Origin of the sequence: Dictyobacter vulcani (assembly GCF_008974265.1) — a bacterium.
Classification (GTDB): domain Bacteria; phylum Chloroflexota; class Ktedonobacteria; order Ktedonobacterales; family Ktedonobacteraceae; genus Dictyobacter; species Dictyobacter vulcani.
On record NZ_BKZW01000001.1, the window covers coordinates 807,402 to 865,072 of the forward strand.

Genomic DNA, 57,671 nt, shown 5'->3' on the forward strand with positions numbered 1-57,671 from the left:
CAGCACACAGGGCATGACACTGCTCACGATAAAGCGCATACACAGGTCTTCGCAAATGGGCAGACCACGAATCATGCAGAGGCCTCAATTTGAATGCATAGCGTCATGGGTCTTTGAGAAGACACATCAGATCTCGTTAATATGGACGAGAGTGTGAAGCAGACTATGCACATATGAGTAGCGGACTCGTCGGTTGGCAGGTTGAAGTTGTGGTGTAATGACTTTGCTTCTCGCCGTGGGCGTCGCTATGAACAATTCTATGACTGGGAACGTCAAAAAACCGATTGACCTGACCAAAATCGAACGGCTAGAACACAGCTCGCCGACTGGCTACGAATCCATCAGGTCATCCAATGACCCAGCCACGACACGAGGCTATTCAATGCAACCGCAATGGTTGCACCCACACACATCAGTCGATTAATGGCACGGATCTTGGCTAGAATGTGAGTGGAGTCGGTGCGTTGATGTTGCCGTTGCTTGAGCCAACCCCGTTCCTTGAAGAGAGCGAACATCGCATCGAGGAGGAGGTGTTCTGCTTCTCCTTGCACCAGGCGGGCGCGAAAGTCAGACAGGATGGTAAAATCAAAGCCAGGATCTGAAAGTTCTAAACTCAATGCATATTTGAGATCGATTCGTCCTCGCACAGCATCAGCCGCCTGTCGGTCAGGAAGTCCCTCCATGAACTGCACAACCGTGATGAATGCCAGATGCCATGGAGCTTCTACAGGCCGTCCATTCGGTGGTAACAAATGGGCAAACCGACGCGCAAATGTGAGCCGATCCTGGCGCGTTTTGACTCAATGACTCAGGGAGTGTAGCAGGCTTCTCAGATAAATGATAAGCCATTGAAACGAAAAAAAATAATCATTTCTTTCTTTGTTCAAAAAGCACGCATTTGAGCTCGACACCAGATCACATTTGCGTCGGCGCTAATACCTGATCCTGATAGATGGTTTCCAATGCGTCACGCATGTTCATGTAGATATTCCCTTTAAGATAGGCTGCACGAGCCACACGTACTGTTTCTTCAGTAATCGTTAACTCATGTTGCGGATACAATGTAATTATCTTTCTCCTGCTTTTCAACCTTTACGTAGATACTTTCTTTGATTTCTTATCCTAATATGTGAAAGCAAGAGAGGCTAGAAAGGTTTCCCAACAATGTCATTTGTGCGGGAGAACCAGTATACCAGGTACTGGACAAAGCCATAGCCTTTTGTCTGTGGGGTCCTCTCGCTAACACGCGCCTCCTCGCGACAAGCATCGCTTTGTGCGCATTCAGGGCATTCCCTGAAACAATTCCCTGTTGTCAATCGAAGTGTGACATACATGTTCCTCCTAGCGGCGTGGGTGAAGATCCATTCATTATTAAAAATCGTCCAGGAAACGAAGAAGACCATTAACTATGTGGGGTAAACGATATTAGAAACGGCACTCAACGCTTGCCAAAAATGGAACTGATAGGGCGCCACAAGTACCATCCATACAAGCAGTATCAGGAAAGCAGCCAGCAAGAGGATGGCAACAACATTGATATATCGGGTATGAAGGGTATGGATCATAGGAAGAGAACCTTTCTTTCTTGCTTGTGTGTGACTCTTTTTCCGTTCCTTAAAACCAGGGAATAGCAACGTCTGGGTGAATGATGCTAGCCAATGGGTGGATCTGGCTCCCTATCGTAACAAGAAGAGCGATCAGGAGCATCCAAGCCAGCACAAAGAAAAGAGTCAGGAATATCCTTAAACACAGATTAGGTAAAGCGGTCATCATGTCATCATCCTTTGCTTAAAACTAGGAAAAAACGTGTCCGGAGAGGACAGGCTGGCCAGCGAATGCGCGTGGTGAGTAAGCGTGTCATCTTCTTCCCTCCTCCTTAGTTATAGGGGAAAAACGCATCGGGGTGGATGGCGCTGGCGAAGAAGTGCTCTTGTGCTCCAGTCATACAGAGGCTGAGCATCAAGATAATCACTACGGCTATCAACACTAGCAATAGACCTATCACATGTGGCTTGAATGAAGACGTCCTCATTGCTGCTCCACTCCTTAGTTATACGGATAAAACGCGTCGAGCTGAATGCTACGGGCTAATGGTTGTACCTGGGTCGCCAGGCATAGAAACGCGATCAATACCATCAACACCACGACGATAAAGAACACCAGGAAATTCATCCGCAGGGTGTACAAACGATTCATGAACGCCTCATTCCGACATCATCAGGCTGTCCTTAGGTATACAGTTATAGGTGCAGAACATGTGTGTACCATAGCACTGATATGTCTGGAGCTATACCAGTGACGGTAAACCATGGCGATGCTATATGAGGCAGGACAGAGGCCAGGCTATACCATGGGTAAAAGGTATGAAATAGGATTGAAAGAACGATAAGCCAGGGCATAGAGATGTCTGGCTGGATCGCCTGAGCAACAGCGTACCAGGGAAAAGCCACATTGGGGTTGACGTTGATCACAGTAAACCAGGGGTACGCGACATGGGGCACGACGGAAACCAGACGATACCACGGATACGAAACATCGGGCAAAGCAGAAGACAAGCGATACCAAGAAACAACCATAGGTGTCAGGAGTGAAACCAGATGATACCACGGAATAGCAATATGAGGCACAACCGAAGTCAGGCCAAACCACGGGACAGAGATATATGGATTGAGCCGAAACGATTGAGCAACGGCATACCAGGAGAAAAATACGTGTGAAATGGCCCCGGGCACGGCAAACCAGGGATACGATATACCGGGTGCAGTACATAATTCTGAGCTGAGATGAGCGAGGATTGACATAGAAGCCTTCCTTCATACGCTAGAGGGTCCGAAAAAGCTCCCTCGTCTGACAGTACACATAAAGCCTAAGCTGTGTAGATAGAGACTGGTTGGCACGCTAACGATGATAGCGTGTGAGCGCGCTATGAGATACCTCCTTTTTTCCTGTATGACAATACTCCCTCCACATGAAACTGTTACAAGCATAGCGAATATGCAGCCGATATGCCTTTTTTAAGTGTGAAATACATTGCACAGGTGTATTCAATTTCTTGCATGTTTGTGCGCAATATGTGAGGGGTATGCAGAGACAGGAGGTCCACCTGCACGGTATGCTCTATGAGGAGGGGGAAGCAAACATCTCAGATGGTCTCGGTCAATAGGCCGCTCTTGATCATGCCTCTGCTCTTGATCGCCCGCTCCCCTCCATCCATGAAAAAGGAACGGGTATAGGAGCTGCCACTGGAGGGTAGTATGTCTATCGTGTTTGGTTTATCATCTGCCTGTATGTTCGGGCTCTTAGATATTTTCATCGCTCATTCCACCAGAACAATCGGTATACGCTACACACAAGTCCTCGCACATGTGACTGCGGCAGGGATGTTGTGCCTTTTCTTTATTGGAAGCACTTCTTCCTGGTCACAGGAGTTGTCTTTAGCGTCCCTTCCGTTGTTGCTCTGCGTTGGATGCATCCTCGGATTGGTGAGCAGTTTGACCAATCTCAGCTTATACCGCGCGCTCGCACTCGGTCCACTATCGCTGATTTCACCCGTGACGGCGAGTTATGGGCTCATCACCATGGCCCTGGCAGTGCTCTTCCTGCATGAGATTCCCTCACTGCTGGGAGGCATCCTTCTCTTGCTCATGGTCGGTGGGATGATTCTGACGATGAGCGTCACGGCACACGAAAGCAAGGTGTTCCCACATCTCACGATCTCACGCCAGATGCGCATAGTCGTGGCACTGGCCCTGGGCGTCTCTGTCGCAACGGCGGCGGCACTCTGTGTCATGCTTAGTTGGCTACAGGTAAACGGATGGTTGGTCCTGTTTTGCGTTCTTGCCGAGGGCATCTGTATGTGTCTCGCCTGCTACCTGGCAACTGACCGTTCTTTTTCATTGCTGCAACACGAATGGTCTATCCATCAGCAACAGAGTGGCTTGTTCTTCGGCATCGGTGCCATGTGCGGCTTTGGCATAGAATATTTTTTGCTCAGTCTGGCAACAGCACACCTGGGGCCGGTGCAGCCGGTTGTTATCTCTCGCCTGTTCTCGGCGCTCTTCTTATTCTGCTATGCACGCCATCAGCACGTTACTGGGTGGGGTAACATTACACTGAAACAGTTTGGTTTCATCATGCTGATTGGTCTCTTTGATGTGCTTGGGACCATCTCCTACGATATCGGTTCACGCGAGAGCACCCTCTTGGTCGCTGCGCTCTCCTCGCTCTATCCACTTCTCCCGTTCCTGGTAGGCGTACTGTGGTATCGAGAACGTATAAAGCTCCCTCAGTGGGCTGGGACGGGCATTATGCTCCTCGCAATGGTTGGGCTATCGCTCGTTGGAAAGTAGGGTATGTATGATTGCATTTTCCTTTGATCGTTCCTATGCAGCCTCATCTCTTGAAGGTGAAACTACAGCACAGGTTCCTATCAGTGTATTCTTAGGGGCAATTGCCCTGTGCCTTGGAATAGGATGTCTGCTCTTCCTTCCACTCACTCCGCCATATCAGCAAATTGGCGCTCATTACATTGCAGCGCTGTTACCCCTGCTTATTGTCTGGTGGGCCATCGTGATTCCAACTGTGACCTACTGGCTTTTCCAGCAGGTTGTTGCCACCAATCGGTACATACCACAGGAAGGGAGCACGTTCCACGAGCCTGGAGTGGCAACGCTTGACCGTACAGAACTCCAACCTGCGTATCGCTGGTCTGCTGCTGCCTTACAGCAGAAGCAAGACGTGCTCATTGTCCACATGCCACTGCAGCACGCGTCACAAACAACTCGCGTGGGGATGACTGGACTCATACCTTCAGGTATCAACTCTGGGGATCAGACATCGTGCACACGCATGCCTGTCACACTCCCAGAAACCACCAACACAAGTTAGCCCTGATACGAACCTCGATCTCTGGAGCGGCCTGACTGCGCTCACACATCTCAGTCGTTTCTACGTGCTCTACGGAGCACTGCAAACAAGAGGAGGTAGATATACCATTATTCCCAAAGAATGTACCTTTGAAGCCGCCATCGCCAGCCCAATCATCGGGGGAAGTGCCGTCATGCTCATGGTCATACGTATCGATTACAGGTCAGCTTGCGCAAGCCAGTCATCAACTCGCCAAGCAAGGCACGTGATGGGATAGTCAAGAATGGTGATGAGCGCAAGACTACTATGCCACCATTCTGGAACAGCCCTCCGATGAAGGCTCATAATGGGAGGCAGCACAGGCAAGGGCAAAGGGAAGAAGGGATCACCATGAGCTCACTGTCCTGACGGATATTCGCACCACAGCCGAGAATCTGGCGTACGGGATCTGGAATGCCTTGCTTACTGGCGGTATTCCCTCTGACACGCTGTACCGCATCAGAGTATGGGAAACCGAAAAAGGATATGTGTAGATTATGCATGTGGAACATGAGCAAGTGTAGAGGTGATAGCTGCCATCCAGAGCAACGATCTCCCCATCTCTGCCTATCAAGCCCGTGGCATGCGCACACCAGGCCTCATAACCTCCACAACGATGCGCAGCAACGGGTGCACCGAGCGCAAACGTGCTCATGGAGATCCTGCACATGATTGTAGAAACGAAAGCAAAGATGCATTCCTCGTTCTGAAAGGAATGCATCTTTGCTTCTGGTATCTTGTTCCCATGCGTGGCTGATCTGGTGCATAGAGCCGTTCTCAGGCTTGTGGGATGCGAAAGGCTCAAGGGACTGATCAAATCTATACGATCGCTTGCTGCACATATTTATTGGTCGGCAAGAGTCGAGATGAGAAACGCCCTTGCCCCCTCTGTTCTATACCAGGGCACCCAGACGCCACGGTTCAATCGGCATCTCTGAGGTACCGATGGGTGTCTGCGCCAGGCGCTTGAGCATGTACCCTGTTTCAGTGATGGCGACAACGTTAATGCCAAATTCCTGCATTTTGAGCCGCACTCGCGAGAGAACACCTCGCATGGGACGAACACATTCGTCCCATTGCCCTTCTTGTTGGGCCATATGAAGGCGGAGACGGGAGCTATCGATATCGCTCGAGGTGGGCGATCCTCCATGAAAGTGTGCAAGCAACTGTTCATAGGGACAATAGTGGGGATAATTTTGCAGAAGTGGGATCAATACACACAGTTCGCTGGCGGTAAATTGTTGCTCCCTCAGCAACACGGGGCCTGGGGCCAGATGAGATAACGTTCCCAGATGTGGGTTGAAAACCAGGACATGACCAGGTTCGAGGAGCGCAGTGAGACGAAATGGTATCATGTCATTGAGACTCGATGGATAACGTGCTTTACGCGTGAGACTACCCATGAGAGATGCATCCTCCTTTTCCAAAAGCGATCTGGCATCCACACTCTGCGAGCAGTGCAAGTGTAGAAGGACATCCATACACGATACAAAAACCTTCTTTTTCCACTACCGTTGGGCGTGCTCACTCACTCACCACACGATCCAGGCTACACCCCCCATTCAGACGAGCGAGCAGCCCACCACCAATATACCACAGAATGATGCATTTGTCAACGAAAATTGATACGTGATGCATCATCACATGATGCATTGAGATGCATTTCTATCAAAAAACCAGCTGCATGTGAGCCATGGGAAGTGTCTCCAAACCGGAGTTAAGAAGTGTCACATCACGACAAAGGAGCGTATTTTCAGGTACAATAGAAGGAAGGCACATGAGAACACAGTGTCGCTTTCTCAGTGGCTATTGGCAAAAGGTTGACGATGCGCAAGAGCATGTTCTATGCTAATGGCAACATATCCATGAGGACAAAAATGACAATAGAGCCAGCAGCCTGGCGTCGATATCTCGACGACCTGATACGACGAATGTCATCAGCAGAAAAACAGCGCTTGTATACAGAGGTTGGTGTCACACGCACCACGGTGCAACGTTGGCGAAATGGCGAAAATACACCTGATCCATCACATGTACATCGACTGCTTAATACGCTTCAACACGAAGAGCAAAAACAGCTGCGTACGCTCATGCAAGACGATCCCACACTACAGATGCCTGAAGAAATGCTTACGGATGAGTTGTTACATCATATTCCTCACCATGTCTACGAAGAGGTCCTTCGCCTAGCCAGGGATGCCCCAAACCAATTCTGGTTATTGGGAGGAAACATTGTGTTTCATGCTCTCTCGCAGTTGGAGACCACTCCTCAGGAAACTGGTGTGGAGGTTCTCATTGCCCGCTGTATGCCCCCGGAGAAGAGGACGGAAAAATTCGTTCATTATGGGTCTCTGCAGGCAGAGGAACACCTCCATGGCGAACAGATTTCCACAGCAAAAATTATCTGCTCGGAGCTGAGTCGCTAGGAGGCACCGTGGTCATGCAACGGCACAGTATCATGGTCTCAGATGTGCATGATCCCCACACCATTATGCCATTCTACAGTCAGGAACACGAATACAGTTGTGCGGCTGCGCCTATTATGCGCGGAGGAAAGGTGGCAGGGGCGCTCATTGTCTCTTGCCGTGCGACGCATTTTTTTACCGAGGAAAAGCTTATCCTCCTGGAGCGCTATGCGGACTTGATACAGATGGCGTTCTATGATGCGGATTTCTTCGACGCTTCCCGTATTGAGCTGGCCATCTTACCTGATTGGAAGACGCAGAACACCTATTTTTCCTCGTTCCGTCAGCGCGTGAGTGATGAGTACAAACAGTCGTTGCCTGGGCAATCCATGCAAGAATTAACCACGATCGAAACACGCGTTCGTCAGGCACTAGAGAAAGAACTCATACAACTGGGCATGCTCTCAAAGAACCCAAGCAGTTAAGATATGGGGCTATAGAGCTTCCTTTTTCTCAGTGAGACACTGTGCACGACACTATTGGCTTCGTAAAAATGCTCATGCACAACACACATATTGAAGTGCACCATGTGCTCTTGCTGGTGTCCCTCGCGTCTCCAACACGCGACCTCCTACAGGGTAACCAGGATAAAGGTAAGAAAGAGCCTGGTTGGTGCAGAGCCTCATCAATCGAACAAAAACCATGATGTGCATGGTCTATGAATATCGAAATTTTTCCATCTCCGTCTCCGCATTCATCGGGGAGAAACTGAATGAGAGCACCTCATCATGCCCCTCCGATGAAGACGGTACTCACCGCGTGAGGCGATATGAGAGTGAGCTTGCCCCAGTTTGAAAGAGTCCCGAAAGCTGAGGTATACTAAACCAAGCTTGGAAAAGGGATGGATCAATGGGCAAGAATCAAAAGGTCTACACACGAGAATTCAAAGATGTCAAGGCCGATGCATTTGCGAGCCGGTCGAAAATTGGTCCCCTCTCATAAAATGACTTCCTGAAAATATTCTGCCACAAACGCCGACTAACGAACGCCAGTTGACGGTGCGCCGATGGGTGTGCGAGCCGGTTGGGTTGAGATATCCACACGATCGCCCTGTCGATCTTTCATGCGATAGCTACGCCCATTGATTGCAATGACCTCTGCATGGTGCAAGAGTCGGTCGAGAAGGGCTGTGGCCAGGACCTCATCTCCCAGTAGGTTTCCCCATTGAGCAAAACTGGTATTGGATGTGAGAATGATCGAACCATGCTCATAGCGAGCCGTCACGAGTTCGAAGAAGTAGTGAGCTTGCTCCTGAGATAACGTGGTGTAGCCCACTTCGTCGATCACCAGCAAACTAGGAGCGATGTATCGTCGCAAGCGTTGTCGCATCAGCCCTGGATGTGATGCGCTTTCGAGCGCTTGTGCCAGTTCTGCCAACGTGGTGAAGAGCACAGAATGCCCTTGCGTGAGTGCTTGGTTCGCCAATGCCAAGCTCAGATGTGTTTTGCCGGTTCCTGGAGGGCCCAAAAAAATCACATTGGTGCCTGTTCTGACAAAGGAAAGATCTGCTAGTTCTCGCAGGTGCCTCTCTGAAAGGGTTGGCTGAAAGGAAAAATCGAACCCATCGATTGTCTTCTTTCCGGGAATACGCGCTGCTTTGAGGCGCCGAGCCATCGCCTTGCGTTCGCGTCCATCCAATTCAGCTGTCAGAGCACGTTCAAGGAACGTCTCATAGGTCCATTGTTCGCGACGAGCATGCTCCAAAAGCTTGGGCAGGACCATCTCCAATTGGGTCAAGTTGAGTTGTTTGTAGGCTCCGCTCATGCTGACACCTCCTTGACTGCTTCGACCCCACAATACTGATCATACTCTTGTAAGGAACGATGCTCCACCTCAGGAGCCGGTTGCAGGTGGCCAACGGGGACCGGGACGCGACGCGTTTCTGAGACGGATGCCACTGTGCTCCACTGTTCGGCATGGGGAACGCTGTCTTGAGAACGAGGTCGCTTGGCGATTTCAAACACCTGAATGCCCGCCGACCAGAATGACACCACCCCTTTGCGCTCACGTACCTGCACGAATCTGCCTGCTAGTTCGAGCGCACCTGGCAATCCATAGAGGACACCATCGTAAGAGACATACCCATCCCAGGTGACTTTACGTTCTTCGGTAGCAAAGCGTTCCCAGGCAAAGGCCTCTGGTAAGGATCGAAGCTGCTCTTGAGCGAGTCGATCAATCGGACGAGCGTGGGTAGTTCGATGAACGCGAGCGTTAATGCGCTCACACCATCGATAGGCTTGACGGTTGAGATCATCGAGATCTGTAAAGGCCACTCCTGCCCAGAAACTTTTTTTGACATGGCTGACTGTGCGTTCAACTTTGCCTTTGGTCTGTGGAGTGTACGCTTTACAGACACGTGCTGCAACGGCGATAGAAACCATGAAATCGGCAAAACGAGGGTTCCAACGTGGTTTGTTGTCTTCCATTTCTAACAGCACGCTCTTCATGCGATCGGTGAGTGCGGTCTTGGTTAAGCCACCAAAGTACTCAAACGCTTCCATTAAGCAACGGATGAGGGTTGGTGTGTCACACCGTTTGACAAAGGTCACAAAGCGCATGCGGGAATAACCTAAGATAGCCACAAATCCATAGAATTTATGTGAAATGCCATCGTGTTCATAGACAAACTCGCCCCAATCAAATTGGACTTGTTCTCCCGGTTTTGTTTCATAGCGCTGCACGGGAGCATGGCCCGCGATCGCTGGTCGCAGTGGATGAACATATGCTTTGAGAATGCTGATGCCTCCTGTGTATCCTACTTTCTGCAAACGTTCAAAGAGAACCTCGCAATTGGTGCAATGGTCTTCCATGACCCATCGTTTGATCTGCTCATGAAAAGGATCAAGTTTTGAAGGTTGTTTGGAGCGCGGTTTCCGGATAACTGCCTCTGGATGTTTGAGATATTTGCGCGTGGTTGTCCGCGAAATGCCCAGCTGCTGAGCAATTTCCTGGATGGACTTCCCTTGTGCGTGCAAATCATGTATGGTATTCACTGTCTGACTCCTAAGCATGGCTGTTCTCCTGGGGATTTGATTTTGTTATCCTCCAGCTTACAGCCTTCTTGGGGGTTGGTCAATTTAACTCCGGCTCAGTATACCATCGGCGCTAATAAAGAAGAAGCGGTGCGACTAGCACAAACGTCAGGTAAGCCGATCACGCAAATAGCGCGGGAGCTGGGCATCTCCGACAGCGCGATCCATAGTTGGCGCAAGGAATTAGCGGAACATGGATCAGAAGCATTTCCAGGAAAGGGACATCAAACAGCCTTAGAAGAAGAAGTTGCGCGTTTGAAACGGGAATTAGGACGCGTGCAACAAGAGCGTGACATTTTAAAAAAAGTAGTGAGCATCTTCTCTCGGGACCAGCGATGAAATATCAATTCATAGAAGAGCACAAGCATGAGTTCACAATAGTAGTGATGTGTGGTGTGCTCGGGGTCTCGGAAAGTGGCTTTTACGCCTGGCGCAAACGTCCAACCTGCCGACGGAAGCAAGAAGATGCTCAGTTGACTCAGGAGATCAAGCAGGTGTTTGAGGTGCATCAGGGAAGATATGGTGCACCGCGTATCTACAGAGATTTGCATGATGAAGGGATGAGCTGTTCACGGAAACGAGTGGCCAGGTTGATGCGAGCAGAGGAACTGTCAGCCAGATCCAAACGCCGTCGGGTGATAACGACAAAGAGAGATGAAGCACATCCAGTTGCTCTCAATCTCCTCAATCGTGATTTTCATGCGGAAGAGCCAAATAGGAAATGGGTTACGGACATTACGTATATTCCGACAAAACAAGGATGGCTCTATCTTGCAGCGGTCCTGGATTTGTATTCACGAATGGTTGTAGGATGGTCGATGTCAGGCAGTTGTGATGAGAAGTTAGTAGAGCACGCGCTTGAACACGCTCTGGCTCGCCGTTGTCCTGATGCTGGACTCTTGCACCACAGTGATAGGGGAAGTCAATACACATCGCATGCATATCAGGCATATTTACAGCAATATGGAATACGGCCAAGCATGTCACGAAAAGGAAATTGTTGGGACAACGCAGTAATGGAGTCATTTTTTGGAACATTAAAAGATGAATGTGTGAGAGAGACATTCTATTCGTCACATGACGAAGCAAGATCAGCGCTTTTTGTCTATATCGAGGCGTATTACAATCGAATTCGTCGGCATTCGACGTTGGGGTATATGAGCCCATTACAATATGAGCGTATGAGAGTAGTACCTATGTTACAAAGCATTTGACGTATTACATTTTCTATAGTAAAATATGTACGTATTACGTTACGTACGTACGTATAAACGTTTTTTGTTCCCCTCAGCTCTCACCACTGGAGACTCTACAAAAACGGGGCAATCTCAGAGTCATCTTTTTCATGGAAGTATTGTACAAAAGAGCTGAAGTTTTGACAACAAACAAAGGCTAAAGCCCATGAGAAACACACATCTCCACCTGAGTTCAAACCACAACAGCCTGACAGCAGGCGATGCTTTGTCAAACAGGAGGACGACCGGCTCTCCTTCCCTTTATGTATCGTTCCATATACGTCGCTACATCGTAACGAAAAAGGACACGGAATAGAAAGGATGGATAGATAAGCGCCAAGGGCGATTGAAGCATGTGGACAATCTTCACAAAAACGAGCAGAACATGCTCATCCACAGCAAGTAACAGAGTAACACGATCCATATATTGACGCATAATACTCCCGCGAGTTTGCGCGCCTGCCAGTTCATCATCCGAACGCATACCCTGATCCACCAGCGTTGCCAAAAGCCAGGGCATCCGTACAATTCGTGCACACCTACGATGAAATCGGCGAGATAAGGCTTCCCTACGCATTCGCTTCAAACAAGCTTGTAATGCAAGAGATTCAAGAGCTGCTACAGTCATACCTTGCCCATACACAGGATTAAAGCTGCAAAATGCATCTCCCACGATAAGCAGATTCTTAGGAAAGCGCTTGAGCTGTTCATAATGACGCCATCGATTGGCCATTCGTCGATATCCATAAATAGGGCTTATGGGTTTGAGATCTCTTATCATCTCATATAGGCTTGGATCAGGGAGCGCATTGGCAAAGGCAAGATACCCCTCATCTGTCTGGGGTGGATAGTCCCCCCGCGTGCCAGCCAAAACGACCTCCAACCGTCCCCCTTCCAGCGCAGTCAATGATCCCGACCGTCGTCCACCGGCAGACTGAATAGAGATGAATTGGTATAAATCGTCTCTTCGATGAGCAGGTGATGCATAAAAACGTGACGCATAGCCAAGGGAGACATCAACGATCGTTTCTTGAGGCACATCACAGCCAAGTTCTTTTAGCCATTCAGACGCACGCGAAGAGACACCACTCGCATCCACAACAAGATCAGCTGCAAGTTCCTGAAGAGCAGGATCATCCCCATGATTGCGCGTCCGAAACTGGATACCAGTCACGAAAGAAGTATGAGCATTATACAAAAGGTGAGTAACTTCATACCCTTCCAAAAGCTGAATCGGATAAGATGCAAGCAACTCTTGACGTATTTGCCACTCTAAGAGTGCCCGAGAGCACAGCCAACCATCCAACCGCTGGGAAACCTGGCAACGAGCACGATAATAATAGAGGGATTGCGAACCATAATCATGAGGTAGCGCACCCTTCTCCAAAAGATGCTTTTGTAAATGAGGGAAAAGCTTGTTAAGAATATGCTGCCCACGCAACAGAAAAATATGGAGTTGCCGGCCTTGTGGCACTCCTGGCCGCAGCCCAGGCTCATCGGGATAACAATCCCGTTCAATAAGCGTGACCTGCTGATAATGGTCGGCCAGGACCCGAGCAGCTAGCAGACCCGCTATACCTCCACCAATGACGATGGCACGGCCCTGGGGAAGATTATTTCGCACCATTTCTATCATATTCCTCGCCGTTGTTCTATCCCATGGTCTACATGCAATAAAGCACAGACCATTTTTCTTAGAAAAATACAATCACATTAGGCTTGTTTCATCTACCTGATTATCAAAATGAGCATTACCAGCAGTTGGAATACCAACGAAATACTCTAGTAATAACCGATGCATAAATATATAGCCACCACCAACTTTCTGCAGGAGAATATGTTCAGCAATATCATCCAGAAAATGCACTACATTAAGAGGCAAAACGCCCAGCCTCCATAAATACCAACGCAGAATGTAATGCTCTATCATAGCGATACCGCCACAAACAAGCCAAAACTCACAGAAAAAGTAGATGCTAAAGACAACCCCAAACGCAATACCAAGAATCCCTCCAGAGTTAAGCTCGCCAATAAAACCGAAACTAACGCCGCAGACAAGTCCACTCACTATGCCTCCGATTGGACCAAAGATCACCGCAGACAGCAATGCGTTTTGCCCAGAAAGGGTGATTCCCACATTCGGTCGTAAATGGCGGCGATCTAAAAGAATATCGCTCGACCAACCGCTCCTGATCATTATGGTCAACATATGCGCCAACCCGACAATGAGGCCAATGATAACCCCATAAATAAATCCAAAGCGCAATCCATAACGCCACCCATGGAAAAGACTACTCATGCCCCCAATCAGAATCCACCCACTCCCGATACAGAAAAGAATAAGAAAAAAAGAATTGCCAACACTCTTCCATAGCCCTTGATACATCATCCCCCACTTCCAATGAACGACCTCGGCAGGGGTAATTGTCACTTGTTCTGGGTGGATCAACTCCAAACCATACTTTATACGCATCAAAAAGAAATCAAACACCCCAACGCTCAATCCAATCACACACCCATAGGACAACGCCGGGGCAAGAAGCTCACCTTGCGCCTTATACGCGATCACAAAAGTAACGAAACTAACAAGAGCGCAGACAACACTATTCGCACATGCCATTGGTATAGAGTCAGCCGGTCGTTCACTTTGACTGCTCACAGATCTCAACAAGAACATTATTGAGGTAAGATAAAAGAACAATAGTCCACAAAAAAGAGCCAGACTTATTGCCTGCCCCTGAAACTGTTCCGTTTGACTTACCCGAAAAACTATCCAAGCAATACCCCCGACAAGAGCAAAAACAAGCAAGCTAATACAGAACGCGGTCCATAGAGCTTTCCCGATCTTTAGCGTCAGGTGAAATCGTTGGTTGGAGAAGACGCTTATAATAATAAGCGAGGTTAATACAATCCACATCAAAGATAAGCTTGCCGTTCCCTGGAAAATCCCTCCCAAGCCAGAGGTCATCCAACCCAACATCCCACGACTATCAAGAAAAAAGGGGAATCCTGGAGTTAATACCCCTGGACCTCGTAAACACGAGATAAACCCGCAAGCCAAAGTGCCTTGAAAGGAAAAGAAAAAGCGAATAATCGTATCCCGGAAACGGCCCCTGCTAAAAGGTCCATCTACAGGCAACCAATCCGGTTGTAAGGTCTCGACATAAAACTCCGATTGATTATGCTCTCTCATCTGACGCGCCAACCAGGACAGACTGGTCTTCACCTGGTCTGTTGTATATCGACCAGATCTTCTGCGGGATAAAACACGTTGCACGTAATGCTCGAAGACAATATGCCGCCTCTCTTCCACCGTCTCAACAGCAAGTACCTCATCGAGAGACACGTTCCGATACACCTGCGTCATAACACTAAGCATAAGAGGATTCGATATCATCTCAATAAGTAATGAGTCATGTTGCAGTGCTGCACGCAATGCAGCGAATACCTCGCCTTGTGTCAAGAGGTATGCATCAATCTGTTCGGAAGAAAGCGCTTCCAGAACAACTGCATCTCCCAGCACTAACTTGGTCGACAATTGCATATAATCTTCACTACGGCAACACACCACCATTGGCAATAATCCATGCTGCTGACGATAAGTGTTAATCGATATAACGCACTCATCTCGCACACGATCTGGCACCTCATCCAGCCCATCAAGCAACGGCAAAATATCATCCTGCTCAACCCACATCTGAGCCAACTTCAAAGGAACTTGATATTTCGCATTCAATTCATTAATCAACCACTGAGAAAGTGGGAGCTTTTTTTGCGACCATGAGGCAAGATTGAACATCACCGGGATAGGCTGCTTCACATCAACAACAGCACGTTCAATCAGCTCGCGAGCCAGGATGAGCAACTGGGTTGTCTTTCCGGCCCCCGGCCCTCCCAGCATCAGAAGTTCGCTCCCGACAGAGTCGTACACCTGTATCATTGTCGTTCCATCCGGAAGAGATAAGTGAGAAGAAAGAGGAGGCACCTCAATTCCACCGTGCCATAGATTAGCCACATCCCACGGACGCATACGTAACCGAAGCGTAATCAATGGAAAGGTTGCTACACGATCAAGCAATCCTGTTATCCAGCGAGATTTGACCCGATTGAGCATGCGACGACGATTCTCATCAGGCAAAAACAATTGCTCCCTGTTGTCTACATGAACCGTCTCCTGTCGCTCAGACCCATCCTCATCACCTCTCTTCTCACCCTGATTTCTCTTCTTCACTTCTGTCACTGAAGGCGGGACAGGCTGCAAGGGAAGCAACCCAAGCGCCTCAGGCGTCTCGCCAAGCACTTCGGAAAGCCGTGCGATATACTTTATCGAAACAGTTCTTTTCCCCTGCTCCCATCGACGAACCGTTTGCTCCTCCACGCCAACCAACTCAGCCAATCGTCCCTGAGTAAGCCCTTGCACCGTTCGAATCCGTCGCAAAATATCTTTCGTCTCCTGAGATCTCTGAATATCCCGTTCTTTAGACATATTGTATACCTCTACAGATGTCTCTACGATACATATCCCTATGAATAGATTTTCTATATCTTCCATCAAAACCTCATTGCTATATTATAACTTTTATCAGCAAGTAATATTCTACTTTGCCGTATGTTCATTATTATTTAGGTAAAATTAGCTATTTGATAGGTAGTGGATAGGAAATGGACAGGTAGTGGCACTTCCTCAATAGGTTGCATTTATACATAATTAAAGCAAGAGGAAGATCAACTCGTGTCAACATGACAAAAAGGAGACATAAATAGAAGTAACCACAACTTTACCAATCTAGATTCTGCAAATGATCATCTATACACATTGTCGTTTGAATCGATTCTCTTCGCATTTCTAACTTATATCTTTTAGTGGGGCAGTGATCACCTGTCCTATAAAGCCACTTTACGCAGTATCAGAAACCAGCAGGCCTGACACATAACTTTTTGTCTCAGCACGAAAAATGTGAGCCTTTTACGCCGAAAAGTTATGTGTCCAGGTGTACATGTATTACTTTTTCTGTAAGTGCGAATATAGGAAGGAGTTGCGATGTTATCAAAAATCCAAGCACATGACGATACCATTGAAATCGCACGATTGACCAACAAGCACCCTCTCTTAGTCACCTGTTTAGGTGGAGTTCTGCCTGGAGTCTCTCAAGTATTTCCCTCTCCCACCAAAAACATTACAGCTATTCTCGACGTTGCCTGTGGCCCAGGAGGCTGGATGTTTGAATGTGCTAGAGCATATAAACATGCGCATATAGTTGGTGTTGACACACGTGAAACCATGGTCCGGTGCGCCTCACAGAGAAGCAAACGATATCCGAACATCCAGATATTTCACCTATCATCCTATCTCGATTTTTCGCGCTTCCAGGATGCATCCTTTGATATCATCTCTTTCCAATGTACCAACTTGCATGTATGTTATGAACAATGGATACATTTACTGAGAGAATGTAAACGCATTCTCAGAAAAGGAGGCTGTATTCGATTTACGGAATTTGAACATGCACACTCAAATTCTCCAGCGCTACAAAGGTGGAACACGCTCTATGAACAGATAGAGGATTTAGGTGCATTTCCTCTTCGAAACCAGAACTGGTTCTATGAATTAGAGCCTCTCCTTGCCCCTGATTTTCTAGAGCCTCTTCTTCTGCCTCATCTCATCAATTTTTCCTATGGAGCACTGGTCTACGAAGGATGGACGCACGATCTACTTTCGCAAGCACAACAATGCTTACCAATCATGGTACATCATGACTTTATCACCCAAGAGCAGAGCGTTTCTCTTTTGCGCCAAATGCAGTTGGAGTTTGCTCTTCCAAATTTTCATGCCCTACAGTATGGAATGACCATCTGGAGACGAAAAAACTAGTGATGCTGACCTTTCAATATATGTTCCATAGAGCATGGCAGCAATATTTTGCGTAGCTCCATTCTAAGGAAGAAACTATTAAATAGCAGGTACTCTTTCAATTCAGACCAAATAAAAAGGACATTCTGGACAGGTACCCTCAGAATGTCCTTTTGAGAGGTACTACTTCTGCCAATGTCTCATTGGAAACCAAATAAATGTGGTGTTTCCACTGCTCCAGAGGGAGGCATACCCTATAGGTTGCAAAGTAGCTGTACTATCCTTCCCGCTGGAGTGGGTCACAATCCCGTCCCAACTAGAGGTCACCCTCACGCTTGCCTCCTCTGGAATCATCGTTCACGAGGCATGGACAGACGTCCCCCTCCTTTCCCTCACAAAAAAGCTTTATCGCTAGTGCCTCTATTTATTTTGGACCAAAAGAGACTGGACACTGGTCTGGCGTTGTGAAACGCACAGAGAAAGAAGTGAAGGGAATGGGTCATGGAAAACAGGGCAACAAAGATTTTTGGTGAGGCAATGTGCATTACCAATACGCGCTCAAAACACACATAAATGCTCAGTTTCGAGGGTTCGTAACAAGCTTACTCATGCAAAACTAACAAAGTATTACTAGAAGTCTGGCAAGATCAACATACGAATCTGTGGACATGTGGAACAAACATGCTCGTGAAGACATCTGACCTCATAAATAACTTCTTCTTTTTACCGGCAATTTCTCCATTTCCGGTTACTAATATTTATGTCATAATAAAAAAGCAAAGGCTGTAATTGCCTATGCTGCGAAGAAAGAAAGGATGCGCCCAAATGGAAGAGAACAATCAAGGAAAGATCTGCGCGCAATGTCACCATGAAAAACTGCGTGCTACACATTTTTACCGGACAAAAAATGGTAAAGATGGGTATATGAAAATGTGCAAAGACTGCTACAACGCGAATAAAGAGGAAACCGCACGGCGATCACGGTTGGAAATGGAGCACAGACAACAGGAAAGAGAAAAACAACAACAAGATTTGGAAGCCCAGAGGCTACGCCGTGAAGAGCGAGAACAACAAATAGAATTGCGACGTCAGGAACAAGCTGCATGGCTGACGGAACAACCAGCTCGTAAATGTATCGCTTGTCACCAAATAAAGGATGCGGCTGATTTTGGCTACTCAGAACTAATACCAGATCCTCGTGGCAATTGGGGTCCCCGATTACATCAGCGCTGCAAGACTTGTCACAAAAAATATCAAGACAAAAATCTTATCCCTTGTGTGCTCTGTTCTCAAGCCATCAAATCCCCCATGGGATATTTTGATGGATATAGGTTGGATGGTGGTGGAACACGTATATTTCTCTGCTGTAAGGATTGTGAAGAGAATTTTTATGCACTCCCAATGCATAAAATACAGTTCTATATTCGTGCTCGGGTAAATTTGCTATTTCCATATCCCCAGGTCGTCTACGCAGAGGTGGATCCTCTCACCCACCAAATACGCTATATTGGGCGTACAGGCCATGCAAAGCGTCGCCACAGCGAACATAAACGAAATATTCACCAAGTACAGCCACTACTGAGACACTTTGATCATGAAACAGAGGAATATACCGATATGCCGTGGACTTCACGAGCGAACTGGATGTTTGAATTGAAACAACAGGGAAAGGAGCCACTTCAACGTATTCTTCTGGATTTACCAACGCCAGCCTATATTATTGAGTATGAACAACGCTATATCTTACACTCTATACAGCAAGGATGGCCTATTTTAAATCATGAAGCAGTGTTAACATCACTCAGCCAAAAGGTAAAAAGCGCATCTATCGATTTTCTTCAGGCATCTTTTGATGATTTGATAAACGATGGATGGTTCTCTAAGCGTGGCATTGAGGCATTTATTCGAGAACGGTATCCTACAAACAAGCTGTAATTATCAAACAGCAACGTCTATGAGATCAGTTTTTGCATGGGCACGTTCTTCCTCAGAGAACCATGCCAATAGTCACATCCTATCAATAGTGTATGCGCACTAAAGGACTGTGTATTAGAGCGGCGATCATTAGCATAACCAGTTTCTATTGGTGTGTGAACTGCCATTTCCTGTTTCTAGGAAGAGTTTCTGAACAAGAAACATTCATAGTCAAAAGGGTTGGCTCACTGGAGCGATGTCATGTGATAGAGCAATCGTTATCGCTGCACCTCGGAGATCTAGTGAAGGTCTAAGTAACGGTTGCTTTTATTTCATCTGTCGCTACTCTGGCTGCCTTTAGAGGTCAGTAATTACTTACTTCGGCGTATCTTGATGTTAGGTGGCCCATGGCCCAGAAATTTTTGTTATTCTCGGTTTGTCGTCTTCGAGCTCTTTCTAAAGGAGGTAGATTGAGAAAGGCTTGGGCCAATACAGATCAACGCGTATCGAACTGGCTTTCGCCGCAGTATTGGCGCTCTCAAGGAGTTGCTCCTTCGGACCAAAGATAGCCTGTCGTGCTCCTGCATAGGTACAAAGATTGATATCAAGCACCCTATCTGCGGGAATGACGACCTCGAGTTGGTCACCAAGAAATTGCCAAAGCAGTAAAGTTGAGGGTCAAACGGCAGTGTGACATCAACATTGGCCAAGACAACCTTGCAGACAGTCATCACCTAGTCTTTGCGATGATCCTGCTCATACATCGTTTACTCTTTGGCTTCAAGATTTTCCAATGCGCAGTAGTTCACACCTTGATGGACATTTTTCCAAAAAATCTCTCTGCGGCTTCTTGCATTGCAGGGACACTTACATTTCCATTGTTTCAGCCTACATTCAAAAATATAATGCAACTGAGCTGTTCTCGTGAATATTTACTTTGTAGCCCTAATTAATTAAGATTAATGAATGATGACCGTATAGTAGTATGACAATATTTTCATAAACAATGATTTCAATTGCCATATATACCCTAATTGCTATATATTAATGTCCCATACTATAAAATACATAATCATACTATTCAGTTGCTCTAGAAGAAAGGCTGCGTTATGAAAAATTCTTTTGATGAGACTAATAATCAGCTTGCGCAAGCATCATACACTTCCTGGCAGAAGACTCTTTTAGATGTCCTTCGCTCATATAAAACCTTTCCATTATTTGATTGCGGAGAGAAAAACCTGAAAATTGATGCAGACGCTTTTGCCCGCCAATTCCTCACACAAGTAGAAGATCATCCGGTGATTGATGAACAAGTTCCGAGTAAATTTCTTTCTGTTAATTTTGGCAGCAGGAAAAAACGTCAACAATTTTTTACGTTAACAAAAGATATTCAGCTTCTTGTTCAAGAATTGTTTGAGGATCAGGTACAACAAAAATTTCCGAATATTTCCGCCGAAGAGTATTTGGTTCGACTACTTACTCCACTTGCTGGCAACACGCACCATACTCTTGCACCAGGGCTACAGTATCCTTTTAAAAATCCATCATCACGCGAACCCTCTCTACAGCAACTTACCCTAGACACTAGCGACCCTAAAAATCCTGTGCTTTTTCAAGGCCATACAGCTACGATTACCATCAAGAAAACTCAGCAATTTTATGCTGAATTAGAACCCACATTCCGCAGGGTAATTGACAGGAAATCTAAAATTCGATAAGGTAGTCTCAGCACAAAAAGGAGCAGAAAAAGAGCATGCAACGAGCTGAGGATTACCAGAACGAACGGTTGGATCATTTGGGTATTGTCGCGGGAGTCTGTCAGGAAATAGGCTTGGCCGCGTGGTTGGATGCCTTGGAACCGAAACAGCAACGTGTGGTGAGTTATGGAACTGCAACCGTCGCCATGATTCTCAACGGCTTGGGTTTTGCCAATCGCCAACTCTATCTGGTCCCACAATTCTTCGAGAACAAGCCGGTTGCCCACCTGCTGGGAGCAGGTATCAGCGCTGATATGCTCAACGACGATTGCCTGGGACGTACCCTGGATTGGCTCTACGCGCAAGATGTGACCACCGTGTTCGCTGGCATCGCCCATCAGGCCCGCCAACGCTTTGGGGTGAAAGCACGGCATCTTCATGTGGATACCACTTCCTTTTCGGTCAATGGAGCCTACGAAACCAACCAGGAAAACGAGCACGTGATTGCCATTACCCATGGCTACTCGCGGGATCATCGCGAAGATCTCAAACAGTGGATGTTGGCACTGGCGACCACGCATCAGGGAGATATTCCGCTCTTTTTGCAGCCTCTTTCGGGGAACAGCAGCGATAAAGAGAGCCTGGTTAAGGTTATTGCGGATCTGCATGCTCAATTGCGGCAGCAAGAGCCCGAAGAAAAAACCATCTACGTCTCCGATAGTGGTCTCTACAGTACGGCAAATGTGCGCCAGCTCAATCAAGCTGGGGTGAGGTGGGTCAGTCGTGTTCCTGAAACCAGCAAAGAAGCCAAAGCTGCCGTGATCCAAGCCGAGGATGCGTGGCAGCCCAGCGCTGATGGGACACGCAGCATGATTGTGCAGCAGATGGATCTGCCGCAAGGACCGGAGCGTTGGATCGTGGTTCGCAGTGTCGATGGGGTCAAGCGCGCGTTGCAGACGGCTCGCAAGCAAGCTGACAAGCAGGTAGACGCGTGGGCAAAGAAGCTGTGGCATGTGAGCACCAAGTCGTTTGCCTGTCGAGAGGATGCGCAACAGGCCTGGGAGCAGAGCTTGAAAGGCCTGCCGGAGTGGCTGGAAGTCTCGGTGGAACTCAAGAGCCAGGCGGTCTTTGAAGGACGAGGCCGTCCTGCTCGGGATGCGGAGCCAAGCGGGCTGCGCTGGAGTGTCACATCGCAGGTCATCCTCAACGAAACGAAGCTGCTGGCCTACGCTCAGCGCAAAGCCTGTTTTGTCATCGCCACCAATGTCGTGGATGAAGCGGACACCTCCAATGAGGAGGTGATCAGCCTGTATCTGGAGCAGGGCAGCGTAGAACGGGGCTTCCGTTTCTTGAAAGATCCCTTGTTTCTGGCCTCCTCGGTCTTTGTAAAAAAACCAGAACGCATTGTGGCATTGAGCTTGATCATGGTGCTCGCGTTGTTGGTGTACCGTCTGGCTGAACATCGCTTGCGTGAGCAATTGCTGGCAAGCGGGCAAACGATCCCCAATCAAGTCAACAAGCCTACGGCTCGACCAACGATGCGCTGGGTGTTCCAATGCTTTGAAGGCATTGAATTGTTGCAGATCCGCACAGGAACCAGAACGGAGTCGGTTGTCCTCCGCTTGCAGCCACTGCATCAAAAGATCCTTTCGTTACTGGGACCAGCCTATCAACAATTCTATTTTTTTTCAGATTGAAACTGCGGAATGTGGGTTAGAAGAGGGCATTATGAGATATGCTCGTAGAAATGGAAAAAAATTTAAAGAGAGTGATTTTGTCTCTTTACAGCAGCGGTTAAATGAAATGATCCACGAGGATACATCTGAACTTCACACATTAATAGCAACAGTCAGTACCGAATCACTTGCTAAAATTAAGCAAGAAGTCTCGATCCGTTACCTTGAACTACTTGCCAAACAGATAAGCGATAATCCGCAGGAACGCAATTATGATCGGCGATCTATTTATTTACATACGCTCACCACAAGATTAAAGAAAATTAAAGAGTATTTATTAGCTTATCCTAATGATACAGAATACCAAGTTTACTATGATGGTAGTATGATATTGACGTTTAGACTAAATCAGACAAAAAGGCCCCCCACCTTGCGGCGGGCGGCCTGATCAAGTAAAGTTCTTCTTATAATTACAACACAAGGAATTTTACTTGCATGACTAACAGTAACACATTGCGACAATTTCGTCACGACATCTATGACTGTTTTCCACGAGCGAAGGATGCATTGTTTAATACAATTGATGGACTGATGACAGAAATACAGGCGACATCGTTTCCAGAGATCTCGCAATCGCCCTTGTTTGAACGCACCTGGGCTAGTTTGTATGAGGCGTTTGAAGATGGGCGTATCGATGAGAAGCGCCTGCGAGAGATTCTGGCACGCTATCTGCCCAAACCCGATGCGGGCAAGTGGCTCTGGATTGGCATTGATGCCAGCAAGATTGCACGCCCGGCTGCTGTAACGTCGGCCGATCGTACGGCACAACATATGCATAATCTGCCAGAATGCAAGAAGCCAGTCACGTTTGGGTGGCAATTCTCGACGGTCGTGGCTTTGGCAGAGCCAGTGAGCAGTTGGACCTATATTCTGGACCAACAACGGGTGGCGTCGCAGACCACCGCCATCGAAGTCGCAGAAGAACAGCTCAGGCAAGTGGTACCCTATTTGCCCAAGCAGGTCATTGTTGTATTGGACCGGGGGTATGATTCCAACTGGTTGTGGTGTCGTTGTAGCGCATTGGAGGTTGAGGTGTTGGGTCGTCTCAAAAGCAATCGCTGCTTCTACCGAGCTGCGCCACCTCCAACAGGAAAAAAAGGATGTCCACGCAAAGATGGTGACAAACTGCAACCGAAAGATCCAGCAACGCATCAGGATCCAGATGGAGTATGGAAAGGTACCGATGAGAAAGAGCGTCCGGTGGAAGTCACCTGGTGGAAACACATGCATGTCAAGCAGGCACGCTACCTGGACGTCACCGTTTTGCGGGTGGTGCGACCTCATGCGACCAACAAAGAGCGTGATCCACGCGTGAGCTGGTTTGTGTGGATTGGGGATCAAGAAGCTGATGTCACCCAGATTGCACTGGGCTATGTGCTGCGCTTTGGGCAAGAGCATGGCTATCGTTTTGACAAGCAATGCTTGTTGTGGGAACAACCACGTTTGCGGACCCCAGAACAGTTTGAGCGATGGAGCCATATTGTGGCGATCGCGCACAATCATCTGGTCTTGGCTCGTGACGTGGTTGAAGCAGAACGGCGACCATGGGAAAGCAAACAGCGCAAGCCAACCCCCCAACAGGTGCGGCGCGGGATGCACAAATTGTTGGCACGTTTGGGCACTCCTGCCCGGCCACCACAACCACGCGGAAAATCGAAAGGCCGGATGAAAGGAGCAAAAGTTGGCAAAGCACCACGTTTTCCCATCATTCGCAAAAAGCCAAAGTTGCCTCAAATTGTACCATCCTGATGGCAGAGATGACGCATTGATTCATCGTCTTTCTTTGAACGGAACTTCTCATGGAGTTCTGGTAGAACTTTTTAGTCTAAACGTCAAATGATAGATATTCGCGATGTTTTTTCGCGTTCCAATGCTTTTGACATTTTACCAGTCATTCCAATGGAGGTAGGCTTATTACGCCAGATGACTAATGAAGATAACGATACATTATCCTTTCAATTCGGAATGAAAGTAAAATTAAATGCAGCAGTTAAAAGCGCAAATAGTGATTCGGTCCTTGACTACTATTTGGATATGATTGACCCAACAAATGAGCTTCATCAGTCCCACCTCTCAACAGATAATAATGCTTTGGCAACGCAAGAGGATGATTATTTTAAGCAGCGTGTCCTTCACATTGCTTGCCTATATATGCTCATCTTTAATCGGTTTGACGAGGCAGAAAGTCCAATCATTGATATTTATCGACAACATGTTCTACCTATACTCCAAAGCGGAACCGATGAAGAGAAACGAGCTCTTTTCACGCGCATAAAAAAGCAGATCGCCGGGTCAAACAAAAACAGAGCTGCTTTAGATGATCTGTGCGAGCTGGTCAAAGAAATTATTCGTCAGCCAAAGCATCTTTATGGATTTCAAGGTGATCCCTATTATGTACATATCGGTCTACAGGCAGGGCTTTTAACTCCAAATGTTAACACTATGTTCAAACATTATCAATTCTTATCTCCTGAATGCCGTGAGAACCCCAAGCAGATCTTACGGTACCTTACCATCAGTGGAGATAGAGTCGAAGGAACAGCTTTTTGTAAGCTTCCAGTCGAGATCGCTTTTACATCTGTCTATTTCCAATCAGACTCTACGCAAGACACCTTCCAAAAATTTACGCTCCAATATGATATTGATGCAATTGATATGGTACCTACATTTTTCTATCCACGTAGCAATAAAAGTGCAAACCGTGTAATACAGACTCGATTTCACTCGATGGGAATCTTTCTCCCTTATTGGTCAACGTTTCAGGATCTGCAAGAAGTTGATAAAACGCTGAAGCACATAAAGCAATTTGCATATGAATGGAGTCTGTCAAGTACTTTGTGTATGTCATTTCATTTAGTGAGGAAATCTCTCCCCAAATTCAATCGCAAAACAATTTAATGCAGGTATCCAATTACGGATCGGCATGGTCCACTTCTTGGCAATGTTGTGCATAGCTAGATAGACCACTTTGTAGACGGCCTCATCTGAGGGAAAAATGCGGTGATTGCGCGTGACTTTGCGTAACGACATGTTCACTGACTCGATCGCATTGGTGGTGTAGATCACCTTGCGAATGTCCTCGGGAAAGGCAAACAGCGGGACGACATGACTCCAGTTGGTTCTCCACATTTTGCTGATGCTTGCGTACTGCCGATCCCATTTCTCGGCAAAGAGATCCAGGTAGACCTGCGCTTCACTTTCCGTGGCAGCTGAGTAGATCAATTTCAAGTCTGCCGCGACCTCCTTGCGATGTTTGTAGGACACATATTTGAGTGAATTACGCACCATATGAACCATGCAGAGCTGGACTCGTGCGTGAGGATAGAGTGTTTCAATCGCTTCGGGTAAGCCGGTCAAACCATCGACACAGGCGATGAAAATGTCTTTAAGTCCCCGGTTCTGCAGTTCGGTGAAGACTGACAACCAGAATTTGGCTCCTTCATTGTGACCCAGCCACATTCCCAGTAACTCTTTTTGTCCGTGCATATCCACGCCCAAAGCCAGGTAGAGGGCTCGATTGATGATCCGCTGATTTTCGCGCACTTTGACGACCAGGCAATCCACATAGATAATGGGATAGAGGGTCTCTAAGGGTCGATGCTGCCATTGACGAACCTCGTCCAGGACGGCTTCCGTCACATTGGAAATGAACGTGGGTGAGACCTCAACCCCATAGAGTTCCTGGATCTGCGCTTGAATGTCGCGTGTGGTCATGCCACGAGCATACAAGGCCAGGATCTTCTCGTCAAAGCCTTCCAGTCGTGTTTCGTGCTTGGGGATCAAGAGTGGTTCGAAGCTGGCATGCCGATCGCGGGGGACGACGATATCAATCTCTCCCTGTGAGCCCTTGAGCGTCTTGCGGCTGCTGCCATTGCGGACATTGCCAGTCGTTTCATCACGTTTCCCATGTTTGGGATAGCCCAGGTGCACGTCCATCTCCGCTTGCAAACACCGTTCCACGAGGGCGCCTGTCAGCTGCTTGAGGAAACCGCCTTCGGCCAACAATTGGGTAGGATCGGTACATTCTTTGAGTAATTCGTCAATCAATTCAGGTCGAATGCTCATATGCTTGCCTCCGTCTTCCATCTTCTTCTTCATCATTCACTCCTTATTGTAGGATCACTTACACAAAGTATTGTACACCCTCAATGGGAATTCTCCTCCATCGCTTTCATAGAAAAAGCAAAACGCGATTCACACAAGTCGTATCTCGGAGTCCAATTATTACAATTGAGGGTCGTGTACATCGAAGGGATGTTCCGTATCTCTTGCCCAAAGATATCCAGGAAACGCACCGTCTCGATTTTCAGCACTTCGGGCTCAAGTTGCTCCTGTGTGGGAATTACAAAGCGCCTCTTGAGCCAGCGAAGACACATTATATCCTGGATGTTGGAAGTGGAACTGGTCGATGGATGGCTGAAATGGCTCAAGAGTTTCCACAAGCACAGATCTACGGCATCGATACTGATGCTCCTGCATCGCATATTCAGTTTTCATCACAATGCCATTTCAACAACAACGATATTCTCAAAGGTCTGCCTTACCATGAGAATACTTTTCACTTTGTACACCAGCGGCTTCTCGTTGGGGGCATTCCCACCTCTCAATGGCCCTTCATTTTGCATGAACTGGTTCGTGTCACCCGCCCAGGTGGATGGATTGAGTTGCTAGAAACAGGCAATATCTATCACCATGCAGGTCCAGCCACAGCACAATTGCGAGCATGGTGGGATGAAGGGATGACAATACATGGTTTTGACCTTTCATCCGTGCCAACCATCAATAGACTTCTTACCAATCACGGTCTCATCAATGTCCATATGGAAAAGATCCAGGTGCCTTTAGGCGCATGGGCAGGACGAGCAGGAGAGCTTTTGGGCATCGATATTTTTGCAGTATTCAAGTCCTTGAAAGGTGTGTACGTCAACAAATTAGGGATACAACCAGAACTGTTTGACGAGGTCGTTGCACATTTACCAAAGGAATGGGAATGCCATCATACTACCTACGAATTTTACTCAACCTTTGGACAAAAACCCTAAGAAGTGAGCAAACCATGCCTCAACAAAAGAAAATAAAACTCGAAGATTTGAGGAAGACAATTCCCTTTGATATACCAACCACTGCAATACAAGCATATGTTTCACCACTGGCCGTCTACCATATGATCTCCGGGCACCCGGTCAGCCGTGAAGAGGCGGAAAGAGTTCTGGCAGCCCTTTCAACAGATGAGAGGCCTCTTTCTCTCGATACAATTGACATTGTGCTGTGGGAAGATTTTCTTGTCTTGCATTGTGCCAGAGCAACCGATGGTGTGAATTTTAACCAGGATCAGTTCTCTTTTATTTATGCGCGAGATGAAGTGCATGCACGGAGGCTGTTCTATACGTGGAGCACCCATGTCAATCACGCACATATGTATGTGACCCCAATGCCACAAGGGATCGTCATTGGAACGACAACAATTCCTGGAACGCAACAGATACGTCACGACAAAAATACAGAAAATCCAACATGACTAATTGATTGCAGAAGTCAATAAAGAACAATCTTTGGAGGGCAATGATGCTTAGAGCAAGCGAAAAGCGCAGTGAAGTAACCCGTCTCCTGGCGCAAATCAGCGCAGAATATGAAGCAGCCCAACGAGGCATCACGGGCCTCGCATATGGATCAGCACAGCACGATTTTATCACAACTCGTATGGAAAACATCGGCAGCCTCCACACGCAATTACAGGACATCGTTGGTGAGGGTGCGATAGCACTGGTTGCAGAGCAACTAAATAGACGTTCTGATCCTACATAGGCCTCGCAATCACAGAGACACTGGCAGTACCAAATACATACCCATAACAAAGAAAAAGAGACGCGTGTCAGTGCTATTTTAGCTCCTAAGGGTATCTTGGAAAACAAGCGATAGATAAAGGAAATATACAGTGAGAAAAGTACAGTTGAAGAACGCAACGTGTTTTCCCTCTCCGGGCATAGAAATATGGTCTGAATCAAACACAGTCGGGCATACAGCCGCGCCTGTCCCCACAGGTATTCAGCCAGTAGCGGTAGCTCACAACCCATGGATTATGGTCATTGATGACTCGGCCACCGTCAGAAAAATTGTAGAGATCTGCTTGACCCGCGAGGGATATGAGGTAGTAAGCTTTCCTGATGGGATAGCAGCGATGAGATGGCTTGCAGAACCTCAGGCTCGCATCCCCAGCATGATTATTTTGGACATAGGACTCCCAAGGATGGATGGGTACGAAGTTGCTTGCCGCCTCAAAACAAAGCCGCAACTAAGCCAAACCATAATTATCATGCTCACCAGGTGCGATAGTACGGTAGATAAGCTCAAATGTCGTCTCGCAGGAGCGAAAGATTATCTCGTCAAACCATTTCAGACGCAAACGCTTCTTTCAGTAGTTGAAACTCATTTAGGCAAGCCACCTCTATTGGGTGATCATTAATCTATCTGTAAGGATGATATACAAAAGATCGCGTCTCTGATAACAACAATTCATATCCAAGCTGCATTCAGGTATAATTGTTTCAAGCGTTTTTTAAAAGTAGAAACGGAGTACATCATTGATCACTCACATGTATTTTATCCGTCATGGGGAGGCAATGAGCGCGGTCGATGGATTTGTCGGCGACGGTGGTTTATCTCCACTGGGAATTTTACAGGCCCAGCGGCTCCGTGACCGTCTGGCAGCAACAAAAGAAATTGCGGCTGATATCTTGATAGCCAGTACATTCCCCCGAGCCTTACAGACCGCGCAGATTATCGCTCCTGCGCTTGGATTGCCACTACAGCTCGACGACGAGATTCAGGAATTGCGCCCAGGTGAGGCGGAGGGTCTGCCAATAGAGATCTTCTGGGAGCGATTCGGCAAACCGAACTATGAGACAATGCCTTTTCGTCCTATCGCTCCCGCAGGTGAGAGTTGGGCACAATTCATGCTGCGCGTGAGAACAGCATTAGATCGAATTGTGCGCGTGCATGAAGGCAAAACGATTGTTCTGGTTTGTCACGGCGGCGTGATTGACGGATCGTTTCACTCTTTTTTTCATATGGATGAATGGGAACTTCCCCCGACACGTTTTTCTACACGCAATACGGCGATAACACACTGGAAAAAGGAAAGTGAGGGCAATACACGGGAGCGTTGGCAGCTGATAAAACATAATGATGGGTTCCATTTGCAAGATATCGGCACACCCACGCGTATTCCATGGGAACAGCTATCGACCCAGCCTGCATCTGATGCAGACCGGCCCTCAATACCAGTTCCGACGACGAAATATGAAGAGGAAAAATGAGAAGGAGCACAGGACAGGACCTGGGATGCTGCCCAGGTCCTGTCCTGTGCTCCTTCATTTAACAAGGATCACCCTCAGGCACTTCAACACATCCATTCAGGCACTTCAACACATCCATTTCTGATGAGATTATTTTGGCTCCCTTTCCCTATCCCTCTCTACCCTATCCCACCCTACTTATCCGCTACGTCTCACCTGCCCTCCGACTCATCCCATCTGCTGAGTAGACTTATTCTTAAGCAAAGAAAAAAGACGAGAGAGCTTCGTCGCCCTGGAGTGCTGTAAACCTCATAGAAATCTTCACCAAGCTACATTATGCAGAAAGCAGGTTATGCAATGCAACAGATGCCACCAGAAGATGCCCAGAATCAAACAATTTTCACTTCGATACCATCGATGTCTGGCTCCCAACAACCACTTAAGGAGGAAAAACCGGTACCAGAAAAGAAGCAACCACTGTTTTATACACAGGAAGATGATCTTGACCCCTATGTTCCGCCTATGGATGATCTACCTCCTATGGATGACCAGGCCAATCAGAGTACTCCTTTCGTCTTACCTTTTCAGCATTCTGGCGCCATGCCAACATTCGTCACCATGAATGCTCAGGGTCAGGGAGCAACAGGCTCCCCCCAACCAGGAGCTACCCCAACAGCACAGAAACGCTGGGGATCGTTTCACGTATTCAAACTCCTTCTTATTGGGAGTGTTGTGTTCGTCACGATTCTTGGTGCGAGCATGTTTGTGTTTGCCCAACCAGCACCTTCGCCGCATACAACACGGGTTGGGAGTACCCCAACAGCCAGGACCGCACAAGCGTCGCCTGTCACACCATCCAAACCAAAGCAGCGACCGCCCACAAACACACACCCACCGGCAACGCCATCCCCACAAGCAATAACTCCTCCCTCTCATCAAGGGCAAGGAACACAAGGTTCTGGGAATGGGCCATCAGGAACTATTCCTTCAGCACAACAACTCAACCAGATTGGATGGACTCAGGCTGGTCTTACCTTAGGAGATGCCCTGGAATTGCTACGAACAGGCAGCACCTTTACCGATCGAGAGATGAGCTATGACTACCGCAACATTGGAACACCAACCAATCATAGCGGAACACTCACAGGCTCCATCTTCTTACTGACCTCCGGAGGTCAGATTCGTTTCATACAAAATGATGTGCGTATGATAAATAATGTGCTCTATGACAAGATACAATCCCAAAAGATCATTCAACAGGCTGTGAATGCCCAGCCCTCGCTCGTTCAATTGAAGAGCATACAGGTTCAAGGCCAGCAACGTACGATTGCCTGGGTCCATGTTGCATTCGAACTCCTCCAATCGAAAATTGATCTCAACAGCGGCAAGCGTACAGAAGCACTTGAAAGCAATCCTGCAACTGGTCAGCCTCTTTTGCATCACATGGCAGTAATATTAGTCCGGGTCGCTCCACAGAATCAGGGAGCAAATGCCCCGATGGGTGGTACTGGTTGGCTCGTCAATACCTATGCGCTCGATACCAATACACTTCCAGATCTTGCAACCGATCCTTTTCTCTAGAGAAGGAACATCCCCTCGACACGCAAGGAGGCACCCAGAGAAGAACAATCAACACTGGGTGCCTACCGCAATATTTCGCCATTATTCTATCCAATAACTCTTGCTATTATTCATCCTTTAATGGGCTGTATTACATTGACACACCACCAAAGCTTGTGCTACAGTATGAAATGATGTCGTACTATGAATCGACCTATATATAGGTATATTGTTCGAAGAGTGCTCTTCCTGTAGAATGTTTTCTTCAAGAATTGAGAGCATAGAATGATCCTTGATAACGCTCACCTTGTTGACGACAAAAACATGGATAGTGTGGTACCAGAGAGAATTCGCTCTGTCTCTCTTCTCCAGGTTGAAGGTCAGGATTCATGGCGAGAAATACTCACGATTCTCCAGCAACAGGACCAACCTGTCCTTATTCTCTTACCAGCCTCTGGCGATATCTTTCGTCAAGCTGAACATTTTCTTGTTCTTCGCTCCTTGCTTGACAAAAAGAAGCATGCTCATTTCATTTGTCTGGTTATTCCCTCGCAGCGTACCCACGAAGCAATCCTTGCAACGCATTATAAGATCGAACATGCTGCATCCCTTGATGATGCGCTGCAAACCCTGGTCCATTTCTATCAGAGAAACAATACGCTCATCCATTCCCCTTCCCAGATGAAGAAGACAAAAATCAGCTGGATCACGGAAAGGCTATCAACGACAAAAAAATATACGTATCAGGATGCTCCATCAGTCCCATCTACCGCAAGAAAACGGACCTATGTGGTAGGTAGAGGAGTCACAATTGTGCTTCTGCTTATCGCCAGTTTGATTTTCGTGCCACTCCTGCTGATGCCAACATACGCGGCTCATCCCCAATCAACCCCAACAACGCCATCTGGAACGCTCACTTTTACAAGTAGTGGGCAATTTGATCCAGGGACGACGCGGGGATATAACGACATGATTACCATGTCACTTCGCTCTGTGCCAGCGCCTCCAACAGGCATGTCCTATGACGTGTGGTTACTGCCGGATCCAGGCGATGATACAACGCCACCGTTGCTTCTCCATTCCTTCCAGACCGCAGGGCCAGTTCACCTGACCTATAGCTCCCCCAATCATACCAATCTTCTCGCATCCTACAGTGGGGTACGGGTCACCATCCAGAAAGGCAACCCCACACCCGACACACCCAGCCAAAATCCAGCTGACTGGCGATGGCAAGGCTTCATCCCAAATACACCCACGCCAGGCGACGCCCATCAGTATTCCTTGCTCTCCCATGTGCGGCATTTGCTTGCCAGGGATCCAACATTGCAAGCCAACAACATTCCTGGCGGACTGGCTATCTGGCTGACGCGCAATGTCGCCAAGGTTGAAGAGTGGGCATCGGCAGCCCAGGGAGATTGGAATGGCGCAAAGACGAATACAAGTCAGATCCACAACCACATGCTCCGTATTTTAGAGTATCTCGATGGTGCGTTCTATTATACACGTGATGTTCCGGCAGGTTCGCCGTGGCTTGTTGATCCACAGGCAGGAAAGATCGGACTCCTCAATAGTGTCCCAAATCAGAATCCGCCAGGATTTCTCGCACATGTGGATATTCACCAAACAGGACTCGCTGGCGCACCTGGCCATACAGCCCAACAGAAACACCTTGCGATCCTCATTGACAACGTCATTATGAAGATGAGAACGGACTTACTCCAGGTCCGTACTGATGCAGCAAAAATCGTAAAAATGAACCCACAGCAGTTGAAGCAACAAGGAAATGCAACACTGCTTAATGAAATGGCGACGCTCACCACAGAAGTCAAATCAGGCTGGTTTGATCCAGCAACCGGAGAAAATATCGGCGGCGTTTTGTGGATCACCTCTCGCCTACAACAACTCGCGACGATGCCTGTGAGCCCTCTCTCACCAACAAAAAGGACGTCCGTCTCATAAAAATGAGAAAAGAATATATTAATTTGCCTCTCTTCAACAGAACGCGTTTCAAGGTGCCTTGCGCAAGGCACCTTGAAACGCGTTCATCCTCAATCCTTATACTCATTGGGCTTAGATTAATCTATGTCTTTTCGCCTGCTTTTAGTTGAACAGTGAGCGCTTTATAAGCAGCGCCATGGCTGATCGATTGAGACAGAAGCAGCGTATAATAGATTAACAAAAGGTACTTTTGTTATGGAGAAAAAATATTCTGCCTCTCTGCTTAAGCGTCAGAAAGACTGGTAGTCTCATTTTCCATGAGCATAGAGTGTGCATGGCCTAAAACCCCATAGGTGATGATTACTTGATAAGTCGATATAGGAACCAGAACCAGAAAGTCGTGATAATTGGTACAATACCAAGTAACAAGCCCATAAAAATTCCGAACTGTATGGCAGCATCTAATGATTTACCATCGGTCAATACATTCATCATCAAAAGAAGAAGCATTCCAATGAAGCCAACAATATTCGCCATTAACACCTTATAAAACGATATGGGTCGGATTGCGACAGAGGAGAGGGAACTTAACTTCCTAATCAAGTACCCAAAGCCAATGATCCAGCCGATCAACATGACACTATTAAAAACGAGCTTCCAAAGGCGAAATGATGGAAGGATTCCAAAAGAGGATGGAAATACCCACTCTATAATCAGCACAATGGTAATGACGAGAGCTACTCCCCATCGAAGGAGCGCTAATATCCAGAAAAAACGTGACGACAACATGTTATCCCTCTTCAGATAGACGCGGATGACAACATATATCATCCACTCATTCTTAATAGTGGTAGCGGTAATGCAACGTATCCTTCTTCAAGCTACCACTGTATTGGGTAAACGTACTTTGTGTGTAATCAGAGATGTCCCTCCCCATCCTTCATTACAGTGAGGATGGGGAGAACAGGTTTTACAGAGACTCTGCAATCTTCACTTCCCACTACTCTAAAAGAGGTTAAGGGAAGAGCGAAAGGCTTGATAAAAGCGCAGGCTTTTACTAGTACCCCCAATATTGCCTAGCGGTTACCCACATATACTGCTGATACACACGAAGGCAATAACATCGGAACCAACCATATCCCCAACCCCACGCCCAAAACCAGTAATAAATCCACGCGTGAGTGGAGTGGATTTGGAGAGTCACGCCCCCGGTATATCCGCCGAATACTTTACCCCAATAGTACGATCCTATCGCATAACCTACCTCCCCGGCAATGTAAGACAATATGGGACATAGTACCGCCCCAGCTATTGCAAAACCTATTGGCCCCCACCCACTTGGAGAAGAAAGTACAGCCCCAGCCGTAAAAAGAAGCCCACAGGTTACTATTGCCACAAGAGCAGGAGCCGCAAAAAAGAAAGCATACCAATAATGGTTCAAATCACCACTGTTGAGGTTGATGTTTATCACCCCATCCCACCATCCATAATTCACCCACCAATTGAAATGTGACCCATCAGTGTTGATATGGCCAGTAGGATCAATATTGGTCTCGGGATTACCAGCAACATACCCATACCGGTTTGGACCTTGCTCCGTGTCTGCCGATGTAAACTGACCCACCCCACCATCGTAGTAGCGAGCGTGGTCATAGAACAACCCACTTGGATCACTTACCATGCTCGTGTAACTCCGCGTCGTCGGCATTGTTCCCATGCTATAGCGCGTCATTCCATAGGGTGCATACAACGTCGTCGCAGTGACATTGCCAGTAGTATCCAATGCCATAGTGGTGCTACCGAGGAAATCTCTAACCACATAGGACAGCGTGCCATTCACATTGGTAACAGTTGCCACGGCAGTATTGTAATACTTGGTCGTGGTCGTGTTCGAGCCGGTAGTGCTCACCTCCTCATTCTTACCGATATAGTTGGTCGTTGTCGTGGTGCCACTATTGGTCGCCACTTGTTGGACCCGTTCTCCTTCGCCATTATAGGCATATGTGGCGGTTTGCGTTGGACTTGCCGCTGTGTTCTGCCAGTTCGTCTGACGACTCAAGGCATCATACACGATTGGCTGGTCGTTACGCGTGATCATGTTACCTGCTGGATCATAGCTCGCGGTAAACCCGGATGCGCTGGTCACAGCATCGAGATGATTGGAATCGCCATAGGTCTGGCCGCCAGCGGTAGGCCGATTGAGTGTGTCGAAGGCATAGCTCTGTTGATAATTGGCGGCAGTCAGGGTGCCTGCCGTGAGGTTCCCGCAGGGCGCAGTGCCGGTTGATCCAGCCCAGGTCGTGCGATTCAGCTCATCATAGCAGTACATCTGATTGTCAGTGCCGGTCGGCAGTGTGGTGTTCAGCGTGCTGATATTGCCTACGGCATCATAGGTGCGTTTTTGGTCAAAGAGCGTCAGGTTGCCGCTGACCTTTTGCATGCTCTGCTCGCTGGGATTGAACAGGGAATCATAGTTCATGTTCCATTGATACGTGCCATTGGCCACCAGCGCGCTCGATGGCATTTGTGCTGCCCCCGCATCGTTCTGGTAGTTCATCGCGCTCATCAAGGTATTGCTGGTACTATTCAGGGTCTCAGATACCCCTGATAACCAATCCTGGCTATTATACGTGTTGGTCACCACATCGCCATCGGGATAGGTCAACGTTTTTGGCTCTTTGGCATCATTGTACGTCGTCGTGAAAGGATAGGTTGTTCCGCCAATGGTCATCGACCAGTTGGTCTGATTCCCATTGCCATCATACCCATAGGCATAGGTACCAGAAACACCATTGCTGGTGAAACTCTCTCCCGTCAACTGGCCCTGGCCATTGGTGCCTGAATCATAACTCCAGGCTGCCAATGGACTCGCACAGGCGTTGCTCGTCGCAGACATGCCCGTCTTACGGTTCAAATTGTCATAACAGTAGTACATGGTGCCCGTGGGGGTTGTCGGCACCACTGCCAGACGCATATCATCGATATTTAACCAGTTGCCACCTGACGTGACCACGATCTGGGCACTATCATTGGCATTGAGTGCTTGATTGGGCAAACATTGCTGCGTATAGGTGGTTCCAGTTGGCAATGTCATGGTCGCCCGCTGTAAACCATTGACTGTCAATGTGAAGCTTGACCCGGCTACAGATGATGCCTCATACAAACAGAGGGAATACGTGTCAGTTGTCGGGATGGTTACCGTCTGGCCTACGCTATTGCCACTGGCATTCAGCGCCATACTGATGGCTCCTAAATGAGCATTGGTATTTCTATATGCTGCACCAGTCAATGACCAGCCAATAGTTCCATCTTCGAAGCCAGGGTTTTGGATCAGATTTCGACCAATGGAGCGGCTATCCTGCGTTTCAATCTGACTGCCATTGGGGTCATATGTATAGGCAAAGTCACCCAGATCTGGATCGGCCTTTGAAACCAATCGACCAGCATTGTCATACAAGGTCAGTGCCACCTTACCAGTCGGACCTTTTGACAGGATAGGATGGCCTGCTGCGTCATAGGTGATACTATTCGTTGCATACACGGTATATGGACCAGTACCAGTATACGTACGCTTGTAATCTGTGTGACCCAGGGCATCAACTAAAACATCAGTCTGATGATGGTTGGCATCCATGGTGGTCGTCTGCTCGTAGCAGCCGCTATCACCGCTTACCGGACTACACACCACGCTATACTGCGTGGTCGTCACATGCGACTGCGGATCCGTCACCGTCCTGGTTCGTCCCAATCCATCATAGGCCGTGACTGTTACGACCTGTGACGCGTCTGGCAAGGAGAAAGCGGCAGAACCCGCTGCGCCAGTATAAGCCGTCACATAGTACTGTCTGCTGTTCTTGATAGCTCGACCCATGATATCGTACAACGTGTATTGAACAACGTCTTGCCCGTTTGGTGCCGGTGTGCGCGTCTCCACAAGCTGGCCGTTACCATCATAGAATTTGCGTGTGGTTACCGTGTTGGTTGGAACGGTATGATCTGGTAATGTAGTGGTATCCTCTTCAACACAGGGGGTTTGTGCCCCAGTCGCGGCACACCAATTGGCATAGACCATGGATGTGTTTGGTGTTCCCGAGGTATTCCCCGGCAGTGTTGTAGTAAGCGCACGTCCCAATTTGTCATAGGTATAGGTGGTTGGGTTACTATTGGCATCGGTGGCCGATGCGGGCTGTAAACCATTGCCAACGGTACCCGAATAGCTCACGCTCGATGTCAACGCCTGCGCTGAGACTCCGGTTACCAGCGATGCTGTGGTTGTATTGTCGAAGTTTTTGCAATTCGTATACGACACACCAAGCGTGGAACAATTCTTGGCTGCAAGTCCTGCGTTGGCATTGGCGGATGTCATTCCCACCAGGTTGCCAGTATTCTTGCCTCCGTTACTCGTGGTTGTGTCGTAACCAAAACTTGTGCTGAGCAATCCACTCGGAGTATAGGTATTTCCGACATTGCCACAGCTCGAGTAGCTATTGGAAGTGGTCTGGTTGCCACGGGTCAAACCAGTGTTTGATCCAGTGGCATTCGCCATCCCATCATAGCCCATGTACTGACAACTCACCCGGTTGCCATTGCCATCTTGCGTCGCCGTAAAGGCTTTCGTTGTCAGCAGATAGGTGCCACTGGCACTGGTGCTGGTCGCGGTGACCGCATCATTCCAGATGTACGATGTCAGTTTGACGACCGCTGCGGGTGTACCACCATTGCTGGCTGTCGAGGTCTGTGTCACCCGGCCCAGTGTATCATAGGTAAAGTTTGTCGTCGCGGTACTACTACTGCCAGTACCATCTGTCATGGTAGTGGTTTCCTGTGTTTGTTGCACATCGCACACAGCAACCGGATTATTATAGTCCAATTCACTGATCAACATATTATCGATAATTCCATAGACAGGAATCGATGGACTTCCAGCCACCCCACTAGGCGGACATATCGCCTGGTACGTAGCTGTTTTATGCTTGAGCAGTGTTTTGCCATCGGTATCGTAATAAGCGACATCATATGCGTGCCCATGGCCCACATTATTAATGTTCCACCAGGGTGCTGCATGACAGGTGGTAGTGATTGGCGGTAAAGTCGAAGCCGAACAGGAAATGGGAGCACTAGTATCATAAATACCCCAACCCATCGTCGAATAGTATTTATCAACTTCCAACGATCCATCGGGATTAGAAACTGAGGCCTGGGCAAAACCCATGAACTTCCCATTATAATAGTCTAGAAAGTCACCATCATTTTGGCTACCCCAGTACATGCCTGCAACACAGTCACCGCACTCCTGAGCCGCCAACGGATAGGTTTGCACGTAGGTATACACATAGGGGCTCGTGATCGGTGTCGTTGTTTGCGCACCGCCCTGTCCATTCTGCGTAATCTGCTGCACCGTGTTGGTGCGATTCTGCACGACGATTCGGCTCCATGCCTGATCATCAGCAGAGTTACAGGGATAGCCAGACTGATGGCTATTACAGTAAAACGGATCACTTGGTGCAGCCGAACCATGAGTGTTGTTACGCGCATTCGCCCAGGTGATCTGCTGCTTCAGTCCTTTCCCATTATCGATACTGGACACATAGCGACTGTTACCCGCGTAGCTCTGACTCCACAGATCACACGTCCCACCATTGCCGCCTGTATTCCAACTGGGGCCACAATAGGTTTTAGCATAGGGCCAGAAAGTGCTATCTTCATAGTACTCAGTCTGAGTGGTATACCCCAATGTGGTTGGTGGGTAGGCCGTTGTACCATCGCTACCAAACTGTTGGATCTTGGTCAGATCAAACATACCTGAGGTTGATTGAGTTTTCCCGGTCACAGGGTCGGTAATCGTGGTTGGACCAGATTCTTCATAACTCAGTTGATAATTGCGCAGGTTGGTCCAGGTCGATCCCACCAGATTCTGAACCTGGATGTTATTAAGAACCAGGGTTCCCATGACGAGAGGGGCTAATATCCCCTGATTGGTTGGATCATCACAACGCAAATTCGCGCCCGTATTACACCCACTTGGGGTATTCGTCAGACGGGTTGGCGTGTGACTGGCATTGAACACAACGCGGGAATGGGGATTCCAGGAACTGCACGCAGTGCTCGCATTCACACACGTCGGGTCATCCCAGGAAACCGTGCTCAACTGCACATCACGAGTATAGGGCAAGTTGTTTATGCCGGTTGCCGTATCGGCCTGATAGGTAATGTGTACCTGATTGCCATTCTGATCAGTAATCAGATCCACCATCCAATTTACTGGATAGTACAGGCCAGCATTACCAGACAACCCTTGATAGAGGCCGCCAGCAGGCACCGCATAGTATTGAATAGAGTCAGCGGTACAGCCATACTCCATCATAACGCCATTTTTCAAGAACACGCGGAAACATTGAGGATGGGTTATGGGAGGTGGATTCGCACCATAGGGAAAGGCGAAACTGCTCTGGAACGATTCGATCTTTGCATAGTTCTCGTCCGCAGCGTGCCATGCTGTCGGTCCAGCAGTGATGGAAAAAGGGGTATCATCGTAGGCATTAGAGAACTGGGCATTGGGAGGAATGATCTCAGAGGTCGAACCAAACGGATCGGTCATCGTCCATGTATTCCGCCAGGTAGGATTGTTCGTGTTGGAAAATACATTGTGCTCTGACCAGCTAATAGAGCCAAGATTCATGTTCCAACCTTCGCCAACCCAGGTGGACGTTGCCTGAGTACTATGCTGGTCGTTGACGGCAGAACTATTATACGCCAGGGTAAGATCGGGCAACGTTCCTGCCGGACCTGGAGGAACATCGAGCTTGATGCCCTGTGTCAATGCTCCCACATTCATATTCGTTTCCAGTGGACCGGGACCACCAAAGACTGCAACAGGAGCATAGGTGTTAAAAGACACGACCGTTTCAGGAAAGATCTGTGCCATGGGCACAGCCTGTGTCATAGGGGCAAAGGTCTGTGTTCCACCACTGATATGCGCTGATGTGGTGGTTGTCGATTGTAAACTCGTCTCTGCCGGAATATCAGTTGCGAGTATATTATTCTTTTGGTCAAAATGCACTGCCAGTTGGGCAGTGTGACCACCTGTATGCGTGCCACTTGGCGCTGCACCATTGATGGTTGCAAAGGCCTTACTCACATCAAAGACCGCAGGTTTTTTCCCGAGATGGAATTGCACGTGCGTTGGCTGGCGGAGAGCATGGGCAACCACCTTGCCGGTGCTATCGATAATCTCAAACTTGTATGTGCCAAAGGAAACAACGCCGCCGCCAGTGTTGGAACCACTGCCTGGTGCGATCTGCGTCACACGCAATGACAGTTTAGACTGGGCATCGTTTTTCGTGGTGGCGATGTTTGTTACATCAGCAAGAGGATTTAATCTTGAAGGTACAGTTGCATTCAACATGCTATTACTAGTGGTAGCATGGGTCATGTTCGCCACGTCAGTAACAGTAATCGCACCTGCAGGTACAGTCACCTCCAATGTACCATCACTACTGATAGCATGGGCCCCTTTAGCGGGGTTTAACTCCATGATCATCGGCTTCATAGAAGCCTTATAAATTTTATTAATAGTTCCTTGCGTTTTCCCAGGGGTAAATGGTTTTGTGCGCACTGGTGGTGGAAGGTGAGTCACTGACTTGGTTCCATGGGTGGGATTTGCAGTGTTCGGAGTTCCCCCTGCTGAGGCATATGGATTCCCACCGTGAGCAATCGAAGCAACGATACTATTCAGGATACCATCATTGCTGAACCAGGTAAGAGTCAGAGTTACAAGAATTACGAGAACGATAATCAATGCTGATTTGATACCGAAGCGATATCTATGCGGTATCGAAGACTTACTCTCTAGAGGACTAGGAGGAGTAGAAGAAGGTTGACTCATTCAAGAACTTCCTTTTTTTTGAATGAAATAACCCGAAGTTCGCCCATTTTTGATCCAGTTCACATGCAAAGCCAAATATGATAGTTGAGTATTCGCCAGTTTCGCTTGAATCAACTGACATGTGCGTTGGCATCGTAAAGACTAGCAAACCAAGGGAAGGGACGACAATAGAACATCTGTAGCGACCAGACAGCATGAAAGGCTTGCACGTCAATAACATAATCAGTAAGGCGGTTACGTAACCCATCCATGGGTAAATAATGATAAAAATTGGTTATGTTAGTAACGTGAAACACCTATAAGGACTTTTCGTCCACGCTTTTGAAGAGTTTACGGCAGTGATGACCTAGCAGACAGTAGATCAGGTCATCTTAATGTTTGTACATGCCTTTGTCCTTTACGCATAAAAATACAATGATGAATATACCAGAAATAAAAACACTTCATTTTAGGAGTCTGTCAAGTACTTTGTGTATGTCATTTCATTTAGTGAGGAAATCTCTCCCCAAATTCAATCGCAAAACAATTTAATGCAGGTATCCAATTACGGATCGGCATGGTCCACTTCTTGGCAATGTTGTGCATAGCTAGATAGACCACTTTGTAGACGGCCTCATCTGAGGGAAAAATGCGGTGATTGCGCGTGACTTTGCGTAACGACATGTTCACTGACTCGATCGCATTGGTGGTGTAGATCACCTTGCGAATGTCCTCGGGAAAGGCAAACAGCGGGACGACATGACTCCAGTTGGTTCTCCACATTTTGCTGATGCTTGCGTACTGCCGATCCCATTTCTCGGCAAAGAGATCCAGGTAGACCTGCGCTTCACTTTCCGTGGCAGCTGAGTAGATCAATTTCAAGTCTGCCGCGACCTCCTTGCGATGTTTGTAGGACACATATTTGAGTGAATTACGCACCATATGAACCATGCAGAGCTGGACTCGTGCGTGAGGATAGAGTGTTTCAATCGCTTCGGGTAAGCCGGTCAAACCATCGACACAGGCGATGAAAATGTCTTTAAGTCCCCGGTTCTGCAGTTCGGTGAAGACTGACAACCAGAATTTGGCTCCTTCATTGTGACCCAGCCACATTCCCAGTAACTCTTTTTGTCCGTGCATATCCACGCCCAAAGCCAGGTAGAGGGCTCGATTGATGATCCGCTGATTTTCGCGCACTTTGACGACCAGGCAATCCACATAGATAATGGGATAGAGGGTCTCTAAGGGTCGATGCTGCCATTGACGAACCTCGTCCAGGACGGCTTCCGTCACATTGGAAATGAACGTGGGTGAGACCTCAACCCCATAGAGTTCCTGGATCTGCGCTTGAATGTCGCGTGTGGTCATGCCACGAGCATACAAGGCCAGGATCTTCTCGTCAAAGCCTTCCAGTCGTGTTTCGTGCTTGGGGATCAAGAGTGGTTCGAAGCTGGCATGCCGATCGCGGGGGACGACGATATCAATCTCTCCCTGTGAGCCCTTGAGCGTCTTGCGGCTGCTGCCATTGCGGACATTGCCAGTCGTTTCATCACGTTTCCCATGTTTGGGATAGCCCAGGTGCACGTCCATCTCCGCTTGCAAACACCGTTCCACGAGGGCGCCTGTCAGCTGCTTGAGGAAACCGCCTTCGGCCAACAATTGGGTAGGATCGGTACATTCTTTGAGTAATTCGTCAATCAATTCAGGTCGAATGCTCATATGCTTGCCTCCGTCTTCCATCTTCTTCTTCATCATTCACTCCTTATTGTAGGATCACTTACACAAAGTATTGTACACCCTCCCTGCTGCCAACAACGGATAATTAGTCATCAAGAACCTGGCTCGCAGCTTTGGCCGCCTGACTTGGGATATGCGGTTTCTGAGCTGATCCTGGCATTCGTGGCGCTCTTTCAGAAGGAACAGACGCAGCTAATCGAGCAGAGGCGTTTGGCCCCCAAGCAGAAACGTCTTTCCCAATGCGAATCTTCTCCCATTCAATGAGGATTCGGCGCGTTGCTTCAGAACGAGTCAGTCCTCCCCATTCCTTGCAGAAAGCATCCAGAGCTTGCAGGGCTTCGTGATCTTTCGGGAGGCTTGTACTCCAATAGATATCTTCATCTGTGCGCATTTATCGAACCTCCCAGCGATCTTCTTCCAGGGAGGCTGCTAGTTCTGCATATCCACAGATATTGGCGTGTTCGGGATCTGGCACGGTCACAATATGACAATCCGGCAATGCCTGGCGAACCACATCTTCAAAGTAGTAGGACCCGCCACCACCCAGGTAGATGGTCTTGAATTGGGTTCCAGCAGGAGCCCCTTCAACATTCCAAGCGCCAACAACAAAAGAGGAAAGAGGACGGGCAATACGTTGAATAGATCCTTGAATAATGTCTGTAATCTCATCCTCTGGAATGGATCCTGTCCCCATAGAAATACGTGGGTAGGGCTTATGATGAGCATAGGCAACCAACAAAGCATGTGCTTTCTCGATAGGCAGTTTACGACGATAGCGTTGTCCAAGTTGCTGGAGATCCTCCACCAGTTGGGCTACTCCTAATTGCTCGCCTTTGCAGGAGCGAGTAAGCAATCGTTGACCATTCGCCACAACGAGATCGGTGGTACGTTCACCCACATCTATGACTGCTTGAAAATTACTTTCGCCCCCATAATGGATCAGCGTACCCTGTCCCTCCATAGCCACATAGCCGCACGTTACCCGCACCTCGCGAGCACGTCCGTTAAAGGTAAAACGATAGTACTGTGAGAGCGATTGTCTGACTTGCTGACGACGCGTGCGGTCATAGAGACTTACAGGTAGCGCTGTCACCAAACGCAGCTCGAAGCAACGTTCTGGAATGAGAATACAGGCCAGGCAGAGCAATAAGATCTGAGCATGTTCCGACCAGTAGCGACGTTCATCGCTAAATGCGTTGGTACAATGCGTTCCATGCTCAAGCAGCTGGCCAAGGAAGTAGGTCTGCCCCTGGAAGGTCACGACATAATCTTCACGCTGGAGGACATCAACGAGTTTGGCCTCAGGATCGCTTCCACTCAGTAAGGTGCTTGTATCTCCATCAGCAAGGAAACTAGGAAGCGTGACCAAGTCATGGGCAAGAGTGAGCCCATCAGCGGGAATGAGTTTTAAACCAGAGAAACCTGAACCAACCTCAAATCCAGCATAATAGATAGGAATAACAGTCTGCATAGGGAATATCCTTTCATCATCTCTCGCTTTTTGAAACGTGTCCAAAACAATACTGTACTCGTCCACAAAAGGGCTGTACATGTCCACAAAAATGCCGTACAAATCCCGAAAACGGCTGTCAGTACAGGCAACGGCTGTACGTGTCCACAAAAATCTTGGACATGTACAGCAATACCGCATACCCTTCACACCCCAAGCTTTTCACGACACCACAGTATTCGTAAATTATGAAAACACAGGTATGGCAATCCCACCTGTTCGCATACAGCAGACCATTCTTGCAAAAAGCGCTGTGTACTGAGCTCCTCCCCCACCCCATCAGGGAAAACGAGATCAGGATACCGTTTCGTGGTATCGGCGTTTCTATTTCGCTCTTTCTGGCAAAGAGCGTGCTTGCTGAGTGCGTGTGCAACATTTTCAGGGAGGTTCATGCATCGCACATGGCTCTTTTTTTTCGAGTTCAAAACGGAGATCTCGCCTTTTTCTAGATCAACCTCTGCCCAGGTTAAATGTCGCAATTCGTCACGCCGCAAGCCCAAATCAAGTGCCAGCAATAACATCGATTCCAAGTGGTGACCTTGCAGCCCCTCTCGCAGCATTTGGATCTGCGCTTCTGTAGGATAGTTCTTCATATTCTGATCTCCTTCAAATCACAGAAGATATGGAAGGTATGCTTCATATGGCCGAGTCAGCAAAACATTGCTTGCTTCACACCGCATGACACGTCACAGAGAGCATACCAACCAAAACAACTTGAAATCACAAATGTGTGAAGGCTTGATGCCCCTTTTTTTACTTTTTCTGATCTGCTGGCTTATACCCTCTACGTCTCGTCTCGCGAGGTCCTGGAATGCTTGCAGGAAGATGGTCGCCGGGGCTATATTTCCTCTTCTGCTCTTGAATATCCTCATCATTCATGTGCATATAGAGCTTCACCGTCGCCATGTCTTCATGTCCGAGCAGTTCCTGGAGGCTAAAGGGATCCTTGCCCAGCTTGAGGTAACGAATAGCAAACGTATGTCGGAAAATGTGTGGGCTAATCCGCTTACCAGTGATCCCAGATCTCTTTTTCAGGCGTGCAAACAAGAGCGTCACTCCATTCTTCGTGAGTGGCTTGCGGGTTTCGGCGAGGAACACGTGATCTTCCCCAAGACTTCCCCATTCATCGAGTTCTCGCGCATCAGGACGGTGACGATCCAGGTAGTGGAGCAGATTACGCAAGCAGTTTTGCCCAAGGGCAATCCGCCGTTCTTTTGATCCCTTCCCTTTCACGGTAATAAGTCCATGCTTGCGATCAAAATCTTCCAGGCGCAGATGGATCAATTCCGAGAGACGAATACCACTGTCATAGAAAAGCCAGAGAATAGCCCGGTTGCGCACGGTAGCCCTTTCCGCAAACAGTCCATCTTCATTGGGAGGAGCACAGGCGAGCAGAAGCCGTTCAAACTCCTCGTCACTAATGGTTTTAATCAATGGCTTCCCAACCTTTGGGAATGCTACACGCGCAAAGGGATTATCTGTAATGGTTCCCTGACGGACCAGCCAATGAAAAAACGCACGGGCTGATCGCGCATACGTCTGGATCGTCCGCTCATTGCGCATTTTTCCACGCGCACCAGGTGTTTTGCGCAGGTAGGTAAACCAGGCAGAGATATCAGGGGAGTCAATCTCGCCAACAAGCGTAATCTCTCGCCCGTTCTCTAGATATGCCTGGAACAGTCCAAGGGCAGTACGATGCCACTCCAGCGTTTTGTTACTATGATTGCCTCCAACATGATCATCAAGGTAATCATCAATGGCTCGCTGGACAGTCATTCTCGCTCGTCGTCGGGCCTGTAGTGCCTGAGGTTTCGTGTCCTCCTCTCGCTCCTCCTGCTCATGCGTTGCTTTTTGTTGTTGTCGTACGTGTTCTTCCTGATCAAGTTTCGTTCTCTGTGCCTTGGCACGAGCCTGCGTGACCTTTGTCGCACGATGACTGTACCCGGCAGACCGAGCTTGCTCCAGAGAAACTTCACGTGAGATAGACATGGGATGTGTTTCGTGTGAACTCATGTGTTCATTGCCTCCTTCAAACACAACAGTGTTGTCCTCGTGAGTGGTTTTGCTCCAATGATACTTTTGCATAAGAGGGAGAAAAGAGGCAGATGAGGGATAGGTTGGGGGGAGGGCAGGGTGGCATAACCTGGAAAGGCAGGCTCTTCCAATGGTGCGCAGGCAGGCTGTCGTATGTCATGAGGCAGGTCGTTCTGCTAAAATGAGGCAGGTTGCCTACACATTTAGAACAACACATTCCTTGTGACAGAACATTTTTTGGGCAGGCTGTCTCCCAAAAAACACCTTGCGACATCCTTTTTTTGGACAGGCTGTTCACTCCATGGTGGCAGGCTGTCTCCCAAAAACACGGCAGGCTGTCGTTGACCACTTTTTTGCACACAAAAAAACGTTCCCCTCAAAAACCGATCATACACATTTCTTGTGAAATGGCTTCAGATCAGGCCTGAGGGGAACGTTTGTACTGCTGGAGCGGGAGACGAGACTCGAACTCGCGACAACCTGCTTGGAAGGCAGGGACTCTACCAACTGAGTTACTCCCGCGAAGTCGGGGTGCGCAGACTCGAACTGCGGACCTCCTGGTCCCAAACCAGGCGCGCTACCAACTGCGCCACACCCCGTCGACACTGTGTACTATATCATTCCTCTAGAGCTTTGTCAAGCACTTTTTTTCTGAATTTTCACAGGCGTAGGAAAATTCGTTTTTCCTCGGCATGCTATTGTTCATCTTTGCGCCGATAACGCAGCTTCAAGATCAATAAGTTCCACTGTGTTTTTAATGTACTCCAGGGACCACGCCGCAATGGGGTGATCTTGATGTTCCCATAACGTGTAGAACGCCCCCGACGCCCTTGAAAGATAAATTGCGAGAGCATCACCAAAATAACACCGACAAAACCTGCCAGTGCTAAAATCAAGGTGATGATATTTGGTCCCGCCAGATATGCATATGCTCCGGCGAGTAAGGCACAAATCACCGTTCCTAGTAGGAGGCGCTCCACTGTAGAAAGGTTCCAGGAAATAGGCCGTGGTTGCTGGGTTCGCAAATCAGGGCCTGGTCGCCTGAGAAATCTTTCTCCAAATTTCTGGGACTTCCCAGCCTTTGGATCAGTGTGCTCCAGGTTACGTAGGATTTCTTCGATCTCACGTTCGTATCTATTTGGCATAGCCGCTCTGCTTCCTTGAACTTGTCAGGACGCTCTTGCTTGTAATGATACCAACTTTTGAGCGTAGAGACAAGTACTTTATGACATAATTTTCAGAAGTGAGAGGATGAATTTAACAACTGTAGGATTTTGCCCCTAAAATGGTTTGTACTTTCTCCGCTAACTCTAAAGGGTGAAAAGGTTTTGTCATATGTTGAACCGCTCCTAGATCAATACTGATCCGCTGGTAAATATCTTCGGCGTGTGCAGTAATCATCATTACTGGTATATCACGCGTAATAGGATCGGTTCGTAGACTCCTACAGATATGATATCCGTCTTCTCCTGGCATCATGACATCTAAAATTATCAAATCAGGTAATTGCAAAGCTAATAGTTGCTGCAGTTGCCGTCCATTTGAGGCCTTCTCTACTTGAAAACCATGACGAGTAAGCACAAATGTGATAATTTCACGTATTTCTTTATCATCGTCTACCACAAGAATTCTCTTCACCATGCCCTCTCACCTTTCTCTGCCATCTCTCTCTTCTTATGATACAGATTTCCTATCAGAAGTACAACTCATACTCCCAAATAGGTTGTTGAAGTACATTTTATTCTCGTATTGTTATTTGGAGTGTTGACTGACCCCCCATCCTCTGTTATCATATGCCTCAGGATCTAACAGTAATCTATTTAGTAATAATAAAAGAGGTGGAAAGACATGGTCACCCCTCCTCCTTCCTGGTCAATTGTCTTACAGGGGATCATCAAGTCATCTGGGGAAAGACAACGCTTGTCAGCAGCCCTTGGTGTCACAAGTATGACGCTCTCACGCTGGGCAAGCGGTGAATCAAAACCCCAGAAACAGCATTTAATTCATTTACTCCAGGTTGTGAATACCAATCAACGTCCTGAATTACTTGAAGCACTTGAACAACACTATCCCGATATTCAGACCTGGTTGACTGAAGATGGCTCTGAACATATTCCATCAGAGTTTTTTGCACAGGTACTAAATATACGCACAACGACGACTGAGAGTTTACGTTTCTGGCGTATTAGCGAACTGGTCCTGAAACAGGCACTCACACAACTTGATCCCAATCGTCTGGGTATGGCAGTAAAACTCGTTCAATGTATGCGACCCGATTCAGAAGGGAAGATTCGCAGTTTACGGGAACGCGCTGGCAAAGGAACCTTGCCCTGGACAGCCGATCTGGAACATGATGTGCTCTTCCTTGGTCTGGAATCACTTTCTGGCTATGCTGTTGAAGTACGCCATATTGTCAGTGATGACGATCTCCGGCAAAGCAAAACCTTCCCTGCTGTTCAAGATGCTTTTGAGGTGAGTGCAGCCGCTCACCCAATCCGTTTCGAAGGTCGCATTGCTGGTTGCTTGCTCGCCTCCAGTACACAGCCAGGATACTTTTCTCAACAACGCCTCAACCTCCTGACGATATTTAGCGACCTGATCTCTCTGGCTTTTGATAAAGAAGATTTTTATCCATCGAATGTGATTGAATTGCGCGTGATGCCAAAACCCAAAGTTCAGCGTCCCATTCTGGCAAATTTCCGACAACGTGTTACCATCAAATTCCAACAGGCCATGCAACAACACCAACAATTAAGTAATGCTGATATCGAGCAGGAAGCCTGGCAAGAATTAGAGGCTGAATTACTTTCCCATCATATACCATAATGCAAAAATGCCCTATAATTCGTACACTACCATAAGCAGCTAATCAATATCATATTTTTTCATCAGATAACGCAACTGATCCACTTTAGCCAGTCCAAGGAGCTCGGTTGCTTGCATACGGTTATGCTTTGCGACCTCTAAAGCGCCACGTACCAGATGTTTTTCCAGGCGGCCATTGATTTCATCTAACGAGACGGGACCAACTGGCCGCAAGTTTAACCATTGTTCCCAGGGATCATTCCAGGTGTCTGCATGAATATCTGCCTGCCCTACCGTATCTTGTGGCAAATGCAGTGGCAATAATTCATCACTGGTACTTAAAATCATCGCCCGTTCAATGACATTTTTTAGCTCACGAATATTGCCTGGCCAGCGATAGGCAAGCAAGAGGCGTTGAGCCTGTGGAGAGATACGACTCACATTACGCCCCATGGTTTTATTGAATTCATCGATAAAACGCGAGGCAAAAAGAATGATATCACCAGGACGCTCACGTAATGGTGGGAGAGGAATAGTCAGAACAGCAAAGCGAAAATAGAGATCAGAACGGAAAGATCCTTCAGCCCTGGCCTTATCAAGGTCTCGATTGGTAGCTGCCAGCACACGCACGTTCAGACGAACCTCTTTGCTCCCACCAAGGCGAAAGAATGAACGTGTTTCAAGTACTCGCAATAACTTAGCCTGCATGTCCAGTGGCATCTCACCAATCTCATCTAAAAAGAGGGTACCCCCCTCCGCTAATTCCAACAAACCACGCTTCTGCTGCTTGGCATCAGTAAAGGCATACGCTTCATACCCAAATAATTCGCTTTCAATTAAATTGCTGGCAATGGACGCACAATTCAAAGCGTGAAAAGGTCCGGCACTACGTGAACTTTGTTCGTGAATGGCGTGTGCCACCACTTCTTTGCCAGTTCCACTCTCTCCAATAATCAACACCGATGCATCACTGGGCGCCACGCGAGCAACCAGGTCAAACACTTCGCGCATGCGCTCACTATGTCCAACCACATATTTAAAATGATAATTATCGCTACGCTCTTTACGTAACTGGCGCAACTCGCGCGACATAGCACTGGTCTCTAAGGCACGCTGCACCACCAGGAGAAGCTCGGCCAGATCAAATCCTTTCAGAAGATAATCCACCGCTCCTAATTTCATGGCTTCAACCGCGCTCTGTACATCGCCATAGGCAGTCAGGATAACCACAGGAATATCCGCGTCAAACTTACGGATCTGAGAGAGTATTTCCAGTCCGCTGAATCTTGGTAACCGTAAATCAAGCAAAACCAGATCAAGTGTGCGATGATGAAGCTCGGCCAGACCTGCCTCCCCCTCTGCTGCGGTAAAAACATCATAGCCTTGCCGTTTCAAAAAGCGTGCAAACTGATGTGGCAAATAGGGCTCATCATCAATAATAAGAATAGCCAGACTCACAACGACACCTCCTGCTTTACCTGGCTTGAAAGATAAGCAACATGTTCACTTAAGGGGTCCATCATATACAACATCACTTGAAACAAAGGGCATCCGTACAGCGATAGTAGTTCCATACCCATACTGGCTATCAATACGCAGGTACCCACCATGATCCTCAACCAATCTCCGGGTAATTGCCAATCCTAAACCAATCCCATGTGCTTTCGTCGTATAAAATGGTTGAAAGATATGCTTTAATTGCTCAGGTGCAATACCCATACCGGTATCCCGAATCAAGATTTCTAGCCACTGTTCTACCATAAACTCTTTCTGGCTCACATGCCTATCAATCAACCAGGCATAAGCGCTGGGAGCCAGGCCAGAGGTGCCAGATGGTCGCTGCGTGGGAGGACAATCTGAACCGGCAGTATCGTAGATAGCCTGTTCAGTCGAGATACTGTGACAGGAAACAGTCAGGATACCGCCATCACTCATGGCCTGCAAGGCATTAAGAAAAAGGTTTAAAAGTACCTGCTCTATTTGCCCGGTGTCTATCCAGATAGGTGGTAGTTCATCAAAGATGCGGTGAATTTCAACGTTGGCCTCCGTACACTGATTTTGAATCACAAGAAGTACTTGCTCACACAGGTCAATAATATCGCAACGTATACGGTGCAGTTGACGTGGTTTAGCAAACAGCAGTAGATCACGCACAATACTATCTAAGCGCTCAACTTCTTTCAGCACAACACCAGTGGAGGTTTGAATCCATTCTCGCTGCTCCTGCAGTTCAACTTCCCCATCTTCAGCCAGCAAATCATTATGCAACATCTGAATAGAAGTCTTAATTGATGCCAACGGATTACGGACCTCATGGGCAACACTGGCCGCCATTTCACCCAGTGAGGCCAGACGATCCAGACGGCGCTTCTCCTCCTCCAGACGATGCATAGCGGTCACATCGACAAAGGTTGTCAATACCCCCATCTGGCTCCCCTCATCGTCGTAGAGAGGCCGCATATCCACATCTAATACTAGCTCGCGCTCATAACGATCCATCGTTACAATGGTCTGGCTCTGTGCTTCACCTATATGCATTCCCACCAGAAACGCCTCTTGCGCTTGAATCGAACTGCTGTATCCTGCTGGTGAACTACCAGGCACAGATGGATTAAGATGTAAGTCAAGTATTTTTCGTAAAGGTTGTCCGAGCACCTCATAAGGATGGTAACCAAGGATAATTGCCGCGGCGCGATTAAATGTGTGTACACAACCACTCTGATCGGTGGCGATCAGCCCACTGGGTACACTCTCTAGAATCAAAGTATGTAAACGCTGATCTTTCAACACCTGGCGTAAAAGCTCACGAGCTTCATTACGAGCCAGGACCACCTCTTTTACCAGGTGCATATTTTCCAAAGCTGCGCTGGCCTGACTGGCAACAACCTGCAGCAGGGCAATCTCTGACTGCCGCATCTTCCACGGACGATAATAGCCGCCTACAATACAACCGAAAAGCCGGGTAGGTTCAATACTGGTAGTTCTATCACCTGTCTCAGCAGCCATCCGCTCGCGATTAAAACGTTCCAAAGGCTGGCTACTCAGTAAAGGGAGGACAAAAAATGTTTTGACTCGCTCAGGCAACTCCTCAAAATAGTCATGGACATATTCATGCCTGCCATCGCCTGGTCGCTCAATAATCAGAGGGAGAATCGAACGTTGCTCCCGAAAACGCTGAAAAAGGAGCGTCCTTAAGCGCGGGGTCAACCAGCTACTTGTATCCAGAGGAGTGTCTGCTTCTAAAACCTCACAGAGATCAACGAGAGCGATCTCACGTGTACGTTGCAGGACCACACTGCGTAGTCGCTCTATTTCAAAAAGGGAGCCGTTCATCTGGCTGCTAATGCTATTGAGTAAGGAAAGCTCGTGAATACGCTCACGATCCCGTTCTAACAAACGTGTATTCTCTAAGAGCAGCGCAATCACACCTGCCACTGCCTCTATGGCTCCGTCCGCTGGTAGGGACCAGGTGGGGGGATAGCCACTTTCGCTCTCATCCTCACCACGCAATAGAACCATTACCCCGATGCTGCGCTGCCGATACATCAATGGTACGGCCAGTAATGTTGGGGCACAGGCTGGTTTATGGATTACGCGTCGTTCACGCCAGGCCGCAGCTTCTGGCTCATCGGCATGAACATCAATAGGATTCACATGGGCAACCGCCAGTAAGGCAGCAGACCAACCTGGCAACTCATCAAAAGACCCCGATGCCAGTTGGAGCGTCTCGCCGACCAGTAGATAGAGGAGTACACAACGACACTTGAGTAGCGCAGCTAAACGTCGTGGCAGGCTATCTCGCAATGTACGGTAGTCAGTAACCGCACTAAAATCAATAAGTAGTGTGTTTACAATCACAGGTACAGAGATTTGTTCACAATCTTGCTCCACATCCATCTTCACATCAGCCCCCTCTTCCTCCATCACTTCAATCGTGCGGGTGCCCCTGCCTTCAGGCATGGGGAGGAAGCACGCCTCCTGTTGCTGTTCCTTGTGTGTCGTCCCTTACGGGAGACCGTTTTTGGTGGGAACGGTCAAACCCCACTGGTTTCCCAGGTAAAGTGTGCCTCGACGAGGATACCGGCCTGCACATCTTCTCAGCACGGCCTCGAACCCCGTCTGACTAGTTAACTGAGAAGTTCTAGAGCAACGCGCTGGCAAGCACGCGTTGGTAGGTTCTTTGACACTGCCGCTATCGTAGCCCGATGGGTGCTTGCACCCCTGGCTGGGTCTGGTCAGGTCCGGACCTGGAGAAGACGGGCAGCAATCACCCCATCTCCAAGCCCCCGCCGCAGAGGCGTGGGGTACCTGACTCAATACATCTCCCTATTCTTCGTCCGCCGCCGCCGAGAAACGCTTAAACGAGGATTATGCCTTACTATACCAGAATATGCTCGATTTTGCACCATGTCAGGAAAAATATGAAGATATTGTCATCATATGCCTACATTTCCAGTTGATGAGTAAAACCAGCTGCGCGTGAGCAGCTTTCACACATACTCTTCAAGAAGCTTCTATAAGAAGGACCATCTATTTGTAGCAACCCTGGCCATGTTTTATAATAGAGCCGGATTTCGCATTCTTAATTGGCGAGGGAGAGCACTACGCAGCCATGACACAAACCAATAACGTACCGGCTAAAGATGCAGCCGATGCATCTGCCAGAAAACATCGGAGCATAACCGCCCCACTGTGGGTCTCTACAGTGGCGACATTACTCTTTGGCATCGTCTATACCATTTTACCAGAACGGATCACCATTGGTCCCAGCTGGCTACCATTGTGTATTATAGGAATTCTTATTTTGCCCGGCCTCATCACTCTTGCGCTGGGTCGTCCACTTTCCCATAAGATTAATCGCTATATTGCCTTTTGTATTTTAGCCGTGATCACATGCTTTTTGGTCGTGAGTGTAGGGCTCTTAATCGCAACTTTACCAAACAGACAACAGGGAAACGATGCGGTCAACTTGCTGCGCACCGGAGGAGCCCTGTGGATAAGCAATGTGCTGGTCTTTGGACTCTGGTATTGGGAGATTGATGGCGATGGTCCTCACAAACGGGCCCAGATGGGACATCAGGCCGCTGATCTGCTTTTCCCCCAACAACTAGATGGCAATAAGCAACAATGGGTACCACACTTTGTTGATTATCTCTTTGTTAGTTTTAACGGGGCAACAGCTCTTAGTCCCACGGATACGTATCCTTTGACTCATCGGGCTAAAATACTGATGATGATTGAGGCCATCATTGCTCTGACCATTCTCTCCATGCTGATTGGGCGCGCCATCAATCTTGTCTGATCCGTTGATGCAACGCAGCTATGGCACACCCAATCCGAAATAAACCCAGGGACTACTGAAGTTGCGGACGATAGGTCACGCTCTGATCGTCACTACCGTCTTGACGGTGAAGCACGCTGTGGGCAGGCGTAGTAGTAGCAACTTCACGTCCCCGCTTGAAAACATGCAGACGCGCAGGTAATAAACGCAGGGCCTCAAAGGCATTTGGAGCATCCAGCAGTAGAAAATCTGCTGGTTTGCCTTCCTCAATGCCATAGCGGTCCTGAATGCGCAAGGTTTTGGCTGCATTCGCGGTAATCAGATCAAAGACCGCATCAATCTCTTCATAACCACTCATATGGCAAAGATACAGTGCCAGTTGTGCCGCCGCCAGCATGTCTCCCCGCCCCATAGGAAACCAGGGATCCATAATTGAGTCATGTCCTAGCGCGACGTTGACACCGCTTGCCAGTAGCTCTTTAACACGCGTAATACCACGACGTTTGGGGTACGAATCGAAACGCCCCTGCAACACAACATTATCAAACGGATTGGCGACAACGTTTACCTGCGCACGGGCCAGCAAGCCGATTAATTTAAAAGCATAGGCGTTATCATAAGAATGCATGGCGGTACAATGGCTGGCGGTCACGCGCCCTTGCCAGCTCTGCTCAATAGTATCGGCCGCCATCACTTCAGTGAAACGTGAAAGAGGATCATCGGTCTCATCACAATGACAATCGATATCGCGATTGAACTCTTTGGCCAGGGCAAAAGCATAGTGCACATCTTCAACCCCCATATCCCGAGTCCATTCATAGTGTGGAATTCCTCCAACCACGTCACATCCCAATTCCATCGCCCGACGCATCAATTCTCGCCCACCAGGAAAAGAAAGAATGCCATCCTGTGGAAAAGCGACCAGTTGCAGATCACACATATCGCGCACTTCCTCGCGCACTTCCAGCAAGGCACGTAAAGCCGTCAAATCAGGATCGCAGGCATCCACATGACTACGGATATGGAGCGTTCCTTGCGCTACTTCCCACCGTATCTCTTCCAGCGCGCGACGCCTGACATCTTCATGTGTCAGGCTCTGCTTGCGTTCACTCCAGATCTGGATACCTTCGAGCAACGTACCGCTTTGATTATAGCGTGGTTGACCAAGCGTCAGAACCGCATCGAGGTGAACATGGGCATCAATAAAAGGAGGCGACAATAAACGTCCCGCAGCATCAATCTCCCGTGCGGCTGTTACTGATGAGAGATCGCGAGCGATACGGGCAAACTGCCCATCCTGAATGGCAATATCTACAAGTTCAGGCTGTCGGTGTAAACGAGCATGTCGAATAATTACATCGTACTGCATTTTTTATCCTTTCCTCAGCCAGCATACATACTGGTCCGAGGCCTTAACGCCACAGATAACAAAAAGGGATGCCCCTCTTGCACGAAGGATATCCCTTTTATAGTAGCTACAACTGTCAAACCTGGACAAATAGCGTTGTCAGAATGACTTAGCGGCCAGTTTGCTTCAATTCAATACGCCGTAAAATGAGATAGGCGACCGCAGCAATAACAACCCCTAATTCAAAACCAATATCCATACCTCCCAGAGATCTGGCGATTGGACCGGTGAAAAGATACTGCGAAGCTCCTAACCAGACACCAATCAGGCCCAGGAACATCGAGGCTATAGCTGCCCAGCCAACCGGGAGTTTACTGCGTGTATTCCAATCATCGATGTTGTAGTTTCCTTTGCGGAAAACAAAATGCTCAAGGATCAGAATAATACACCAGGGACCTAACCAGTAAGCGATCAGCAACAGGAAATTGTCAAGCGTCTCGCTGAAACTATTCACAGAGGGAATGGCAATCAATACATAAATGACTGCCCCGATCAGCGTCCAGATTGCGCGATTAACACGCTGGAAAGCATGGCCCAGAACCTGCATGGTCAGCCCAAGGCTATAGTCATTGGGAATGTTGTTAGCAACCACGCTGAGCGCCAGCAAAGCCAGAATAACAGTACCCAGACCACCAAGAGGCTTTAAGACCAGAGCCAGCGAGTCTCCAGTACTAGCAGCACGGTAAGCACTCACAGTAGTTAAGCACAGTCCCAGAATTTCCAGAACAATGCAGGGAATGGTAACACCCAGAAAGGTTAACCAGAAGATACGCGCAGCGGAAGTTTCTTCTGGCTGATTTACATTGTAATCAGCAGCATAGGAACTCCAACCGGTAGCGAAACCATAGATGGCTCCTCCAAAGGAGATTAGACTGGCCAGCGTACCCAGATTAAGAGCTGGACCAGGCACAACTACCACATGTGGACCGGCTAGCACCATCAACAAAATAAAAATCAATGCCATCGGGATCCAGGCGTAGCGCTCATAGCGGTGCACATATTTATATCCATAAATACTGACCACAGTTGTGAGCACGGCAATAATCAGAATACCCGCCCAGGCCGGGACTGCACCATGGCTGAGCGCCTGTACCAGTTGTCCACCTACAATGACATTGACAGCAGACCATCCAATACATGCAGCAATATTGAACAAGGCCATAATGATGGTTCCCAGCCAGCCAAAGGAGAAGCGGGTAATCGTCATTTGCCGCAAACCAAGCTTTGGTCCAAGCGTGGAGAAAAAGGCAACTGGCAGGACACCTAAAAGATTAAATACAACAATAATTGCAATCCCCTGCCAGAAACCAAGCTTAAATAGAGGAATTGCCAGCGCTCCAAGTGCGACGGTTGATAGCACCAGATTGGCGGATAGCCACATGGTGAAATTATCAATAATGCGGA

The 57,671-nt window shown here is 48.2% G+C and carries 43 protein-coding genes, 2 tRNA genes and 3 pseudogenes (1 of these 48 only partly in view); 23 read left to right on the forward strand and 25 right to left on the reverse strand.

The genetic code is table 11. The annotated features are described in order from the left end of the window. Positions 1–341 precede the first annotated feature (341 nt). The 5 genes and pseudogenes from KDW_RS03385 to KDW_RS03390 all read right to left on the reverse strand — a co-directional run. Positions 342–761 (reverse strand): annotated as a pseudogene (locus tag KDW_RS03385) (transposase); the annotation flags it as partial. A 154-nt stretch (positions 762–915) separates the two neighbouring features. Next, positions 916–1,062, reverse strand: a complete 147-nt coding sequence (locus KDW_RS31515) for a hypothetical protein (RefSeq protein WP_162004914.1) — start codon at positions 1,060–1,062, stop codon at positions 916–918. 814 nt (positions 1,063–1,876) lie between these two features. Then, positions 1,877–2,032 carry a hypothetical protein gene (locus KDW_RS31520; protein ID WP_162004915.1) on the reverse strand — a complete coding sequence of 52 codons (156 nt, stop codon included), beginning with the start codon at positions 2,030–2,032 and terminating at the stop codon, positions 1,877–1,879. A gap of 14 nt (positions 2,033–2,046) precedes the next feature. After that, positions 2,047–2,196, reverse strand: coding sequence for a hypothetical protein (locus tag KDW_RS31525; protein ID WP_162004916.1), 150 nt, complete (start codon positions 2,194–2,196; stop codon positions 2,047–2,049). A 44-nt stretch (positions 2,197–2,240) separates the two neighbouring features. Beyond that, entirely contained in the window at positions 2,241–2,801 is a 561-nt protein-coding gene (locus tag KDW_RS03390) for a hypothetical protein (RefSeq protein WP_151754661.1), read from the reverse strand. A 453-nt stretch (positions 2,802–3,254) separates the two neighbouring features. Here KDW_RS03390 and KDW_RS03395 point away from each other — a divergent pair, with 453 nt between their 5' ends. From KDW_RS03395 to KDW_RS35765, 4 genes and pseudogenes are all read left to right on the forward strand, one after another. Then, positions 3,255–4,349, forward strand: a complete 1,095-nt coding sequence (locus tag KDW_RS03395; RefSeq protein WP_151754662.1) for an EamA family transporter — start codon at positions 3,255–3,257, stop codon at positions 4,347–4,349. Positions 4,350–4,356: 7 nt separating this feature from the next. Next, positions 4,357–4,887: a hypothetical protein gene (locus KDW_RS03400; protein ID WP_151754663.1), complete on the forward strand. Its 531-nt coding sequence runs from the start codon at positions 4,357–4,359 to the stop codon at positions 4,885–4,887. 147 nt (positions 4,888–5,034) lie between these two features. Continuing rightward, positions 5,035–5,274 (forward strand): annotated as a pseudogene (locus tag KDW_RS35760) (6-carboxytetrahydropterin synthase); the annotation flags it as partial. Further along, positions 5,247–5,399 (forward strand): annotated as a pseudogene (locus KDW_RS35765) (6-carboxytetrahydropterin synthase); the annotation flags it as partial. The pseudogenes KDW_RS35760 and KDW_RS35765, both read left to right, overlap by 28 nt. A 399-nt stretch (positions 5,400–5,798) precedes the next feature. On the opposite strand, the gene KDW_RS03415 reads toward KDW_RS35765, so the two are convergent. Then, positions 5,799–6,308, reverse strand: a complete 510-nt coding sequence (locus KDW_RS03415; RefSeq protein WP_151754664.1) for a hypothetical protein — start codon at positions 6,306–6,308, stop codon at positions 5,799–5,801. A 474-nt stretch (positions 6,309–6,782) separates the two neighbouring features. On the opposite strand from KDW_RS03415, the gene KDW_RS33610 reads away from it, so the two are divergent. Then, positions 6,783–7,331: a helix-turn-helix domain-containing protein gene (locus KDW_RS33610; RefSeq protein WP_233097594.1), complete on the forward strand. Its 549-nt coding sequence runs from the start codon at positions 6,783–6,785 to the stop codon at positions 7,329–7,331. A gap of 14 nt (positions 7,332–7,345) precedes the next feature. Next, entirely contained in the window at positions 7,346–7,795 is a 450-nt protein-coding gene (locus KDW_RS03420; protein WP_233097595.1) for a GAF domain-containing protein, read from the forward strand. Between the two features lie 553 nt (positions 7,796–8,348). Here the strand turns inward: KDW_RS03420 and istB are convergent. Continuing rightward, positions 8,349–9,134: an IS21-like element helper ATPase IstB gene (gene istB, locus KDW_RS03425; protein ID WP_151754666.1), complete on the reverse strand. Its 786-nt coding sequence runs from the start codon at positions 9,132–9,134 to the stop codon at positions 8,349–8,351. After that, positions 9,131–10,363, reverse strand: coding sequence for an IS21 family transposase (gene istA / locus KDW_RS03430; RefSeq protein WP_162004917.1), 1,233 nt, complete (start codon positions 10,361–10,363; stop codon positions 9,131–9,133). The genes istB and istA overlap by 4 nt, the downstream gene beginning before the upstream one ends. A 105-nt stretch (positions 10,364–10,468) precedes the next feature. Here istA and KDW_RS03435 point away from each other — a divergent pair. Next, positions 10,469–11,616, forward strand: a protein-coding gene (locus KDW_RS03435) for an IS3 family transposase (RefSeq protein WP_371876245.1) whose coding sequence is annotated in 2 segments (ribosomal slippage) — positions 10,469–10,700 and positions 10,700–11,616 — 1,149 coding nt in all. Because the reading frame shifts where the segments join, the coding sequence is not laid out codon by codon here. 250 nt (positions 11,617–11,866) lie between these two features. Here the strand turns inward: KDW_RS03435 and KDW_RS03440 are convergent. After that, positions 11,867–13,264: an FAD-dependent oxidoreductase gene (locus tag KDW_RS03440; RefSeq protein WP_198925181.1), complete on the reverse strand. Its 1,398-nt coding sequence runs from the start codon at positions 13,262–13,264 to the stop codon at positions 11,867–11,869. 81 nt (positions 13,265–13,345) lie between these two features. Continuing rightward, the gene (locus KDW_RS03445; protein WP_151754668.1) at positions 13,346–16,189 is read right to left on the reverse strand and encodes a helix-turn-helix domain-containing protein; all 2,844 of its coding nucleotides are present in this window, start codon (positions 16,187–16,189) and stop codon (positions 13,346–13,348) included. A 489-nt stretch (positions 16,190–16,678) separates the two neighbouring features. Here KDW_RS03445 and KDW_RS03450 point away from each other — a divergent pair, with 489 nt between their 5' ends. The 7 genes from KDW_RS03450 (at position 16,679) to KDW_RS03480 (ending at position 25,733) form a co-directional block, all read left to right on the forward strand. Next, a complete protein-coding gene (locus KDW_RS03450; protein ID WP_151754669.1) occupies positions 16,679–17,509 on the forward strand; it encodes a class I SAM-dependent methyltransferase in 831 nt (276 codons plus the stop codon). Between the two features lie 804 nt (positions 17,510–18,313). Continuing rightward, positions 18,314–19,423 carry a hypothetical protein gene (locus KDW_RS03455; RefSeq protein WP_151754670.1) on the forward strand — a complete coding sequence of 370 codons (1,110 nt, stop codon included), beginning with the start codon at positions 18,314–18,316 and terminating at the stop codon, positions 19,421–19,423. 1,088 nt (positions 19,424–20,511) lie between these two features. Continuing rightward, positions 20,512–21,120, forward strand: a complete 609-nt coding sequence (locus KDW_RS03460) for a hypothetical protein (protein WP_151754671.1) — start codon at positions 20,512–20,514, stop codon at positions 21,118–21,120. 35 nt (positions 21,121–21,155) lie between these two features. Next, positions 21,156–22,796: an IS1634 family transposase gene (locus tag KDW_RS03465; RefSeq protein ID WP_151754429.1), complete on the forward strand. Its 1,641-nt coding sequence runs from the start codon at positions 21,156–21,158 to the stop codon at positions 22,794–22,796. 31 nt (positions 22,797–22,827) lie between these two features. Beyond that, positions 22,828–23,223 (forward strand): hypothetical protein, encoded by a 396-nt coding sequence (locus tag KDW_RS03470; RefSeq protein ID WP_151754672.1) that lies wholly within the window; start codon positions 22,828–22,830, stop codon positions 23,221–23,223. A gap of 47 nt (positions 23,224–23,270) precedes the next feature. Then, positions 23,271–24,584: an NF041680 family putative transposase gene (locus KDW_RS03475; RefSeq protein ID WP_151754673.1), complete on the forward strand. Its 1,314-nt coding sequence runs from the start codon at positions 23,271–23,273 to the stop codon at positions 24,582–24,584. Between the two features lie 174 nt (positions 24,585–24,758). Continuing rightward, positions 24,759–25,733, forward strand: coding sequence for a hypothetical protein (locus tag KDW_RS03480; RefSeq protein ID WP_162004918.1), 975 nt, complete (start codon positions 24,759–24,761; stop codon positions 25,731–25,733). On the opposite strand, the gene KDW_RS03485 is transcribed toward KDW_RS03480, so the two are convergent. Beyond that, a complete protein-coding gene (locus tag KDW_RS03485) occupies positions 25,689–26,900 on the reverse strand; it encodes an IS256 family transposase (protein WP_162005352.1) in 1,212 nt (403 codons plus the stop codon). The two genes, KDW_RS03480 and KDW_RS03485, sit on opposite strands and share 45 nt — an antisense overlap. 83 nt (positions 26,901–26,983) lie before the next feature. Between KDW_RS03485 and KDW_RS03490 the strand changes: the two genes are divergently transcribed. From KDW_RS03490 to KDW_RS03520, 7 genes are all read left to right on the forward strand, one after another. Next, entirely contained in the window at positions 26,984–27,877 is an 894-nt protein-coding gene (locus KDW_RS03490; RefSeq protein WP_151754675.1) for a class I SAM-dependent methyltransferase, read from the forward strand. Next, the gene (locus KDW_RS03495; RefSeq protein WP_151754676.1) at positions 27,826–28,353 is read left to right on the forward strand and encodes a hypothetical protein; all 528 of its coding nucleotides are present in this window, start codon (positions 27,826–27,828) and stop codon (positions 28,351–28,353) included. The genes KDW_RS03490 and KDW_RS03495 overlap by 52 nt, the downstream gene beginning before the upstream one ends. A gap of 44 nt (positions 28,354–28,397) precedes the next feature. Next, the gene (locus KDW_RS03500; protein ID WP_151754677.1) at positions 28,398–28,640 is read left to right on the forward strand and encodes a hypothetical protein; all 243 of its coding nucleotides are present in this window, start codon (positions 28,398–28,400) and stop codon (positions 28,638–28,640) included. A 130-nt stretch (positions 28,641–28,770) separates the two neighbouring features. Beyond that, positions 28,771–29,298, forward strand: coding sequence for a response regulator (locus tag KDW_RS03505; RefSeq protein ID WP_233097598.1), 528 nt, complete (start codon positions 28,771–28,773; stop codon positions 29,296–29,298). Positions 29,299–29,428: 130 nt separating this feature from the next. After that, the gene (locus tag KDW_RS03510; RefSeq protein ID WP_269822469.1) at positions 29,429–30,151 is read left to right on the forward strand and encodes a histidine phosphatase family protein; all 723 of its coding nucleotides are present in this window, start codon (positions 29,429–29,431) and stop codon (positions 30,149–30,151) included. Positions 30,152–30,487: 336 nt separating this feature from the next. After that, positions 30,488–31,711, forward strand: coding sequence for a hypothetical protein (locus tag KDW_RS03515; RefSeq protein WP_151754678.1), 1,224 nt, complete (start codon positions 30,488–30,490; stop codon positions 31,709–31,711). 264 nt (positions 31,712–31,975) lie between these two features. Beyond that, positions 31,976–33,649, forward strand: coding sequence for a hypothetical protein (locus KDW_RS03520; protein WP_151754679.1), 1,674 nt, complete (start codon positions 31,976–31,978; stop codon positions 33,647–33,649). A 1,036-nt stretch (positions 33,650–34,685) separates the two neighbouring features. Here the strand turns inward: KDW_RS03520 and KDW_RS03525 are convergent. The 10 genes from KDW_RS03525 to KDW_RS03570 all read right to left on the reverse strand — a co-directional run bounded on the left by KDW_RS03525 (position 34,686) and on the right by KDW_RS03570 (position 48,414). Beyond that, a complete protein-coding gene (locus tag KDW_RS03525) occupies positions 34,686–41,513 on the reverse strand; it encodes an RHS repeat-associated core domain-containing protein (protein ID WP_151754680.1) in 6,828 nt (2,275 codons plus the stop codon). 486 nt (positions 41,514–41,999) lie between these two features. After that, complete coding sequence (locus KDW_RS03530) at positions 42,000–43,211, reverse strand: IS256 family transposase (protein WP_162005352.1); 1,212 nt, start codon at positions 43,209–43,211, stop codon at positions 42,000–42,002. A gap of 103 nt (positions 43,212–43,314) precedes the next feature. Continuing rightward, positions 43,315–43,620 (reverse strand): hypothetical protein, encoded by a 306-nt coding sequence (locus tag KDW_RS03535; RefSeq protein WP_151754681.1) that lies wholly within the window; start codon positions 43,618–43,620, stop codon positions 43,315–43,317. Then, positions 43,621–44,700: a ParM/StbA family protein gene (locus tag KDW_RS03540; protein WP_151754682.1), complete on the reverse strand. Its 1,080-nt coding sequence runs from the start codon at positions 44,698–44,700 to the stop codon at positions 43,621–43,623. It lies immediately after the preceding gene. Between the two features lie 185 nt (positions 44,701–44,885). After that, positions 44,886–45,332 (reverse strand): tyrosine-type recombinase/integrase, encoded by a 447-nt coding sequence (locus KDW_RS03545; protein ID WP_151754683.1) that lies wholly within the window; start codon positions 45,330–45,332, stop codon positions 44,886–44,888. Positions 45,333–45,492: 160 nt separating this feature from the next. After that, positions 45,493–46,752: a tyrosine-type recombinase/integrase gene (locus KDW_RS03550; RefSeq protein ID WP_162004920.1), complete on the reverse strand. Its 1,260-nt coding sequence runs from the start codon at positions 46,750–46,752 to the stop codon at positions 45,493–45,495. 467 nt (positions 46,753–47,219) lie between these two features. Beyond that, positions 47,220–47,295, reverse strand: a tRNA-Gly gene (locus tag KDW_RS03555). A gap of 4 nt (positions 47,296–47,299) precedes the next feature. After that, positions 47,300–47,372 (reverse strand) — tRNA-Pro (locus KDW_RS03560). 96 nt (positions 47,373–47,468) lie between these two features. After that, on the reverse strand, positions 47,469–47,918 hold the full coding sequence (locus KDW_RS03565) for a hypothetical protein (RefSeq protein ID WP_151754685.1): 450 nt from the start codon (positions 47,916–47,918) through the stop codon (positions 47,469–47,471). Between the two features lie 112 nt (positions 47,919–48,030). Further along, on the reverse strand, positions 48,031–48,414 hold the full coding sequence (locus KDW_RS03570) for a response regulator transcription factor (protein WP_151754686.1): 384 nt from the start codon (positions 48,412–48,414) through the stop codon (positions 48,031–48,033). Between the two features lie 207 nt (positions 48,415–48,621). On the opposite strand from KDW_RS03570, the gene KDW_RS03575 reads away from it, so the two are divergent. Then, positions 48,622–49,599: a GAF domain-containing protein gene (locus KDW_RS03575; protein ID WP_151754687.1), complete on the forward strand. Its 978-nt coding sequence runs from the start codon at positions 48,622–48,624 to the stop codon at positions 49,597–49,599. 39 nt (positions 49,600–49,638) lie between these two features. Here KDW_RS03575 and KDW_RS03580 read toward each other — a convergent pair whose 3' ends face one another. Both KDW_RS03580 and KDW_RS03585 read right to left on the reverse strand, forming a co-directional pair. Next, positions 49,639–51,036 (reverse strand): sigma-54-dependent transcriptional regulator, encoded by a 1,398-nt coding sequence (locus KDW_RS03580; RefSeq protein ID WP_151754688.1) that lies wholly within the window; start codon positions 51,034–51,036, stop codon positions 49,639–49,641. A 45-nt stretch (positions 51,037–51,081) separates the two neighbouring features. Then, positions 51,082–53,538: a GAF domain-containing sensor histidine kinase gene (locus KDW_RS03585; RefSeq protein WP_151754689.1), complete on the reverse strand. Its 2,457-nt coding sequence runs from the start codon at positions 53,536–53,538 to the stop codon at positions 51,082–51,084. A 652-nt stretch (positions 53,539–54,190) separates the two neighbouring features. Between KDW_RS03585 and KDW_RS03590 the strand changes: the two genes are divergently transcribed. After that, complete coding sequence (locus KDW_RS03590) at positions 54,191–54,880, forward strand: hypothetical protein (RefSeq protein ID WP_151754690.1); 690 nt, start codon at positions 54,191–54,193, stop codon at positions 54,878–54,880. 52 nt (positions 54,881–54,932) lie between these two features. On the opposite strand, the gene KDW_RS03595 is transcribed toward KDW_RS03590, so the two are convergent. Continuing rightward, positions 54,933–56,228 (reverse strand): cytosine deaminase, encoded by a 1,296-nt coding sequence (locus KDW_RS03595; protein ID WP_151754691.1) that lies wholly within the window; start codon positions 56,226–56,228, stop codon positions 54,933–54,935. Positions 56,229–56,376: 148 nt separating this feature from the next. After that, on the reverse strand, positions 56,377–57,671 hold the 3' portion of the coding sequence (locus KDW_RS03600; protein ID WP_151754692.1) for a cytosine permease. The gene runs 91 nt beyond the window's last position; 1,295 of the gene's 1,386 nt are visible here — the last part of the coding sequence; the start codon falls outside the window, past its right edge; its stop codon occupies positions 56,377–56,379.

Coding starts and splice junctions, on each gene's coding strand:
- KDW_RS03525 (WP_151754680.1), bottom strand. CDS start 41,513: ATGAGTCAACCTTCTTCTACTCCTCCTAGTCCTCTAGAGAGTAAGTCT.
- KDW_RS03445 (WP_151754668.1), bottom strand. CDS start 16,189: ATGGAAGATATAGAAAATCTATTCATAGGGATATGTATCGTAGAGACA.
- KDW_RS03510 (WP_269822469.1), top strand. CDS start 29,429: ATGTATTTTATCCGTCATGGGGAGGCAATGAGCGCGGTCGATGGATTT.
- istB (WP_151754666.1), bottom strand. CDS start 9,134: ATGAGCGGAGCCTACAAACAACTCAACTTGACCCAATTGGAGATGGTC.
- KDW_RS03390 (WP_151754661.1), bottom strand. CDS start 2,801: ATGTCAATCCTCGCTCATCTCAGCTCAGAATTATGTACTGCACCCGGT.
- KDW_RS03565 (WP_151754685.1), bottom strand. CDS start 47,918: ATGCCAAATAGATACGAACGTGAGATCGAAGAAATCCTACGTAACCTG.
- KDW_RS03515 (WP_151754678.1), top strand. CDS start 30,488: ATGCAACAGATGCCACCAGAAGATGCCCAGAATCAAACAATTTTCACT.
- KDW_RS03550 (WP_162004920.1), bottom strand. CDS start 46,752: ATGAGTTCACACGAAACACATCCCATGTCTATCTCACGTGAAGTTTCT.
- KDW_RS03495 (WP_151754676.1), top strand. CDS start 27,826: ATGCCATCATACTACCTACGAATTTTACTCAACCTTTGGACAAAAACC.
- KDW_RS03395 (WP_151754662.1), top strand. CDS start 3,255: ATGTCTATCGTGTTTGGTTTATCATCTGCCTGTATGTTCGGGCTCTTA.
- KDW_RS03470 (WP_151754672.1), top strand. CDS start 22,828: ATGAGATATGCTCGTAGAAATGGAAAAAAATTTAAAGAGAGTGATTTT.
- KDW_RS03485 (WP_162005352.1), bottom strand. CDS start 26,900: ATGAGCATTCGACCTGAATTGATTGACGAATTACTCAAAGAATGTACC.
- KDW_RS03520 (WP_151754679.1), top strand. CDS start 31,976: ATGATCCTTGATAACGCTCACCTTGTTGACGACAAAAACATGGATAGT.
- KDW_RS03400 (WP_151754663.1), top strand. CDS start 4,357: ATGATTGCATTTTCCTTTGATCGTTCCTATGCAGCCTCATCTCTTGAA.
- KDW_RS03575 (WP_151754687.1), top strand. CDS start 48,622: ATGGTCACCCCTCCTCCTTCCTGGTCAATTGTCTTACAGGGGATCATC.
- KDW_RS03595 (WP_151754691.1), bottom strand. CDS start 56,228: ATGCAGTACGATGTAATTATTCGACATGCTCGTTTACACCGACAGCCT.
- KDW_RS03490 (WP_151754675.1), top strand. CDS start 26,984: ATGGGAATTCTCCTCCATCGCTTTCATAGAAAAAGCAAAACGCGATTC.
- KDW_RS31520 (WP_162004915.1), bottom strand. CDS start 2,032: ATGAGGACGTCTTCATTCAAGCCACATGTGATAGGTCTATTGCTAGTG.
- KDW_RS03455 (WP_151754670.1), top strand. CDS start 18,314: ATGGAAGAGAACAATCAAGGAAAGATCTGCGCGCAATGTCACCATGAA.
- KDW_RS33610 (WP_233097594.1), top strand. CDS start 6,783: ATGACAATAGAGCCAGCAGCCTGGCGTCGATATCTCGACGACCTGATA.
- KDW_RS03460 (WP_151754671.1), top strand. CDS start 20,512: ATGAAAAATTCTTTTGATGAGACTAATAATCAGCTTGCGCAAGCATCA.
- KDW_RS03420 (WP_233097595.1), top strand. CDS start 7,346: ATGCAACGGCACAGTATCATGGTCTCAGATGTGCATGATCCCCACACC.
- KDW_RS03590 (WP_151754690.1), top strand. CDS start 54,191: ATGACACAAACCAATAACGTACCGGCTAAAGATGCAGCCGATGCATCT.
- KDW_RS03465 (WP_151754429.1), top strand. CDS start 21,156: ATGCAACGAGCTGAGGATTACCAGAACGAACGGTTGGATCATTTGGGT.
- KDW_RS03480 (WP_162004918.1), top strand. CDS start 24,759: ATGACTAATGAAGATAACGATACATTATCCTTTCAATTCGGAATGAAA.
- KDW_RS03545 (WP_151754683.1), bottom strand. CDS start 45,332: ATGAAGAACTATCCTACAGAAGCGCAGATCCAAATGCTGCGAGAGGGG.
- KDW_RS03535 (WP_151754681.1), bottom strand. CDS start 43,620: ATGCGCACAGATGAAGATATCTATTGGAGTACAAGCCTCCCGAAAGAT.
- KDW_RS03540 (WP_151754682.1), bottom strand. CDS start 44,700: ATGCAGACTGTTATTCCTATCTATTATGCTGGATTTGAGGTTGGTTCA.
- KDW_RS03440 (WP_198925181.1), bottom strand. CDS start 13,264: ATGGTGCGAAATAATCTTCCCCAGGGCCGTGCCATCGTCATTGGTGGA.
- KDW_RS03475 (WP_151754673.1), top strand. CDS start 23,271: ATGACTAACAGTAACACATTGCGACAATTTCGTCACGACATCTATGAC.
- KDW_RS03530 (WP_162005352.1), bottom strand. CDS start 43,211: ATGAGCATTCGACCTGAATTGATTGACGAATTACTCAAAGAATGTACC.
- KDW_RS03570 (WP_151754686.1), bottom strand. CDS start 48,414: ATGGTGAAGAGAATTCTTGTGGTAGACGATGATAAAGAAATACGTGAA.
- KDW_RS31525 (WP_162004916.1), bottom strand. CDS start 2,196: ATGAATCGTTTGTACACCCTGCGGATGAATTTCCTGGTGTTCTTTATC.
- KDW_RS03415 (WP_151754664.1), bottom strand. CDS start 6,308: ATGGGTAGTCTCACGCGTAAAGCACGTTATCCATCGAGTCTCAATGAC.
- KDW_RS03450 (WP_151754669.1), top strand. CDS start 16,679: ATGTTATCAAAAATCCAAGCACATGACGATACCATTGAAATCGCACGA.
- KDW_RS03585 (WP_151754689.1), bottom strand. CDS start 53,538: ATGCCTGAAGGCAGGGGCACCCGCACGATTGAAGTGATGGAGGAAGAG.
- KDW_RS03500 (WP_151754677.1), top strand. CDS start 28,398: ATGATGCTTAGAGCAAGCGAAAAGCGCAGTGAAGTAACCCGTCTCCTG.